The 43,564-nt window shown below is 68.3% G+C and carries 44 protein-coding genes (1 of these 44 only partly in view); 16 read left to right on the top strand and 28 right to left on the bottom strand.

Going from position 1 to position 43,564, the window contains the following annotated elements:
- Positions 1 to 414: the 5' portion of a MarR family winged helix-turn-helix transcriptional regulator gene (locus tag VNJ48_RS17915; RefSeq protein WP_325604592.1), read on the bottom strand. It extends 84 nt beyond the left edge of the window; 414 of the gene's 498 nt are visible here — the first part of the coding sequence; it begins with the start codon at positions 412 to 414; its stop codon lies off the left edge, out of view.
- Positions 415 to 512: 98 nt separating this feature from the next.
- Between VNJ48_RS17915 and VNJ48_RS17920 the strand changes: the two genes are divergently transcribed.
- The 3 genes from VNJ48_RS17920 to VNJ48_RS17930 are packed head-to-tail and all read left to right on the top strand — an operon-like array spanning position 513 to position 2,144.
- Positions 513 to 1,283, top strand: coding sequence for a trans-aconitate 2-methyltransferase (locus VNJ48_RS17920; RefSeq protein ID WP_325604594.1), 771 nt, complete (start codon positions 513 to 515; stop codon positions 1,281 to 1,283).
- On the top strand, positions 1,280 to 1,651 hold the full coding sequence (locus VNJ48_RS17925) for a VOC family protein (protein WP_325604596.1): 372 nt from the start codon (positions 1,280 to 1,282) through the stop codon (positions 1,649 to 1,651). Before VNJ48_RS17920 ends, VNJ48_RS17925 begins: the two co-directional genes overlap by 4 nt.
- A 28-nt stretch (positions 1,652 to 1,679) precedes the next feature.
- Entirely contained in the window at positions 1,680 to 2,144 is a 465-nt protein-coding gene (locus VNJ48_RS17930; RefSeq protein WP_325604598.1) for a hotdog fold domain-containing protein, read from the top strand.
- Between the two features lie 28 nt (positions 2,145 to 2,172).
- Here the strand turns inward: VNJ48_RS17930 and VNJ48_RS17935 are convergent, their stop codons facing one another.
- The 6 genes from VNJ48_RS17935 to VNJ48_RS17960 all read right to left on the bottom strand — a co-directional run bounded on the left by VNJ48_RS17935 (position 2,173) and on the right by VNJ48_RS17960 (position 7,379).
- Positions 2,173 to 3,051, bottom strand: coding sequence for an amino acid ABC transporter permease (locus VNJ48_RS17935; protein WP_325604600.1), 879 nt, complete (start codon positions 3,049 to 3,051; stop codon positions 2,173 to 2,175).
- Positions 3,048 to 3,740 (bottom strand): amino acid ABC transporter permease, encoded by a 693-nt coding sequence (locus tag VNJ48_RS17940; protein WP_325604602.1) that lies wholly within the window; start codon positions 3,738 to 3,740, stop codon positions 3,048 to 3,050. The genes VNJ48_RS17935 and VNJ48_RS17940 overlap by 4 nt, the downstream gene beginning before the upstream one ends.
- A 110-nt stretch (positions 3,741 to 3,850) precedes the next feature.
- Positions 3,851 to 4,735: a glutamate ABC transporter substrate-binding protein gene (locus VNJ48_RS17945; protein WP_325604604.1), complete on the bottom strand. Its 885-nt coding sequence runs from the start codon at positions 4,733 to 4,735 to the stop codon at positions 3,851 to 3,853.
- 41 nt (positions 4,736 to 4,776) lie between these two features.
- Positions 4,777 to 5,553, bottom strand: a complete 777-nt coding sequence (locus VNJ48_RS17950; RefSeq protein WP_325604606.1) for an amino acid ABC transporter ATP-binding protein — start codon at positions 5,551 to 5,553, stop codon at positions 4,777 to 4,779.
- Positions 5,554 to 5,634: 81 nt separating this feature from the next.
- On the bottom strand, positions 5,635 to 6,132 hold the full coding sequence (locus VNJ48_RS17955) for a 2'-5' RNA ligase family protein (RefSeq protein WP_325604608.1): 498 nt from the start codon (positions 6,130 to 6,132) through the stop codon (positions 5,635 to 5,637).
- A gap of 35 nt (positions 6,133 to 6,167) precedes the next feature.
- Entirely contained in the window at positions 6,168 to 7,379 is a 1,212-nt protein-coding gene (locus tag VNJ48_RS17960; protein ID WP_325604610.1) for a glycoside hydrolase family 16 protein, read from the bottom strand.
- Positions 7,380 to 7,605: 226 nt separating this feature from the next.
- Here VNJ48_RS17960 and miaB point away from each other — a divergent pair, with 226 nt between their 5' ends.
- Positions 7,606 to 9,096: a tRNA (N6-isopentenyl adenosine(37)-C2)-methylthiotransferase MiaB gene (gene miaB / locus VNJ48_RS17965; protein WP_325604612.1), complete on the top strand. Its 1,491-nt coding sequence runs from the start codon at positions 7,606 to 7,608 to the stop codon at positions 9,094 to 9,096.
- A 60-nt stretch (positions 9,097 to 9,156) separates the two neighbouring features.
- On the opposite strand, the gene VNJ48_RS17970 is transcribed toward miaB, so the two are convergent.
- From VNJ48_RS17970 to VNJ48_RS17985, 4 genes are all read right to left on the bottom strand, one after another.
- Positions 9,157 to 10,125, bottom strand: a complete 969-nt coding sequence (locus tag VNJ48_RS17970) for a hypothetical protein (RefSeq protein WP_325604614.1) — start codon at positions 10,123 to 10,125, stop codon at positions 9,157 to 9,159.
- 113 nt (positions 10,126 to 10,238) lie between these two features.
- Positions 10,239 to 10,529 (bottom strand): hypothetical protein, encoded by a 291-nt coding sequence (locus VNJ48_RS17975; protein ID WP_325604616.1) that lies wholly within the window; start codon positions 10,527 to 10,529, stop codon positions 10,239 to 10,241.
- A 16-nt stretch (positions 10,530 to 10,545) separates the two neighbouring features.
- Positions 10,546 to 11,001 (bottom strand): NUDIX domain-containing protein, encoded by a 456-nt coding sequence (locus VNJ48_RS17980; protein WP_325604618.1) that lies wholly within the window; start codon positions 10,999 to 11,001, stop codon positions 10,546 to 10,548.
- Positions 11,002 to 11,022: 21 nt separating this feature from the next.
- Positions 11,023 to 11,205, bottom strand: coding sequence for a hypothetical protein (locus tag VNJ48_RS17985; RefSeq protein ID WP_325604620.1), 183 nt, complete (start codon positions 11,203 to 11,205; stop codon positions 11,023 to 11,025).
- 62 nt (positions 11,206 to 11,267) lie between these two features.
- Between VNJ48_RS17985 and miaA the strand changes: the two genes are divergently transcribed.
- The 4 genes from miaA to dapF are packed head-to-tail and all read left to right on the top strand — an operon-like array spanning position 11,268 to position 15,403.
- A complete protein-coding gene (gene miaA / locus VNJ48_RS17990; protein ID WP_325604621.1) occupies positions 11,268 to 12,221 on the top strand; it encodes a tRNA (adenosine(37)-N6)-dimethylallyltransferase MiaA in 954 nt (317 codons plus the stop codon).
- Positions 12,222 to 12,239: 18 nt separating this feature from the next.
- Positions 12,240 to 14,081 carry a gamma-glutamyltransferase gene (gene ggt, locus VNJ48_RS17995; RefSeq protein ID WP_325604623.1) on the top strand — a complete coding sequence of 614 codons (1,842 nt, stop codon included), beginning with the start codon at positions 12,240 to 12,242 and terminating at the stop codon, positions 14,079 to 14,081.
- A 6-nt stretch (positions 14,082 to 14,087) separates the two neighbouring features.
- A complete protein-coding gene (locus VNJ48_RS18000) occupies positions 14,088 to 14,621 on the top strand; it encodes a dihydrofolate reductase family protein (RefSeq protein ID WP_325604625.1) in 534 nt (177 codons plus the stop codon).
- The gene (gene dapF, locus VNJ48_RS18005) at positions 14,618 to 15,403 is read left to right on the top strand and encodes a diaminopimelate epimerase (protein ID WP_325604627.1); all 786 of its coding nucleotides are present in this window, start codon (positions 14,618 to 14,620) and stop codon (positions 15,401 to 15,403) included. Before VNJ48_RS18000 ends, dapF begins: the two co-directional genes overlap by 4 nt.
- A gap of 9 nt (positions 15,404 to 15,412) precedes the next feature.
- Here the strand turns inward: dapF and VNJ48_RS18010 are convergent, their stop codons facing one another.
- Entirely contained in the window at positions 15,413 to 15,670 is a 258-nt protein-coding gene (locus VNJ48_RS18010) for a hypothetical protein (RefSeq protein WP_325604629.1), read from the bottom strand.
- An 83-nt stretch (positions 15,671 to 15,753) separates the two neighbouring features.
- On the opposite strand from VNJ48_RS18010, the gene VNJ48_RS18015 reads away from it, so the two are divergent.
- Positions 15,754 to 16,530 (top strand): SDR family NAD(P)-dependent oxidoreductase, encoded by a 777-nt coding sequence (locus VNJ48_RS18015; RefSeq protein ID WP_325604631.1) that lies wholly within the window; start codon positions 15,754 to 15,756, stop codon positions 16,528 to 16,530.
- Here VNJ48_RS18015 and VNJ48_RS18020 read toward each other — a convergent pair.
- Positions 16,511 to 17,110: an NAD(P)H-dependent oxidoreductase gene (locus VNJ48_RS18020; protein ID WP_325604633.1), complete on the bottom strand. Its 600-nt coding sequence runs from the start codon at positions 17,108 to 17,110 to the stop codon at positions 16,511 to 16,513. The two genes, VNJ48_RS18015 and VNJ48_RS18020, sit on opposite strands and share 20 nt — an antisense overlap.
- Positions 17,111 to 17,181: 71 nt before the next feature.
- On the opposite strand from VNJ48_RS18020, the gene VNJ48_RS18025 reads away from it, so the two are divergent.
- Complete coding sequence (locus VNJ48_RS18025) at positions 17,182 to 17,757, top strand: TetR/AcrR family transcriptional regulator (protein WP_325604635.1); 576 nt, start codon at positions 17,182 to 17,184, stop codon at positions 17,755 to 17,757.
- Here VNJ48_RS18025 and VNJ48_RS18030 read toward each other — a convergent pair.
- From VNJ48_RS18030 to VNJ48_RS18040, 3 genes are read right to left on the bottom strand one after another with little or no spacing between them, the layout of a single operon-like run.
- Positions 17,747 to 18,385, bottom strand: a complete 639-nt coding sequence (locus VNJ48_RS18030) for a hypothetical protein (RefSeq protein WP_325604637.1) — start codon at positions 18,383 to 18,385, stop codon at positions 17,747 to 17,749. The genes VNJ48_RS18025 and VNJ48_RS18030 overlap by 11 nt on opposite strands.
- Before the next feature lie 28 nt (positions 18,386 to 18,413).
- On the bottom strand, positions 18,414 to 19,013 hold the full coding sequence (locus tag VNJ48_RS18035) for a TetR/AcrR family transcriptional regulator (RefSeq protein ID WP_325604639.1): 600 nt from the start codon (positions 19,011 to 19,013) through the stop codon (positions 18,414 to 18,416).
- Entirely contained in the window at positions 19,010 to 20,302 is a 1,293-nt protein-coding gene (locus VNJ48_RS18040; RefSeq protein ID WP_325604641.1) for a hypothetical protein, read from the bottom strand. The genes VNJ48_RS18035 and VNJ48_RS18040 overlap by 4 nt, the downstream gene beginning before the upstream one ends.
- Before the next feature lie 127 nt (positions 20,303 to 20,429).
- On the opposite strand from VNJ48_RS18040, the gene hflX reads away from it, so the two are divergent.
- The 3 genes from hflX to VNJ48_RS18055 all read left to right on the top strand — a co-directional run bounded on the left by hflX (position 20,430) and on the right by VNJ48_RS18055 (position 26,249).
- Entirely contained in the window at positions 20,430 to 21,917 is a 1,488-nt protein-coding gene (hflX, locus tag VNJ48_RS18045) for a GTPase HflX (protein WP_325604643.1), read from the top strand.
- Positions 21,918 to 21,950: 33 nt separating this feature from the next.
- The gene (gene secD, locus VNJ48_RS18050) at positions 21,951 to 24,221 is read left to right on the top strand and encodes a protein translocase subunit SecD (RefSeq protein WP_325604645.1); all 2,271 of its coding nucleotides are present in this window, start codon (positions 21,951 to 21,953) and stop codon (positions 24,219 to 24,221) included.
- A 159-nt stretch (positions 24,222 to 24,380) separates the two neighbouring features.
- The gene (locus VNJ48_RS18055) at positions 24,381 to 26,249 is read left to right on the top strand and encodes an ATP-dependent DNA helicase (protein WP_325604675.1); all 1,869 of its coding nucleotides are present in this window, start codon (positions 24,381 to 24,383) and stop codon (positions 26,247 to 26,249) included.
- A 14-nt stretch (positions 26,250 to 26,263) separates the two neighbouring features.
- On the opposite strand, the gene VNJ48_RS18060 is transcribed toward VNJ48_RS18055, so the two are convergent.
- The 4 genes from VNJ48_RS18060 to lexA all read right to left on the bottom strand — a co-directional run bounded on the left by VNJ48_RS18060 (position 26,264) and on the right by lexA (position 30,925).
- Entirely contained in the window at positions 26,264 to 27,568 is a 1,305-nt protein-coding gene (locus VNJ48_RS18060; RefSeq protein WP_325604648.1) for an alkaline phosphatase family protein, read from the bottom strand.
- An 11-nt stretch (positions 27,569 to 27,579) separates the two neighbouring features.
- Positions 27,580 to 29,295, bottom strand: a complete 1,716-nt coding sequence (locus tag VNJ48_RS18065; protein ID WP_325604650.1) for an alkaline phosphatase D family protein — start codon at positions 29,293 to 29,295, stop codon at positions 27,580 to 27,582.
- Between the two features lie 30 nt (positions 29,296 to 29,325).
- Entirely contained in the window at positions 29,326 to 30,099 is a 774-nt protein-coding gene (locus VNJ48_RS18070; protein ID WP_325604652.1) for a phosphatase PAP2 family protein, read from the bottom strand.
- A 97-nt stretch (positions 30,100 to 30,196) separates the two neighbouring features.
- Entirely contained in the window at positions 30,197 to 30,925 is a 729-nt protein-coding gene (lexA, locus tag VNJ48_RS18075; RefSeq protein ID WP_325604654.1) for a transcriptional repressor LexA, read from the bottom strand.
- A gap of 289 nt (positions 30,926 to 31,214) precedes the next feature.
- Between lexA and VNJ48_RS18080 the strand changes: the two genes are divergently transcribed.
- A complete protein-coding gene (locus VNJ48_RS18080) occupies positions 31,215 to 31,574 on the top strand; it encodes a LysM peptidoglycan-binding domain-containing protein (RefSeq protein ID WP_325604656.1) in 360 nt (119 codons plus the stop codon).
- A gap of 185 nt (positions 31,575 to 31,759) precedes the next feature.
- Here VNJ48_RS18080 and VNJ48_RS18085 read toward each other — a convergent pair whose 3' ends face one another.
- The 3 genes from VNJ48_RS18085 to VNJ48_RS18095 form a co-directional block, all read right to left on the bottom strand.
- Positions 31,760 to 32,314 carry a hypothetical protein gene (locus VNJ48_RS18085; protein WP_325604657.1) on the bottom strand — a complete coding sequence of 185 codons (555 nt, stop codon included), beginning with the start codon at positions 32,312 to 32,314 and terminating at the stop codon, positions 31,760 to 31,762.
- A gap of 323 nt (positions 32,315 to 32,637) precedes the next feature.
- A complete protein-coding gene (locus tag VNJ48_RS18090) occupies positions 32,638 to 33,228 on the bottom strand; it encodes a DUF6318 family protein (protein ID WP_325604659.1) in 591 nt (196 codons plus the stop codon).
- Positions 33,229 to 33,434: 206 nt separating this feature from the next.
- Positions 33,435 to 33,785: a hypothetical protein gene (locus tag VNJ48_RS18095; RefSeq protein ID WP_325604661.1), complete on the bottom strand. Its 351-nt coding sequence runs from the start codon at positions 33,783 to 33,785 to the stop codon at positions 33,435 to 33,437.
- Positions 33,786 to 34,193: 408 nt separating this feature from the next.
- Between VNJ48_RS18095 and nrdR the strand changes: the two genes are divergently transcribed.
- Entirely contained in the window at positions 34,194 to 34,700 is a 507-nt protein-coding gene (nrdR, locus tag VNJ48_RS18100) for a transcriptional regulator NrdR (RefSeq protein WP_325604663.1), read from the top strand.
- A 78-nt stretch (positions 34,701 to 34,778) separates the two neighbouring features.
- Positions 34,779 to 37,640, top strand: a complete 2,862-nt coding sequence (locus VNJ48_RS18105; RefSeq protein ID WP_414689966.1) for a vitamin B12-dependent ribonucleotide reductase — start codon at positions 34,779 to 34,781, stop codon at positions 37,638 to 37,640.
- A gap of 629 nt (positions 37,641 to 38,269) precedes the next feature.
- On the opposite strand, the gene VNJ48_RS18110 is transcribed toward VNJ48_RS18105, so the two are convergent.
- The 5 genes from VNJ48_RS18110 to VNJ48_RS18130 all read right to left on the bottom strand — a co-directional run bounded on the left by VNJ48_RS18110 (position 38,270) and on the right by VNJ48_RS18130 (position 43,293).
- Entirely contained in the window at positions 38,270 to 38,953 is a 684-nt protein-coding gene (locus VNJ48_RS18110) for a hypothetical protein (protein WP_325604665.1), read from the bottom strand.
- Positions 38,950 to 40,122 carry a hypothetical protein gene (locus tag VNJ48_RS18115; protein WP_325604667.1) on the bottom strand — a complete coding sequence of 391 codons (1,173 nt, stop codon included), beginning with the start codon at positions 40,120 to 40,122 and terminating at the stop codon, positions 38,950 to 38,952. The genes VNJ48_RS18110 and VNJ48_RS18115 overlap by 4 nt, the downstream gene beginning before the upstream one ends.
- The gene (locus VNJ48_RS18120) at positions 40,119 to 40,790 is read right to left on the bottom strand and encodes an ATP-binding protein (RefSeq protein ID WP_325604669.1); all 672 of its coding nucleotides are present in this window, start codon (positions 40,788 to 40,790) and stop codon (positions 40,119 to 40,121) included. Before VNJ48_RS18120 ends, VNJ48_RS18115 begins: the two co-directional genes overlap by 4 nt.
- A gap of 128 nt (positions 40,791 to 40,918) precedes the next feature.
- Positions 40,919 to 42,652, bottom strand: a complete 1,734-nt coding sequence (locus VNJ48_RS18125; RefSeq protein WP_325604671.1) for a Mu transposase C-terminal domain-containing protein — start codon at positions 42,650 to 42,652, stop codon at positions 40,919 to 40,921.
- Positions 42,649 to 43,293, bottom strand: a complete 645-nt coding sequence (locus VNJ48_RS18130; protein ID WP_325604673.1) for a hypothetical protein — start codon at positions 43,291 to 43,293, stop codon at positions 42,649 to 42,651. Before VNJ48_RS18130 ends, VNJ48_RS18125 begins: the two co-directional genes overlap by 4 nt.
- Positions 43,294 to 43,564: the final 271 nt, after the last annotated feature.

Genomic DNA, 43,564 nt, shown 5'->3' on the forward strand with positions numbered 1-43,564 from the left:
GAGGAGCTCGGCCTCGGCGGCGAGCAGCGCCCCGAAGGCGCCGTCGACCGCGAGCTTGCCCTCGGGGGTGAGCCGCACGAGCACGCCGCGGCGGTCCCTGGGGTCAGGCAGCCTCTCGACGAGGTTGCGGCCGGCGAGGCGGTCGACGCGGTTGGTCATGGTGCCGCTCGTCACCAGGGTCTCGCGCAGGAGACGACCGGGGGACAGCTCGTACGGCGCTCCGGCTCGCCTCAGGGCTGCCAGCACGTCGAACTCCCACGACTCGATGTCGTGCGCGCTGAAGGCGTCACGCCGAGCGAGATCGAGGTGGCGCGCCAGCCTGCTGATCCGGCTGAAGACCTCGACGGGCCCGAGGTCCAGGTCGCTGCGCTCGCGGGCCCACGCCTCGACCAGGCTGTCCACTTCGTCGCGCATCCCCGCAGTCTGTCAGATGCGTCGAGAATCTTGACATCGAGATAGTTTGGGCGCAGGATATATCTTGACATCAAGAGACTTGACGAGAGGCCCCCGACGTGCCGCACTCCTGGGATCCCCAGCGCTATCTGACGTACGCCGATGAGCGAGGTCGCCCCTTCGTCGACCTGCTCGCCCGGGTCGGTGCCAGCGCGCCGACGACCGTGATCGACCTCGGCTGCGGGCCCGGAAACCTCACGCAGCTGCTCGCCGAGCGCTGGCCGGACGCCCGCGTGAGTGGACTCGACTCCAGCACCGAGATGATCACCGCGGCGCGAGCGAGCGGTGGGGCCGACATCGAGTGGGCGGTGGCCGACCTGCGCGACTGGACCGCGCCCGAGCCGGTCGACGTGCTCGTCTCCAACGCGACCCTGCAATGGGTGCCGGACCATCTCTCGCTGCTGCCACGTCTCGTCGACCAGGTCGCTCCAGGCGGCTGGTTCGCCTTCCAGGTGCCAGGCAACTTCGACGAGCCGAGCCACACCATCCGCACCGAGATCGCCGGCCGTGCGCCGTACGACGAGCTGACCCGGGACGTGGCAGTCCCGTCCAGCCATGACCTGCGCGACTACTTCGAGGCCTTGGCATCGTTGGGGATGCGCGTGGATGCGTGGGAGACGACCTACCTGCACGTGCTGACGGGGGAGGACCCGGTCTTCACCTGGGTTTCCGGGACGGGCGCGCGACCGACGCTCCAAGCGCTTCCGCCGGACCTGCGGGCGGACTTCGAAGCGGAGTTCAAGCAGCGGCTCGCCGATGCCTACCCCGTCCGCGACGGCCGGGTGCTGCTGCCGTTCCGCCGCATCTTCGTGGTGGCGAGCAAGCCATGAGGCTGCATCACGTGCAGGTCGCCTGCCCCGTCGGCGGCGAGGACGTCGCCCGCCGGTTCTATGCCGAGGGGCTCGGTCTCACTGAGGTGGCGAAGCCTGCCGCGCTCGCCGGTCGGGGTGGGGCGTGGTTCCGCTCGCCCGCTGGCGCGGAGATCCACGTCGGGGTCGAGGAACCGTTCGCTGCGGCGCGCAAGGCTCATCCCGCGCTGTTGCTCGCGGACGTCGCCACTCTCGAGGCGGCCGCAGCACGCCTGGTCGACCTCGGGTTCAAGGTCGACTGGAGCCAGCGCGACTCGTTCCCCGGACATGTGCGGTGCCACACCTTCGACGGCCACGGCAACCGGGTCGAGCTGCTGGCGGAGGCGTGATCCTGTTACTCGCTGGTAATATGTCCCCATGAGCCAGGTCCAGAAGCTGTGGAACACCACCGCAGCCATCCCCGTCATCGGCCAGCGCGTCTTCTCCGCGGCGTTCTCGCAGAAGGCGCCCTACTTCGCCACGATCCGGCCGCGGTTCACCGTGGTCGAGCCCAATCACGTGGAGCTCGTCATCCCCAAGCGGCGCCGGGTGCACAACCACATCGGCACCGTCCACGCGATCGCCCTGTGCAACGGGCTCGAAGCGGCCATGGGCGCGCTGGCCGAGGTGAGCATCCCGAAGGGCAAGCGCTGGATCCCCAAGGGCATGGACATCTCCTACACCGCCAAGGCGACGAGTGACATCACCTGCATCGCCGAGACCGACCCCGAGCAGTGGACCAGCGACAACCCCGACATCAGCGTCCGGGTCCGCGGCGAGCGCGAAGACGGTGTCGTGGTGATCGAGGGTGTCATCAAGCTCTGGGTGACCGAGAAGCGCTGAACGAAGTGAAGCGTTTCGGCGCTGAGCGCTAGATCCCGGCACCGCCGGTGTTCTCGCCGCCCTGCATGTTGCCGACCCGGGTCAGGTCGAGCGGGCTGCGTTCCCCGACGAACTTGCGCTGCACCCAGGTCGCAAGCCACGTCAGGAGCAGGTTGACCAGCACGTAGATCCCGCCGATGACGAAGATCACTGCGACATGGTTGTTGAAGTTCTGGTAAAGCGGCTTCACCAACGCGGTGAGTCCCGGCGCGAGGATGTAGTAGCCGAGGCTGGTGTCCTTCAGTGCTACCACCATCTGGCTGATGATCGCGGGAATCATGATCTTCACGCCCTGCGGCAGCAGCACCTCCCTCATCACCTGCGACTTGCGCATGCCGATGGCATAGGCCGCTTCGCTCTGGCCCTTCGGCACGGCGAGCACGCCGGCCCGGAAGACCTCGGCCAGCACCGACCCGTTGTAGAGCATGAGCGCCAGGACCACCGACCAGTAGGCCCGGCTCGAGGTGTCGCCGACGCCGGAGAAGATCGCGAAGAACCCCAGGATCATCAGCATCAGCACCGGGACGGCCCGGAAGAACTCCACGACCACCCAGCTGATCCAGCGCACCGGACGGTGGTCGGAGAGCTTGCCCACCCCGAAGATCAGTCCGAACACGACGGCCGCGACGATGGAGAGCGCTGCCATCTGGAGGGTCTTGAGCAGGCCGTCGACCAGGATGGCCTCGATGTAGCGCGGCGTGACGAACGGCTCCCACTTCTCAGCGGTGAGTTGGCCAGTCGCCCAGAGCCGCCACAGGGCGAAAGCCACCAGGGCAGCGATGGCGACCGCGGTCAGGATCGCGTAGAGGCGGTGGCGCGCGACCGTGCGAGGTCCGGGGGCATCGAAGAGGACGCTCTGGGCGCTCATGCGATCCTCCAACGACGCTCGAGAACGATGGCGACCGCCGAGATGAGCTCGACGAGGATGATGTAGCCCAGCGCGATCACGATGAAGATCTCCCACCGGTCGCCGGCGTTGTTGTTGGTGAGTGCCCGCATGCGCGACACCGCCTCGGCCACGCCGAAGACGGCCGCGACGGAGGTGTTCTTGACGAGCGCGATCATCGTCGAGGCCAGCGGCGGGACCGAGGCCCGCACAGCCTGTGGCAGGACGACCTGTCGCATCCCGCCGGCGAACGTGAGGCCGATCGCGCGAGCCGCCTCGGACTGGCCGAGCGGCACCGCGTTGACGCCGGAGCGCAGCGCTTCGCACACGAACGTCGACGTGTAGAGCGACAGGGCGGCGACCGCTGCCCCGAAGAACGAGGTGAAGTCGAACGGCCCGATGTGGACGTCGAGCCACTTGAAGTTGATGCCGAGCTTCGGTCCGGCGATCACGAAGAACAGGAACACGATGAGCAGCGGTGTGTTGCGCACCAGGGTGACATAGGTCGCGGCTGCCTTGCGCATGACCGCGACGGGGCCGACCCGCATGGCCACCAAGAAAGTCCCGAGTGCCAGCGAGAGGACGGCGCTGATGAGGAAGAGCGCGATCGTGTAGCCGAAGCCCTTGAGGATCAGGTCGAGGTTGTCGAGGACCGCCTGCACGAGCGGCACACCTCCTTCACGGTGGTCGAGCGGAAGTAGAGAGGACGGATCAGGGGTGACGCACGGAGCGAAGCGCCAGGACGGGGACGGCCGAGAGGCCGCCCCCGTCTCGGATCACATCAGGACTCGCAGGAGTCCATCTCCGGGAAGTCGGGAGTGTCCACGCCCGACGGACCGAGAGTGGACTCGAACGCCGCCTCCCAGTCACCGTCCTCGTTGGCCGCGGTGATCGTGTCGACGATCCACTGGCACATCTCGGTGGCTTCCTTGGGGTAGCCGACTCCGATGTTCTCCTCGGAGAACTCCTCGCCGACGACCTTGAGCTCGCCCTCGTTCTGCGCGGCCAGGCCGGCCAGGATCGTGCCGTCGGTGGTCATCGCGTCGACCGAGCCGTCCAGCACCTTCTGTGCGCAGTCCGAGTAGGTGTCGAGCCCGACGCCCGTGGCGCCCTCGGCCTCGATGTTCTCGAGCGAGGTGGACCCGGTGACCGAGCACACCTCGATCCCCTTGACGTCCTCGACGCTCTCGATGTCGCTGTCCGACTTCACCAGGATCTGCTGACCCGTGACCAGGTAGGGGCCGGCCTGACCAACGACCTGGCGACGCTCGTCGGTGATGGAGTACGACGCCAGCACGAGGTCGACGGTGCCGTCCTGGAGGAACGGCTCACGGTTGTCGGAAATGGTCTCGACGAACGTGATGTCGTCCTCCGCGATGCCCAGGTCGGCGGCGAGGATCTTGGCCATCTCCACGTCGAAGCCGGTGGGCGTGTCACTGGCGGCGTCCTTGAAGCCGAGTCCCGGCTGGTCGAACTTCACGCCGATCTTGATGGAGCCTGCCTCGGCCAGCTCCTTCATCCTGGTGCCGTCCTCGAACTCCGAGGCAGCGTCCTCCTTGACCTCGATCTCCGGGCCCTCGCTGTCGCTGCCCGCGTCGCCGCAGGCGGCCAGGCTGAGCGCGAGGCCGAGACCGGCCACCACTGCCTTCGTACGGATGAATCGCATCTGTATCTCCCTTGTGTGTGGAACTTGCCGAGAAAAACGTCTCAGTGCTTGAGGATCTTGCCGAGGAAGTCCTTGGCGCGATCCGACTTGGGGTTCGTGAAGAACTCCTCGGGGGTGCCCTCCTCGACGATCGCGCCGTCGGCCATGAAGACGACCCGGTCGGCGGCGGTGCGCGCGAAGCCCATCTCGTGGGTGACCACGACCATCGTCATCCCCTGCTTGGCGAGGTCGACCATGACGTCGAGGACCTCCTTGATCATCTCCGGGTCCAGGGCCGAGGTGGGCTCGTCGAAGAGCATCACCTTGGGCTCCATGGCGAGGGCGCGGGCGATCGCGACGCGCTGCTGCTGGCCGCCGGAGAGCTGGGCGGGGTACTTCTCGGCCTGGTGCTCCACGCCGACTCGATCGAGCAGCTCGCGTGCCTTCTTCTCCGCTTCTGCCTTCTTCATCCCGCGGACCTTGATCGGGCCGAGCGTGACGTTCTCGAGGATCGTCTTGTGGGCGAAGAGGTTGAAGCTCTGGAAGACCATGCCGACCTCGGCGCGGAGCTTCGCCAGCTCCTTGCCCTCCTGGGGCAGGGGCTGGCCGTCGAGGGTGATCGTGCCCTCATCGATGGTCTCGAGCCGGTTGATGGCACGGCACAGGGTCGACTTGCCCGAGCCCGAGGGCCCGATGACGACGACCACCTCGCCCTTGGCGACGCTCAGCTCGATGTCCTTGAGGGCGTGCAGCTGTCCGAAGTGCTTCTGCACCCCGCTCAGGACGACGAGCGGCTCACCTCGACCCGCAGTGCGGGGTTCATGCTCCAGCGCGGTCATGTGCGCAACCTATCCGTACGTAGCCCGTTCGGGCCATCACCCATGGTCACCTTGTGCCAATCGTGACCAGCGCAGAGTTCGCTAGAGGGTTCGCACCGTGGCGGCGTCGGGGTCCCAGCGACGCAGCTCGACCAGCCGAAGGGTCATGTCCTCGTGCCCCAGGACGCGGAGAGCCGTCGGAACGTCCGCGCGCGGCACTCGTCTGGCGAGGGTCACGTGCGGGAGCCAACCGGGGTGCTGCCTGTGCGGCACGTCGGTGAGCAGGGTGAGTACGGCGCTGGTGACCTCGTCGGGAACGTCGAGGATCCGAACGATGGAGACCCGGCTGCCGCCGAGCAGCGCCAGGCCTGAGGATCGCGCCAGGACCGGCAGCAGCGGCGCCAGGTGTCGCAGAGCGTGCTCGTCCTTGTCGGCGTCCAGGGTCTCGGCGGTGAGGACGGTGACGTGCGGCGTGTTGGTCATGCCCTTGTGGTCCAGTTGCGAGGGCAGGCCGGCGTCTCTCAGCGCCTGCCAGTCGTGAAGGACGGCGTCGCGCCCCTCCTCGTCGGGCAAGAGCTCAAAGGCGTGGAGGCGGGGCATGGTGCGAGGTGAGGACCTCGTCGGGCAGGACCTGCTCAACCCCTGCGTGCGGCCTTGCGGGAGGCGACCGAGGTGCCGTCCCAGACCCGCACCCAGTCGACCTGGGCGGTCTGGCCGATCTCGTCGGCCGTCAGGTCCGCCAGCTCGTAGTCGGAGGCGAGCATCGAGAGGACGAGGTACTGGCGAGCCTGGGAGACGGCGTTGGTCTCGCGGTAGTACTCGCGGCCGTCGACGCGGAAGATGTAGGCCTCGGGGGTCCACTCCACGGAGAAGACGTGGAACTCGTCCCACCAGCTGGCGCCGTCGCTCAGCGACTGACGGGCGTCCTTGAAGAGGCCGCCGTGCTTCATCGAGACCCAGCCGGCCTCGTAGTAGTAGACGAACGAACCGATCGTCTCGCGGCCGCCCGGGGTCTCGCCGAAGAACTCCATGACGTCGATCTCGGTGCCCGCTGCCGCGTTGCCGTCGGTGAACTTGCTGCCCTCCGGCAGCATCCAGAAACCGGAGTGCATGCCCTTGGCCTGCTGGGGCTTCATCCGGGCGGCAGCGATGCCGTGGCTGAACGCGTAGGTGTTCTCGGTGGCGACCTGGCTGGTGAGGAGGAACGACTGCTCGCCGGCACCGGTGTCGGTTGTGTACTGGCAGCGCTGGTCGAGCCGCTCGGGGTCGAGCGCCAGGCCGAGGTGCATCACGCCGGACTCGACGCGGTGGGCGGCTGCGTCGGTGCGGGCACAGGTGCGGGCGGCGTACACGCTCTCGTGCTCGCGACGCTGGTCGCCCCAGATGCTGGAGCTGACGGCCGCGTCGGAGAAGGTGTCCTCGAAGGTCGGGGCCCAGGCCCGCGAGACGACGGTGCCGGTGACGAGCTCGTGGCCCTTGTCGGTCTCGGTGCGGGCCCGGTAGGTCCCGGGCTGCGTCGCGAAGGCCGCGGAGCCCCAGGCGTCCTGGCGCTTGCGGGCGACCTGGCGCCAGTCGCCACCCGTCTTGCGCTCCAGCAGGACGGTGCGGCCGATGCGGGCCGGGTCGAACGTGGCGACGACCTGGCCGGCGTTGGACGGAGCTGCGGGCGAGGTGCCCGGCTGCACGACCGGCGGCAGCGCGACGAGGGTGCCGCCGCGGACGACGGTCGTCTCGTTGGGCTTGCGCTTCGACTGCTCGGCCTTCTCGGCCTGGGCAGGCGCCATGGGGAGGGCCAGGGCGACGGCGAGACCGAGGAAAAGGCCTGTCCGCAAGAACCGTGCGCTCATGGTGACTCCCGGGGGGTAGGAGTGGTCCCACGTGGGACCGGGTGGAACTTCCAGGAGTTTGAACTGGGGGGGTCCGACTGGAAGTTGTTACCATTCTGTGGGTGTGCTGTGGCTCACGTGGGGTTTTGTGGAAATTCCCTCAAAGTGGTCTTTACCTTCTGCGCCGGAGCCCGCCGGGACAGCGATTCGGGGGGCCTGCGCGGGGCGCCGTACGCTGGACCACGCCATGAGCACCGCCACCCAGACCCAGCCGCGCACCTACGAGGTCCGGACCTACGGGTGCCAGATGAATGTCCACGACTCCGAGCGGCTGACGGGGTTGCTCGAGGACGCCGGCTACGTCGCCCACACCGCGGGTGAGCTCGCCGACGTCGTGGTCTTCAACACGTGCGCAGTCCGGGAGAACGCCGACAACAAGCTCTACGGCAACCTGTCGCACCTCGCGCCGATCAAGGCCGCCAACCCGGGGATGCAGATCGCGGTCGGCGGCTGCCTGGCGCAGAAGGACCGTTCGACGATCACCAGCAAGGCGCCGTACGTCGACGTCGTGTTCGGCACCCACAACATCGGCTCGCTCCCCGCCCTGCTCGACCGTGCGCGGTCCCAGCAGGAGGCGCAGGTCGAGATCCTCGAGTCGCTGTCGGTCTTCCCCTCGACGCTGCCCACCAAGCGCGATTCGGCGTACGCCGCCTGGGTCTCCATCTCCGTGGGGTGCAACAACACCTGCACGTTCTGCATCGTCCCCGCGTTGCGCGGCAAGGAGAAGGACCGGCGACCGGGCGACATCCTCGCCGAGGTCGAAGCGCTGGTGGCCGAAGGCGTCATCGAGATCACCCTGCTCGGGCAGAACGTCAACGCCTACGGCGTCGAGTTCGGTGACCGGCAGGCATTCTCCAAGCTGCTCCGCTCCTGCGGCGCGATTGACGGGCTCGAGCGGGTGCGCTTCACCTCGCCGCACCCGGCCGAGTTCACCGACGACGTGATCGAGGCGATGGCGGCGACGCCCAACGTCATGCACCAGCTGCACATGCCGCTGCAGTCGGGCTCGGACCGCGTGCTCAAGGCGATGCGTCGGTCCTACCGCTCCTCGAAGTTCCTCGGCATCATTGAGCGCGTCCGCGCCGCCATGCCGGACGCTGCGATCACCACCGACATCATCGTCGGCTTCCCCGGGGAGACCGAGGACGACTTCCTCGCGACGCTGGAGGTCGTCCGGCAGGCCCGCTTCTCCGGCGCCTACACGTTCCAGTACTCCCCGCGCCCCGGCACTCCGGCCGCGACGATGGCCGACCAGGTCCCGCCGGAGGTCGTCAAGGACCGATACCTCCGCCTGGTCGAGGTCGTCAACGAGATCGCGTGGGACGAGGGCAAGGCGCTGGTCGGCCGCTCCGTGGAGCTGATGGTCGCCGAGGGCGAGGGCCGCAAGGACGCTGCCACCCACCGGCTCTCCGGTCGAGCCCCCGACAGCCGACTCGTGCACTTCAACCCCGCCGGTGCCCCCGACGTGCGCCCCGGCGACATGGTCACCACCGAGATCACCTACGCCGCGCCGCACCACCTCGTCGCCGACGGTCCGGTCCTCGCCGTACGCCGCACGCGGGCCGGCGATGCGTGGGAGCAGCGCACCTCAGCGCCTGCCGCGCCCACCGGCGTCACGCTGGGCATGCCGGGTGTCGGTGCACCCGCGCCGCTGCCGCCGGCGCCGGTCTGCGGCTGACCGATCTGCAGACAGCGGTAGTCCACTGCCAGCTGGTGGCACTGAACTACCGCTGTCATGTCAGGGGCACTCCGGGCAGCGGGTCTGCGTCCCCGACCAGCCACGTCTCGCCAGCACTGCGGCCGTCCGCGCTGCTGTGGAGCACTGGTCGCCATACACCTGTCGCCAGCCGAGACGGAGAGTGATCTTGTCGTCCGACACTGCGGCCAGGTCTCGTGACAGGTCCCGGTCGTGCGCCTGTGCGGTGCCGTGCGTCGCGCGTCCGTCCAGCTCGACATAGACCCCGAAGGCCTCGTAGGCGACGTCGCGATACACCTTGCCTGTCGGAGTCACCTCGGCCAGCTGACGAGTGCCGACCGGAAGCCCGTGGGCTCGCTCCACTCGGTGGAGGTAGCCGTGCTCCAGCACCGAGTGGGTGCCGTCGCAGATGTCGGACAGCACGCGCACCAGGAAGTCCCGTCGAGCGATCCTCGTCCGTGCCTCCAGCGCCGCCAGGATGCGAGGACCCGTCGTCAAGCGGGCGGACACTGCGTCGGTGAGGACGCCCACGGCAGCAAAGTCGGTCGGTGCGCGAGCCGCGACGTCGAGCAGGGCATGCTCGATGCGCACCGTCGGCGGCGAGGTGTTGCGCCTCACCTTGGCGTCGACGTCCCCCAGCCGGTGGACGACGAGCCAGTCGACCGGGGAGATCACCCGACGATCTCGATCGATCGCGACATGGATGACCGACTCGTCGCGATGGGTCCGGCCGGGTCCCTCGACGGCTCGTAGGGCCGACTCATGGCACAGGACCGAGTCGCCGCAGTGAAGGACGGCCGCCCAGGCACGTTGGAGCCACGTGGGTTCACCGGTGTGGTTGACGTAGACGCCAGGGAGCAGGAGCACCCACGCCAGGCGGCGCAGCTGACGACGAATCTCGTGCGGACTGATCCCGGCATCGAGGGCCTGCGTCCGGGAGATGACACCGTGTTGCAGCGACAGGCTCCGGGCTACCTCGTCGGCGGGGGTCTCGTCAGGCGCGCTGCTCATCCGGCAAGCCTGTGGTGGCCGACCCCGGACCGCCACCGCGAAGATCCGGCCTGTGGACAACGAGATGGCGGTAGTCCGCTGCCACCAGGTGGCAGCGGACTACCGCTGTCACCTCAGGCCGGAGGCTCGACCGAGCCGTCCTCGGCCTCCTGGCCGGCGGCGGGGTCGTCGTCGTTCCCCGTTTCAGCGTCGTCGGCCTTGCCCTCCGGTGCTTGGGACTTCTCGTCGTCGGGCGCGGCGATCTCGTCAGGCACCTCGTCATCGATGGCCGGGTTGTCCTCAGGGTTGAGGTCCCGCGCGAGGTTCTGGTCGAACTCGTTCTCCGGGACGGCGTCGGCGCCGCCCGGGTTGGGTTCCTTGTCCTCGATGACGGGGTCCGGCTTCGGGCCGAGATCGTTGTCCATGTGTCCTCCGGGTGTGTCAGGTGTGGAATCCGTGGGTCAGATATCGCTGCTGGGTGCCCAGCTGGCTGAGGGCGAAGGCTTCGTGCGGCACCACCGGGTCGGGCAGGTCGCCGAGGGGGCACCAGCGCAGCTCGGCGCACTTGTCGGCCTCGACGATCCTCGGCTCGCCCGTCCAGGAACGGGCGGTGAAGAAGAAGTCCACCCGCTCGTCGATCGGCTCACCGCCCTGCGTGCGCTGCATCGTGAACTCGAAGGAGAGGTCCACGTCGGTGATGCCGAGCTCCTCGGTCGCTTCGCGCTGTGCTGCTGCGAACGCCGTCTCGCCCCGCTCGACGTGTCCCGCTGCGGCGGCAGCCCAATGCCCGTCCATGTAGGTCGTGCCTGCGCGCAGCTGGAGCAGCACCTCGGGCCCTCGGGTCGCGTCGTCGCGAAGGAGATAGACGTAGGACGCGGGCACCACCACGAAGCTCACGTCCGACAACCTAGCCGCAGCTCAGGGGCGGGGTCCCCCGGTGGCCGGGTTGCCGGGGTCGGTCGGGATCCCGGGGCCGGCAGGCGCGGGCTCGGTGACCGGCTCGGTCGGGACGATCGGCGGGAGCGGCTCGCCGGGGGAGGAGGGCTCGGTGGTCGCGACCTCGTCGTTCTGCTTGTCCAGGACGTCGTCCAGGAAACCCATGTGGTCCTCCGTGATCGGTGCGGCCCGCGGGTGGGCCGTGGCTCTTTGGGACACTACCGACCATGTCCGCTGAGTCCCACCCCGTGATCGTCGCGATCGTCGGAGCGACGGCTTCGGGCAAGACCGGACTGAGCCTGGACCTGGCGGAGCGCCTCGGCGGAGAGATCGTCAACACCGATGCGATGCAGGTCTATCGAGGCATGGACATCGGTACGGCGAAGCTCCCGCCCACCGAGCGCAGGGGGATCGCCCACCACCTCCTCGACCGGCTGGATGTCACCGAGACGGCGACGGTCGCCGACTTCCAGGTCTGGGCGCGCGAGGCGATCGCCGAGATCCGGGCCCGGGGCAACACGCCCGTGCTGGTGGGCGGCAGCGCGCTCTACACCCGCGCGATCCTCGATCGCTTCGAGTTCCCGGGCACGGACGAGTCGGTCCGTCGCGAGCTCGAGGAGGAGCTCGCCCGCGCTGGTCACGTCGCCCTGCACCAGCGACTGCGTGACCTCGACGCGGAAGCCGCAGCGAAGATCCCGCGGGAGAACGGCCGCCGGATCGTTCGCGCCCTCGAGGTGATCGCGCTGACCGGCCGGCCCTACTCCGCCAGTCTCCCCACCCCGACGTACGCCGACCCACGCACGGTGCAGATCGGCGTCGACATCGACCGGCCGACCCTGGACGCACGCATCGCGACACGGGTGCGACAGATGTACGCCGACGGGCTGGTCGAGGAGGCCGAGCGTCTCGACCTCCGCTTCGAGCGGGCGCGCACCGCGAGCCGGGCCATCGGCTACCACGACGCGGCAGCCCACCTGGGTGGTGAGATCACCCGGGACGAGGCCATCGCCCGGACCCAGGCAGCCACTCGGCGCTTCGCCCGGCGGCAGGACGGCTGGTTCCGCAAGGACCCGCGAGTGTCGTGGGTGCGCTTCGACGACCCGGACCGGGTGGAGCACGCACTCAGGGAGGTGGCCGCTCTCGACAGATCGCAGACTCCGGAGCAAGGTGGTCCTCTCTGACCTTCCGGGAGGTTCTCCATGCGCGTCACCCCTGCCCTCACCAGTGCTGCAGCCACCTCGGCCCTCGTCGCCGGGTTCCTCGTGGCGACACCCCCAGCATCAGCCGAGGGGTCGACGGCCGAGCGGGCCGCTCGTCCCACCGCGAAGATCCCGACCGCGGTGGGCAAGGGCGGCGCCGTCTCCACGGTCGACCCGGAGGCCAGCGCAGCGGCTCTCCGGGTGCTGAAGAAGGGCGGCAACGCCGCCGACGCCGCGATCGCTGCGGCGGCCACGCTGGGTGTGACGGAGCCCTACAGCGCCGGCATCGGCGGCGGTGGCTACTTCGTCTACTACAACGCGGAGACGGGCAAGGTCGCCACCGTCGACGGTCGCGAGACCGCCCCGCGCAACATGCCGACCGACGCCTTCATCGACCCCGCCACGGGCAAGCCCTACAACTTCACCCCTGAGCTCGTCACCAGTGGCGTCAGCGTCGGCACACCCGGCACGCCGGCCACCTGGCACCGCGTCCTGAAGAGGTGGGGCACGCTGACCATGGCGCAGGCGTTGAAGCCGGCGATCAAGGTGGCGACCCGCGGCTTCGTCGTGGACGAGACGTTCCGCCAGCAGACCCTCGACAACCAGGAGCGGTTCGAGGCCTACCGCGCGACCAGGAAGCTGTTCCTGCCCGGAGGGGACGCGCCCACGATCGGGACCATCTTCCGCAACCCCGACCTCGCGGCCACCTACGCCGACCTCGGCGACCGCGGCCTGCGGGCCTTCTACCGCGGCAAGCTGGCCAAGCTGATGGTCGACATCGTCCGCGACCCGCGCACGACCCAGGGCACCGACCTGCCGGTGCCGCCCGGCCACCTCTCGCGCAAGGACCTCACGAAGTACACGGTCCGCAACCAGTCGCCGACGAAGATCTCCTACCGCGGCCACGACGTCTACGGGATGGCCCCGTCCTCCAGCGGTGGCTCCACCGTGGGCGAGGCGCTGAACATCATGGAGCGCACCGACTTCACCGGCAAGACGCCCGAGCAGGTGCTGCACACCTACCTCGAGGCCGGCGCACTGGCCTTCGCCGATCGTGCCAAGTACGTCGGCGACCCCCGCTTCGTGGGCGTGCCGCTGCGGGCCCTCCTGAGCGACAAGTACGCCGCCGACCGGGCCTGCAACATCGACCCCGACAAGGCCTCGACGAAGCCCGTCGCGGCCGGTGACGCTTCGGCGTACGACGGTGTGTGCCCGGCCCCAGCCGCGCGCGGAACGGTCGACACCGACACGGAGAACATCTCGACGACCAACCTCACGGTGGCCGACAAGTGGGGCAACGTCGCCGAATACACCCTCACCATCGAGCAGACCGGCGGCTCCGGGATGGTGGTCCCGCGCCACGGCTTCCTCCTCAACAACGAGCTGACCGACTTCTCGACCGTCTACAACGAGGCCGACCCCAACCGGATCCAGCCGGGCAAGCGGCCGCGCTCCTCGATGAGCCCGACCATCGTGCTCAAGGACGGCAAGCCGTTCCTGGCGCTCGGCTCGCCCGGCGGCTCGACGATCATCACCACGGTGCTGCAGATGATCGTCAACCGGATCGATCTGGGCATGACGATCGAGCAGGCCATCGCGGCTCCGCGGGCGGCCCCGCGCAACACCGCAAACGTGACCGCCGAGCCGGAGTTCATCACCGCCTACGGTCCGGTGCTGACGGCCCGAGGCCACAAGTTCGTGCCAGCCGGCGACGCGTTCACCAGTGCTTCGCAGATCGGGGCGGCGACGGCGATCGAGTTCGGTCCGGGCGGGAGGCTCACGGCCGTCTCGGAGCCGGTCCGGCGCGGTGGCGGCTCGGCGCGCGTGGTCGACCCGAGGTAGTCGACGGTGGCGACGATCTACTACACGGGTTGCTCGCTCGACGGCTTCATCGCCACGCCCGACCACTCGCTGGACTGGCTCTTCTCCCGCGACATCGACCAGGCGGGGCCGATGAACTACGCGGGGTTCCGGGAGGGCATCGGCGCCTGCATCATGGGTGCCACGACGTGGCAGTGGATCCTCGACCATGACGACGACCCGTGGGGCGACCTGCCGACGTACGTCCTGACACACAGGACTTTTGAGCCGGTGGCTGCAGTGACCTTCACTGCCGATCCCGTCGAGCACGTGCACGCCGCGGCAGTGGAGCGCGCGGGTGACAAGGATGTGTGGCTGGTCGGCGGCGGGGACCTCGTGGGGCAGTTCCATGACCAGGGACTGCTCGACGAGGTGTGGGTGCAGTTCGCTCCCGTGACCCTCGGCGCCGGGAGCCCGGTCCTGCCGCGGCACGTGGAGCTGAGGCTGGAGGAGGTCGCGCGCAACCGTGACTTCGCCTGCCTCCGACACAGCGTGGTCAAGCCTGCGACACTGGAGCAGTGACCTACCGCTTCCTCAAGGGCCACGGCACCGAGAACGACTTCGTGCTGCTGCCCGACCCCGACGGCTCGGTCCACGGCGACCTGTCGGCCGAGCGGGTGCGGGCGCTGTGCGATCGCCGCTCCGGGATCGGTGGTGACGGCGTGCTGCGCGCGGTGCGGCAGGGCGGCCGGTGGTTCATGGACTACCGCAACGCCGACGGCTCCATCAGCGAGATGTGCGGCAACGGGATCCGCGTCTTCGCGCGCTACCTCCTCGAGCACGAGGGCGAGTCGTCGCCTCTTGAGGTCGACTCACGCGACGGCGTCAAGACCATCACCCGCGAGGGCGACGCCTTCACGGTCGACATGGGCTCGCCCCAGGTCTTCGAGAAGACGTTGGTCGGCGTCGACGGCGTCAGCCACCCCGCTCTGCACGTCTCGACGGGCAACCCCCACGCCGTGGCCTTCGTCGACTCGCTCGACGCGGCCGGCACGTTGCTCGAGGAGCCCGACGTCGACCGGGCGATCTATCCCGAGGGCGTCAACGTCGAGTTCGTCGTACGCCGAGGGGCGCACCACGTCGCCATGCGCGTCCACGAGCGGGGGTCCGGCGAGACCCGCTCCTGTGGCACCGGCGCCTGCGCCGTGATGGTCGCCTCGGCCCTGGCCGACGACGCTCCTCGCGGGACGACCTATCGCGTCGACGTGCCGGGCGGCAGCCTCGAGATCACCTGGACCGAGGACGACCGGATGCTGATGACCGGTCCCGCGGTCCTCGTCGCCGAGGGCACCACCGACCTCTGAGCATCGACCTCAGCGACTGCGGAGGAGAACGAGCACGTCGTCGAGCCTGGAGTCCACGGCGTCGAAGCGTTGGTCCACGGCGTCGAAGCGTTGGTCGTGTGCCTCGAGGTGCTGGGCCAACTCGTCGAGGCGGTTGCCTTGGCGGGCCTGGGTGGCGGCCATGCGGGTCTGGGTCGACCTGAGCTGATCGAGGATCTCGTGGATGGAGTGCACGTCGTTGTCCAACTGACGCACCTTCCGCTCGAGGTTTGCGGGCGCCGTCGTCATGACGACGACCGTAAGTCTCCACTGTGCCACGCACCATGGGCCGCAGGCCATCTGTGGACAAGCTGGACCTAGGATCGGCGACCATGGACATCACCGGAGCCACAGCCATCGTCACCGGAGGCGCCAGCGGCATCGGTGCCGCGGTCGCCCGCGCCCTCGCCGCCCGCGGCGCGGTCGTCGTCGTCGCCGACATCAACGCCGAGCAGGGCGAGGCACTGGCGGACGAGATCAAGGGCGTGTTCGCCCGCGTCGACGTGACGAAGACCGAGCAGATCGCCGCTGCCGTCCAGGCCGCCGCCGACATCGCTCCGCTGCGTGCCTGCGTCAACTCCGCCGGCATCGGGTGGGCGCAGCGCACGATCGGGCGCGACGGTGAGCTCGCTTCCGCACACGACCTCGACGCGTTCCGCCGCGTGGTCGAGATCAACCTCATCGGTACCTTCGACATGACCCGTCAGGCCGCCACCGTCATGTCGCGCAACGAGCCCGACGCCGACGGCCAGCGCGGCGCCATCGTCAACCTCGCCTCCGTCGCGGCCTTCGACGGACAGATCGGCCAGTCGTCCTACTCCGCGTCGAAGGGCGGGGTGGTCGGGATGACCTTGCCCGTCGCCCGCGACCTGTCGGCCGCCGGCATCCGCCTCAACACGGTCGCTCCCGGCCTGGTCGACACCCCGATCTACGACGCCTTCGGTGACCCGGAGGAGTTCAAGGCCAAGCTGGGCGAGTCGGTGCTCTTCCCCAAGCGCCTCGGCCACGCCGAAGAGCTGGCCAGCATGGTCGTGGAGTGCCTCACCAACTCCTACATGAACGGCGAGACGGTCCGGGTCGACGGCGGCATCAGGATGCCACCGAAGTAGCCACCCGCGCCGGCGCCCCCGCGTCGTCGGCACCGAGGCGACGCGCTTGCTCGAGCCAACCCGCCCGACGCTCGTCGCTCGCGCTGCGGACGTGGCTGAAGCGGGTCACCTTCACCGGCTTGATGCCGCAGAACTCCAGCGTGCGCCCCTTGAGCTGCTTGACCGTGGTGTCGCCGACGAGGGGGAGGTACCACCGCGGCGAGTCGGCGGTGATGATGATCCGCCCGGTGCGGCCGGCCAGGAGGCCGAGAGGGAGGCCGTTGTCCTTGTAGCGGAACGCCCAGCCGATCACCAGGGTCCGGTCGAGGAAGCCCTTGAGCAGCGCGGGCACCGAGCCCCACCACACCGGCGCCAGGACGGTGATGTGCTCGCTCCACTCGATGAGCTCGCGCGCCCGGAGCAGGTCGGCCTCGACGGGCTGGTCCGAGGTGTAGCCACCGTGCAGGTCCGGATCGATCTGGAGATCTCGGAGGGACAGGAGGACCGCGTCGTCGCCGGCGCCGGCGGCGTACTCCCGGGCCAGGGCGGCGGTCAGCGAATCGGGGTTGGGGTGACCGTCGATCACGAGGGTGCGAGTCATGGGCTTCTCCGCCTTAATATGGACACCGTCAACTATCTGGACAGTGCCCATACTGGGGTAGCATATTGCTCGTGTCAAGATCGAGAGCCACCTATCACCACGGCAACCTCCAGGCCGCCCTGGAGGACGCCGCGCTCGAGCTGCTCACGACCCAGCCGGCCGCCAAGATCAGCCTGCGCGAGGTCGCCCGGCGGGCGGGGGTCAGCCACAACGCGCCGTACAACCACTTCGGTGACCGGGCCGCGCTGCTGCACGCGCTGGGAGTGCGGGCGATGCGAGAGCTGCTCGAGGCGCAGGAGCGTGCGGTGGAGGGGGAGTCCGACCCGATCGCTCGCGTGCGCGCCCTGGGAGGGGCGTACGTCGACTACGCGGCCGACCACCCGCAGGCCTTCGCGCTCGTCTTCGACCCGGAGTACTGCCCGCCCGGTCATCCCGACGCCGACATGGCCCCGCTCATCACCCGCAATGAGGAGCTGCTGGCCGCAGAGGTCGCGGCGCTGGTGCAGCAGCCGGGCTTCACCGGCCGTGACCCCGAGGCGCTGGCAGCCGGGATGTGGGCGACCGTGCACGGGATGGCGGTCCTGGTGATGCTGGGACACCTGCCGCGCGAGGCTGCTCAGCCTGCGCTGGACGCTCTCATCGCCTGACGAACTCCCTGATCTGCGCCACGACGTCCGGGTCGAGCCCTTCGCAGAGAGCGTCGACGTCATCGATGAGGAACGACTCGGCGCCGCACCAGTCAGACTTGACGATCACGCCGTCGACGGACCAGTGCGTGTTGGTATGGCGCCCGGCGAGGACCACCTGGACTCGCTCGGCGTGCACCGTGGAACCGTCGAGCAGCTCCGTCGTCTCGGGACCCCGCCGGTGCAGCTCCGCCTCGTCAGCGCCCGCCTCGGGCTCGCCCTCGTCGAACTGCACGTAGGACACGGTGTCCACTCCGTCGAGGAGCATCTGGGCGAGGACCAGGTGTTCGCCGTACGCACCGACGGCACCGGTCAGGTGTGGGGCCGGGGCGCCGTCGAGAAGAACGACCCCGTCGCCGTCGCGGGTGCCCGAGTGCTGACTCGCCGAGGTGGGGGAGTCGTAGGCGAACCGCGTCCACCGACGGACGTCGCCGTCGTGTTCGACGACGTGGTCGACGAGGTAGACCGGAGCCTCGTCACCCATCTTGAACACGGTCCGTGTGCGGAGGCTGTCGGGCTCCAGGTGACGCAGGATGGCGCCGCACGGTCCGGCGTCGCCGTCGACAAAGGCGTGCATCTCAGTCTTCACAGGATGATCTTGCACTGGTGACTGGCGATCACCGCGTGAGGTAGGCGGTGAGCATGTGCGACAGCTCCTCGATGAGCAGGTCGCGGTCCGTGCTGTCCTTGGAGTCGGCGTGGGCCAGGGCGTGCCGGACCGTCTCCACGCAGAGCTCGATCCGGGTCCGGACGAGCGCCTCGGGGATCTCGGGTGAGACGGCGCCGGTCCTGATCATCGCGGTGGACAGGAGGTCGACGATGCCCTCGCGGGCCACGTGGGCGGGGGAGGCCACGAGGTCGGGGAGCCGTTCCTCGGTCAGCCGGTAGTAGCCGGGATGGGCCTGTTGGAGCAGCGCAGCATTCCTGACCAGCGTGTTGATGGCCACGGGCAGGTCCTCGGGGCCCGACACCTCGTCGAGCACCGCGCCGTAGGCGGTCAGAGCGGCGTCGAGATAGCGCTCCGACAGCGCGACGGCGATGGCCTCCTTGTCGGCGAAGAACCGGTACGTCGCCCCTACCGACACCCCGGCGCGCTGGGCGATCCGGCGGGTGGACGTGCGCGCCAGCCCGACCTCGCCGATCTCGGCGTCGGCCGCCGCCAGGATGCGCTCGACGGTCGCCCGTGACCGCTCCTGGAGAGGTTCCGCCCGGCTCACGAGGTCGTCATGGTCCCGTCCGGGAGGCGTCGGCAGGTGACCTGGCCGCCGCCGATCGTCACGGCGCTGCTCAGGCAGGCACCGAGCGCCTGGTGCCCCGCGAGGTTGGGGTGCCACGACTCCTGGCAGGTCTGGAAGTAGGTGTTGCAGGTCTTGCTGAGCCGCTGCACGCCGATCTTGTCGTAGCCGCTGAGGCTCTGCACAAAGGTGCCGTTGGGCTGGTCCTGGAGGCGCAGCGGAGTCGCGAGCGTGCCTGCCGGAGAGCCCGGGTTCTCGCAGAGACGGGCGCCGTCGAAGGCCCTGCGCACATCGAGGAAGACCAGCTTCTCTGCGGGCCGCTCGGCCTTCAGGGTGGCGTAGGTGCTGTGCACGATGCCGGCCAGCTTGTCGGTGAACTGCGCCGCGGGGCCGAGTGAGGCACGGTGGGCGGGGCAGCCTGCGGCGTACCGCTCCCGGACCAGCTCGCGGAACTTGTCGCGGGTGTCAGTGCGGCCGTCCTCGTCGTGGTACTGCGTTGCGAACTCGGTCGGCAGCGGGCTGGTGTAGTCCTGGAGCACGACGGTGTGCTGGCCGTCGGCGTCGACCTCGGCCAGCGCGGTGAGCACCTGCCGGACGGCAGCGGTCGTCTCCTGGGTGGCCGCGGCGACCTGCGCGTCGGTGGCCATCTCCGCGAGCGTGCACGGGTTCTCGTTGGCGACCGGGGTCCCGCTGAGCCAGTTCATCAGCGGCACCCAGATCTCCCACCACCCGGTGTAGCCGGCGGCCACGAAGCGGCCAGCGCACTCGGAGGCCACGGTGCCGAAGGTGAACTGGGAGTTGTTGGACCCGAGGCCGATGAGCACCACGTCGATGTCGTGGGTCTGCGCGACCTGGCGGAGCTGGGTGATCTGCGAGGCCACCGTGCGCCCCTTCGGTCGAGCGCTCGAGGCGGCCGCCATGTCGGCGGGCTGGCCCCCCGAGCAGGCCAGGTTGAAGCGGGCGCTGACGCCGGCGAGCTCGGCGACCTGGATCGAGGCGTTGGCCGAGCGGTGGCAGAAGTAGGCGTTGCTGTTCGGCGCCGTCCAGCCGGGGAACCCCTGGCTCACGCCGTTGAGGTCGGCCACGGACTGGTAGGCCCCGGCGCCCTCGCCGCTCACGAACGAGTCGCCCAGGGCGATGGCTGCGGTGGGCAGCTGGAGCGGATCCGCCTGCCCCGCGGCTCCCGGTGAGGTGGCCAGGGTGGCCCCGACAAGTGCTCCGGCGAGCGCTCCCGCGCTGGCGATGGTGCTCAGTGCTCGACGTACGCGCATGTCGTGTCCCTCCCAGAACGTGAACAATTGTTCTCGAATCTGGCGCAGGCCACGCCCCCTGTCAAGGGGGTGGTATCGCGCTTAACCGCTGGGCAGGTGCTCGGCGGCGGCCTAAACTCGCAGGCATATGACGAACGCACCTGACTTCAACCTCGCCGACTCCCTCGACGCCACCGACGACTGGGACGACGACGCGATCGACCTGGTCTCGCCCGACGGGCCCGACCCCGAGGAGATCGACCTCGACGAGCTCACCACCGGCGAGCAGGACCTGGCCGCGCGCCATGCCCTGCGGCGGGTGGCGGGGCTGCGCACCGAGCTCGAGGACATCACCGAGGTCGAATACCGCCAGCTCCGGCTCGAGCGGGTCATCCTCGTCGGTGTCTGGACCTCTGGCACCGTGCAGGACGCAGAGAACTCCATGGCCGAGCTCGCGCTGCTCGCCGAGACCGCCGGCTCGGAGGTCCTCGACGCGATCTACCAACGGCGGCAGACCCCTGACCCGGCGACCTTCATCGGTCGCGGCAAGGTGGACGGCCTGCTCGAGATCGTCCAGGCCTCGGGGGCCGACACGGTCATCCTCGACGGCGACCTGGCGCCCAGCCAGCTGCGCAACCTCGAGGACAAGCTCAAGGTCAAGGCGATCGACCGCACCGGGCTGATCCTCGACATCTTCGCCCAGCACGCGAAGTCCAAGGAGGGCCAGGCCCAGGTCGAGCTCGCCCAGCTCAACTACATGAAGCAGCGCCTCCGCGGCTGGGGCGGCAACCTGTCCCGGCAGGCCGGTGGCCGCGTGTCCGGCGGTGAGGGCATCGGTGGCCGTGGCCCCGGTGAGACGAAGATCGAGACCGACCGCCGTCGGATCAACACCAAGATCGCCAAGCTGCGCCGCGAGCTCAAGGAGATGAAGGGCACCCGCGAGACCAAGCGTCAGGAGCGGCAGCGCAACCACATCCCGAGCGTCTCGATCGCGGGCTACACCAACGCCGGCAAGTCCTCCCTGCTCAACCGGCTCACCGACGCCGGGGTGCTCGTCGAGGACTCGCTGTTCGCGACGCTCGATCCCACCACGCGGCGTACGACGACCACGGACGGCCGCATCTACACGGTCTCCGACACCGTGGGCTTCGTCCGGCACCTGCCCCACCAGCTCATCGAGGCGTTCCGCTCGACGCTGGAGGAGGTTGCCGACTCCGACCTGATCGTGCACGTGGTCGACGGCTCCCACCCCGACCCGGAAGGTCAGCTGGCCGCGGTGCGCGAGGTCCTGGCGGACATCCACGCCTCGAAGGTCCCCGAGCTCGTGGTGGTCAACAAGGCCGACGCTGCCGACCCGATGGTCATCGCCCGGCTGCGAGCTCGCGAGCCGCACACTGTCGTGGTCAGCGCCAAGACCGGCGAGGGCATCGAGGACATGATCGCGGCGATCGAGGCCGAGCTGCCGCGCCCCAGCGTGGAGTTCGAGGCCCTGTTGCCGTACGAGCGCGGAGACCTCCTCAACCGGCTGCACCAGCAGGGCGAGATCGCCTCGATGGAGCACACCGGCGACGGCACGCTCGTGAAGGGTCGCGCCAACGCGGACCTCGCAAGCGAGCTGGAGGCCTACCCCATTTAGGGCGGCTCGGCCCTCTGGGGGAGGATGGCGCGCATGTCACGCGGTGCCGTCGTTCGTTTCCTGCTCGTTCTCGGTCTGCTCGGCGGCTGTCTCGCCCTCGCACTGAACCAGAAGCCCAACCTGGGCCTCGACCTGCGAGGCGGCGCTCAGTTCGTCTTCCAGGCCAAGGACACCGAGACCACCGAGGCGACCTCGGAGAACGTCGACAAGACCGTCGAGGTGCTTCGTGGGCGCGTCGACGCCCTCGGCGTGGCCGAGTCGACGCTCGTTCGCCAGGGTGACGACCGGATCCTGGTCGAGCTGCCCGGCGTCAAAACTGACGAAGAGCGCGACGACGCGAAGGAGCGGATCGGGCAGACGGCGCAGCTGAGCGTCCACCCCGTGATCGCAACCGCCGCCAGCGCCGATGCCGAGCCCAGCAAGAAGGACAACCTCGTCCTGCCGGACGAGGACGGCACCTTCCTCGAGGTGGGACCAGTGGTCCTGCAGGGTGACGAGATCACCGGCGCCTCGGCCGTGCAGCCTGACGGCAGCGTCGGCTGGGCGGTGCGGGTCGACTTCAGCGGCAGCGGATCGGACGCCTTCGGCAAGCTGTCGGGCGAGGCGGCTTGTGCCCAGGGGGACCAGAAGCGCATCGCGATCGTGCTCGACGAGAAGATCATCTCCAGCCCCGCGGTCCAGGTGCAGTGCGGCGCTGACATCAGGGAGACCACCGACATCACCGGGTCCTTCAGCCAGAAGTACGCCACTGACCTGTCGACCCTGATCGAGGGCGGCGCGCTCCCGCTCGAGCTCGAGGCCATCTCCGAGCGGCTCGTCGGCCCGACCCTCGGGGCCGAGGCGATCGACGCCTCGATCGAGGCTGGCATCATCGGCCTGATCCTCACCGGCCTCTTCATCATGTTCATCTACCGGCTCGTCGGCGCCATGGCCACGATCGCGCTGACGTCGTACGCCCTGCTGGCGTACGCCATGCTGCTCGCGCTCGACTCGACCCTGACGCTGCCCGGTCTCGCCGGGTTCGTGCTCGCGATCGGGATGGCGATCGACGCCAACGTGCTGGTCTTCGAGCGCGCCCGGGAGGAGTACGCCCAATATCCCTCCGCCGGGCTGCGCCGCGCGCTGGTCGTCGGCTTCAACAAGGCCTGGTCGGCCATCATCGACTCCAACGTCACCACCCTGCTCGCCGCCGCGCTGCTGTTCATCCTCGGCTCCGGCCCGATCAAGGGCTTCGGCGTGACGCTCTCGATCGGTGTCATCGCCTCGATGATCTCCGCACTGGTCATCGCCCGGGTGCTCACCGAGCTGAGCGTCTCCACCAAGGCCACCGAGCGCAGTCCTGGGCTCAGCGGTGTCGCCACCGTGGGCAGGGTCCGCGAGTGGCTCGACCGCTCCAACTTCGACATCATGGGCAAGCGGGGCAGGTGGCTCGGTGTCTCCGCCGCCGCGCTGGTCTTCGCGATCACCGGCATCGCCCTCAACGGTCTCAACCTCGGCGTGGAGTTCAGCGGTGGTCGTCAGCTCGACTACTCAGTGAGCGAGGAGGTCTCGATCGACGAGGCCCGCGCCGCGATCTCCGACGCCGGGTTCGAGGCAGTCGTGCAGGAGGCCGAGACCGCCGACTTCACGGTGCGTACGGGCGAGATCACGAGCGACGAGGAGCAGCAGATCGAGGACGCCCTCGCTGAGATCGGCGGCGACGTCACCAAGGAGGACGACCAGTCGATCGGCGCCTCCCTCGGCAACGAGCTCCGCAACAAGGCGTTGATCGCCTTCGGGATCGCCCTGCTCGCGCAGCTGCTCTATCTCGCGTTCCGTTTCAAGTGGACGTTCGGTGTCTCCGCGGTCCTCGCGATGGCCCACGACGTCATCCTGGTCGTCGGGATCTTCGCCTGGCTGGAGAAGCCGATCGACGGCATCTTCCTGGCTGCGGCCATGACCATCATCGGTCTGTCGGTCAACGACACCGTCGTCGTCTTCGACCGCATCCGCGAACGCTGGTTCGGCTCGCGACCTGAGGACACCTTCAACGAGATGGCCAACCGGGCCGCGATCGAGACGATGCCGCGCACGGTCAACACCGGCCTCGGCACGATGTTCATCCTGGCTGCGCTGGCAGTCCTCGGTGGCGACTCGCTGCGTGACTTCGCGATCGCGCTCCTGATCGGTCTCGTCGTCGGCACCTACTCCTCGGTCTTCACCGCCACGCCGATGCTCACCTACTTCCAGGAGAAGTGGCCGATGAGCAGGGTGAAGCGCGAGAAGGTCGCCCGCACCCCCGACGACTCCGGCGCCGTGATCTGAGCATCTGCGTGTGTACGCCGCACTGTCGGTGCGCGCCCGTAGGGTGCTCGAGTGCCTGACACTGCCGAGCAGACCGAGCGACGCGCTCCCGACGTGGCTGGGGTGCTCGCTGCGGCGGTGAAGGCCCTCGGCGGTCAGGAACGCACGGGTCAGATCGAGATGGCCGAGGCCGTCTCCAAGGCGCTCGCTGACGAGCAGCACCTCCTCGTCCAGGCCGGCACCGGCACCGGCAAGTCGCTGGCCTACCTCGTCCCGAGCCTGCTCCACCACGACCGCGTGGTGGTGGCCACCGCGACGCTCGCCCTGCAGCACCAGCTCGTCGAGCGCGACATCCCGCGGCTGGTCCAGGCGATCGGCGACCAGGTCGATGCGACATACGCCGTGCTCAAGGGCCGGGGCAACTACGCCTGCCTGCACCGCATCCGCGAGGGCGTCCCCGACGAGCAGGGCGCGCTGGTCGAGGCGCCGATCGGCTCGATGGCCGAGAAGGTGCTCGAGCTGCGGGCGTGGGCGGAGAAGGAGAGCGAGGCGAGCGGCAGCGGCGAGCGCGACAACGCGCCGCGGCACACCGATCGGGAGTGGCGTCAGGTCAGCGTCAACCACCGCGAGTGCCTGGGTGCGAGCAAGTGCCCCTTCGCGGTCGAGTGCTTCGCGGAGCGGGCCCGGGAGAAGGCGCAGCACTCGCACCTGATCATCACCAACCACTCCCTGCTCGCGATCGACGCGATCGAGGGGGTGCCGATGATCCCCGACTACGACGCCGTCGTGATCGACGAGGCCCACGAGCTGACCGCTCGCGTGACCCAGGCGGCCACCGACGAGCTCGCGGTCAACGACATCGAACGCGCCGCGCGGCGCTCGCAGCGCTGGGTGGAGGACGAGTCGGCCGACTCGCTGGGGGAGGCTGCGGACTCCCTCGCCGAGGCGATCGAGGCCACCTCAACCGGCCGGATCGAGCGCCCGTCCGACCAGCTCGCCGAAGCGCTCGCCCTCGTGCGCGACGCCGCCCGCAAGTGCCTGTCGGCCTACCCCAAGGACACGACGTCCGCCGACGGCGACGCCGGGCGCACGCAGTCCAAGGGGATGGTCCAGGAGGTCTTCGTCAACGCCGAGCGGATGGCCGCCAACCTCGAGAGCGACGTGCTCTGGCTCAACGAGGCCCGCGACCGCATCCCGGCGCGGCTGCACGTCGCCCCGCTCCAGGTCTGGGGTCCGATGCGCGACAAGCTGCTGTCCGACAAGACAGTGGTCTTCACCAGCGCCACCCTGATGCTCGGCGGCGACTTCAACGCGGTCGCCACCTCGCTGGGCCTCAAGCCGACCGAGCGCGACGCAACCTCACGCACCCAGGACGTCCTCCCGTGGCGCGGCCTCGACGTCGGGTCGCCCTTCGACTACGGCCAGCAGGCGATCCTGTACGTCGCCCGCCACCTGCCCCCGCCCGGCCGCGACGGTCTCGTGAAGGCCCAGCTCGACGAGATCTGCGAGCTGGTCGATGCCGCCGGCGGGCGCACCCTCGGGCTCTTCTCGTCGCGCCGCGCGGCCGAGGCGGCCGCCGAGGTCGTGCGGGAGCGGCTGCCGCACCTCACCACGCTGGCCCAGGGTGACGCCCAGCTGCCCGAGCTCGCCAAGCAGTTCGTCGACGACCCGCACACCTGCCTGTTCGGCACGCTGTCGCTCTGGCAGGGCCTCGACGTGCCGGGGGAGACCTGCCAGCTGGTGCTGATCGACCGGATCCCCTTCCCCCGCCCCGACGACCCGCTGATGTCGGCGCGACAGAAGGCTGCCGACCGTGCCGGCGGCAACGGCTTCATGCAGATCGCGGCGACGCACGCCGCGCTCCTGCTGGCGCAGGGGTCCGGACGACTCATCCGGACGACGACCGACCGCGGTGTTGTCGCCGTGCTCGACCCGCGGCTGGCCACTGCCCGCTACGGCGGCTTCCTCAAGGCCTCGCTGCCGCCGATGTGGACGACGACCGACGGCGCGCTGGTGCGCAACGCGCTCGCGCGCCTCGCCGCCGGCTGAGCGAGCCGGCGGGCTCAGCGCAGGCGCGGCAGTCGCGAGGTGCCGTCGTACCCACCCTTCGGTGTCCCGACGCCGAAGAAGGTCGCGAGCGTGGGCGCCACGTCCAGCGTCCGGGCCTCCGCCGAGGCCGAGGCGCCGCGGGGGACGACCGGGTGGCCGCCGCCGATGAAGAACGGGATGGGCCGCGTGGCCGGGTGCCCGTGGTTGCCCGGGATCGGGTTGGAGTAGACGTCGGGGTCGGTGAACCGCCAGCCCGCCTTGCAGAAGGCCACGACGTCGCCGCTGACCGGCCCGGTCCGCAGGGTGGTGTCGACCCGCGGATCCAGTGTCTCCAACACTCCCGGTGTGGCCACCGCGAGCGCGATCATCCGCGCGACCGCCGCGTCGCGAGCGGTCGGGTCGCCGGTCCAGTAGAGGAGGTCGGCTCCACCGTTGTCCGCGATGACGACGTTGCCGGCGAGCAGCGGATCCGCATCCATCACGGGCTGCAGCCGCACGGTCGAGTCCGGCCGCGACCAGTCCATGGAGTGGTCGGCGAGCACGATGACGATCGAGTCCTTCCACCGCCCGCTCGCCTTGAGTGCGTCCACGAAGCGGCCCACCTGGAGGTCCGTCGCAGCCAGGGCCGTCTGGCGCGCGAGCCGGAGCGACAGCGGGCCGGTGAGGTCGGAGTGTCCCACCCGGTCGATGTCACCGAGGTTGACGAACATCATCGACGGGTCGTGTTCCTCGAGCATCGCCAACGCCGCGTCCATCGTGAACTGGTCCGGGGCGTGCCCGGAGACAGGCACGATCGGCGCGGGCTCCCAGCGGTGCGTGGCCCGGTCGCCGAACACGCCGTACAGGTATTCCTTGCTGAGCACCGTGCCGGTGGTGTGGCCGGCCGCGTTCAGCCGCTCGATGACGGTGCCGATGGTGATGTCGGTCGGGCGGTCCATGTCCCGGATGACGCCCTCGGCGCGGTCGTAGATCGAGTTCGCCGGGACGCCGCCGCGGTCCGGGCGGACGCCGGTCATCATCATCACGTGGTTGGGGATCGTCTCCATGATGGGCATCGAGGAGGCGAACGGGTGGTTGAGTCCGCCGTCGCGCAGCGCCGCTGCCCGCGGCATCAAGGGCGCGGTGACCTCATCGGGACGACAGCCGTCCAGGACGAGCACGTAGGCCCGTCGGTTCGACCGCCCGGCCCAAGCAGGGACGGCGCCGGTCGCGGTGGACAGGGCGATGGTCGCCCCGCCGGCGCCGACGAGCTTGAGCAGGGAGCGCCTGCCGGTGCGGATGTCGTCGAGGCCGCGGGCGAAGGGTGAGCTCGTGTTCATGGCGTTTCTCCTCACGCGCCGGGGCCCGGCACGGTGGTCGGCTGGGGGATCGGCTGGGGGATCGGCTGGGCGACGGGCTCGACCTTGTTGGTGCCGGACCGGGTCGCCCACGACGCGATCAGGGTGGAGGGTGCGGTGCGATCGGCCCGGTCGCCGATGGCGTAGTAGTCCATCTGCGCGCGGGCGGGCGTCAGGTCGAAGACCGAGTAGCCGTGGTCGTCGAAGTTGAGGTAGCGCACGTGCCGGTTGTTGCTCTGGATCGCGGCCTCGACCGCGAGGCTCGAGGTGCGCGGCGGCGTACCCGTGATGTCGTCCAAGTTGTTGGAGGTCACCGACGTGCAGACGAACTCCACTCCCGCGGAGTCGCCGACGGGATAGGTCGCAGCGTCGTACGGCAGGTCGCAGGCCCATCCCGAGTGGATGTCGCCGGTCAGGAAGACGACGTCGCGCAGGCCGCGGTCACGGATGTGGGCGAAGACCTCGCGGCGGTCGTCGGTGTAGCCGTCCCACTGGTCCACGTTGTAGGGCGCCCCGTCGCGCGGCAGGATCCCGGTCACGTCGTTGACGGGACCGACGAGGTCCTTCGGCACCTGGGCGAAGGTGACCGGCGCGATCATCACCGGGTTGCCGACCAGCTTCCACTGGGCGGGCGCGGTGAGGCTGTCCTTGAGCCAGTCGAGTTGCTCGCGGCCGGTGATGGTGCGCTCCGGGTCGTCGACCTCGGCGTCGGGGCTCGGCACGGGGGAGGGAACCGTGGTGTGGACCTGCTGGTCGCGGTAGGTGCGCAGGTCGAGCATGCTGATCTCGGCGAGGGTGCCGAAGGTGAGCCGTCGGAAGAGCTTCGTCCCGTCCCCCAGGTCGGCGGTGTCGCTCATCCGGACGGGCATCCACTCGTCGTACGCACGGTGCGACCTGTCCCGGCGGACGTGCCAGTCGCCCTCGTCGGGTTGGTGGTTCTCCGCGCCGTCGCGCCAGGCGTCGTTGGTGGACTCGTGGTCGTCCCAGGTGACGATGAACGGGTAGCGGGCGTGCAGGGCCTGCAGGTCAGGATCCAGCTTGTACTGCGCGTGGCGGCGCCGGTAGTCGGCCAGCTCGACCATCTCCTTGGCCGGGTCGTGCGGGCGGATGTCGACGTTGGAGCGGCCGTAGCCGTACTCGCCCGGCGCATATTCGTAGATGTAGTCGCCGAGGTGGAGGATCGCGTGCAGGTCGTCGCGGGCGGCGAGGTGGCGGTAGGCGCTGAACCAGCCGGCTTGGAGGTTGGCACAGCTCACGACGCCCAGCCGCAGGTGCTCGGGGCTCGAGGCCTCGTCGGGGGCGGTGCGCGTACGCCCGACAGGGCTGGTCGCCGACCCGACAGTGAACCGGTAGAAGTACCACGTCTGGGGCGCCAGCCCGGTCGCGTCGATCTTCACCGTGTGGTCGCGTGCTGCGGTGGTGACGACGCTGCCCGAGCGTACGACCTTGCGGAAGCGTTCGTCGCGCGACACCTCCCAGCGCACGTTGGTGTCGGCGCCGACACCCGAGCCCGGGGTCGCCGCCGGGACCGGGGTGACCCGGGTCCACAGCACGACTCGACGCGCCATCGGGTCACCGGAGGCGACGCCGTGCTGGAACATGCTCGAGGGCGGGGCGGCCGCCGCGTGGAGGGTGGTGGTGCTGGTGGCCGCGAGACCTGCGCCGGCGACGCTGGTGGCGAGGACGGTACGTCGGTGGAGAGTGGTCATGCTCCAGTCAACGACGCTCCGCCCGCAAGATCACGCTCGCGTCGGTGAAATTTCCCTCTGTTCACCCGTTGTTCGCGCCAGCAGCCGCCAGACCACGAACACGACCGCCCAGCCGGCGACGACGTCGAGCAGCCAGTGGTTGCCCGTGCCGACGACCACGACGACCGTGATGACTGCGTGCGCCCAGCCCGCCGCGCGCAGCACCCGGCTGGCGGTGGCGGCCGTGACGGCGAGGGCCACCCAGAGGGCCCAGCCGGCGTGCATGCTCGGGAACGCGGCCAGCTGGTTGGTCATCCAGCCCATCCCCTGTGGAGCCGAGGCCGCTTCGCCCCACCAGCCCCGGGCAGCGTGCAGTGCCATCAGGTCGGGGAACCCCACGAGCCTCGGGGGTGCGGTCGGCATCAGCAGGTAGCCGACCAGGGCCACCAGGGTGCTGGCCACGAGGGTCTGCCGGGCGCGCGGGTAGGCGCCCTTGCGACCGAGGAAGAGCGCCATCAGCACGACCGCGGTGACGACGTAGTGGGCGCTCGCGTAGTAGTAGGCCGCCAGCAGGCCGGCGGCATCGTGGTCGACGAACCATTCGACAATGGCTCGCTCGACGTCCAGCAGCATGGTGTCCTCGAGGATGAGGATGTGGAACGCTCGTTCGCGAGCGGGGGCCATCGAGTCGTCCGCGAAGACGCGGGACACGGCGTACGCCGCATACAACAGTGCCAGGTTGCCGAGCTCCCGCCACCCGCTGAGTCCTTGTCTCCCTGCCGGGGTGTCGGTCGAGAAGGCCGGCGCAGGCAGGAGTGTGGTCACCGGTCCATTCCAGCGGCTCTCTGCTCCCGTCGCATCAGGGAATTGAGCGGCGCTCCCCTGAGACGGCTGAGGCCGTCTCAGGGGAGACCCTGAGGAGTCACATGCGGCGCAGGACCGCGGTGACCTTGCCGAGGATCGTGGCGTGGGTGCCGTCGATCGGGTCGTAGGCGTCGTTGTGCGGGAGCAGCCACACGTGGCCGTCCTTGCGCTGGAAGGTCTTGACCGTGGCCTCGCCGTCGATCAGGGCCGCGACGATGTCGCCGTTGCTGGCGGTCTGCTCCTGGCGGATCACGACGTAGTCGCCGTTGCAGATCGCGGCATCGATCATCGAGTCGCCCGAGACCTCGAGCATGAACAGGGTGCCCTCGCCGACGAGCGACTTGGGCAGCGGGAAGACCTCTTCGATCCGCTCCTCGGCCAGGATCGGCCCACCGGCGGCGATGCGGCCGACCATCGGGACGTAGGTCGCCGGGGGAGCGGTGTTGCCGATGTCGGTCTCGTCGTATGAGGTCTCCTCGGCGCTCGACATGGAGCGGCGAGCCGCCATCACCTCGGGCAGGAAGACCTCGAGTGCGCGCGGGCGGTTGGGATCGCGCTTGAGGAAGCCCTTCTCCTCGAGCGTCTTGAGCTGGTGGGCGACGCTGGAGGAACTGGTGAGCCCGACCGCGGTGCCGATCTCGCGCATGCTCGGCGGATAGCCGCGGTTCTCGATGGAGTCCTTGATGGTGGCCAGCACGCGCTGCTGGCGCGGGGTGAGGCCTGTGGCGTCCGGCGGCCCGTCGGGCATCGCCAGGACCTTGGCGTCTGGTGCTTGCTTCTTCGCCATGGCGGCGCCTCCTGCTGATCGACTGGACTCAACGTAGCGATACCGACGCGGTTGTTCAAACATTTGTTCGAAGGCGTGTCGGGCCTCCGACCCCTCTCTCGTTGGGCGCTCGTCGCCTCGAAACTCGCTCGAACAATTGTTCGTCTCGGTTCTTGCATCGTTCGAACACATGCTCTACCGTCGTACACACGTTCGATCGAACGTCTCTTCGACCCGCCGCTCATTGTCGGTGGCTCCGTCTAGACAGAGATCGACACCACGACCGGCTGATCTTCCCCAGGAGGCCAACATGAGCACCCTCAGCATTTCCCCCGCGTTCACCGCCCCGAGCTCGATCCGTCTGCCGCGCACGAGCGTGCGCCTCACGCGCCGGGGTCGCCTCGTCGTCTTCCTGGCGGCGCTGGCCCTGCTCCTGCTCTCCGCGTTCTTCCTGGGCGCTGTGGCCGTCGGCTCCGAGTCGCCCGGCCAGGCCGAGCCGACCGAGATCGTGATGGTCGGCACCGGCGACACCCTGTGGGGGATCGCCGCTGAGATCAACACCGACGGCGACGTCCGCTCCACCATGGCCGAGATCGAGCGGCTCAACGCCCTCGAGTCCGTCGCGCTCTCCGCGGGTCAGAAGATCCGCGTCCCGGTCAGCGACGACTGACCGCACAAGCCTCCGCCAGTCGACTCGACCCCGGCTGGCGGTTTGGGGAAGACGAGGGGCGGGTCACTTCGGTGGCCCGCCCCTCGCTGCATTTCGGCTTCTTGCGCCCCCCCTGCCGTTCGGGCCGCCTCCGCCACAGATAGCGGTCGTTTGCTGCCACCTGGTGGCAGCGGAGTACCGCTGTCTCAGTTCGGGTCGGTGACGAGCTCGGGGCTTGCTTCGCGTACGTCCAGCGTCACCGGCAGTCCGGTGATGGACACCGTGCCGTCCACTGGCCGCCACGCTGTGGCGCCGGCGACCTTGAACTGCGCCGACCACGTCGTGTCGACGCTGACGGGCGCCGCCTTCAACTTCCTGGTGTAGATGTGGGTGATGAAACCGGTGCCGTCCACGTCGGCGCCCTCGGTCCATGGCGTGCCCGGGGTCGTGGACTCCTGAGTGGTCCCGTCGCCGTGGTGCCAGACGAACGTGCTCGGCCAGACCTCCAGGACGACGTCCAGGTCGACCTTCTCGAGGCGGACCTGGATCTGGTGACGCTCTGCCTGGGTGGAGAGGATGGTCTTGAAGTTCACCAGTGTCTCGCCGCCTGGCGGTTGGACGGTGATGCTCGAGTCCGGGAGGCCGACCTTCTGGAAGGCCGCCAGGACTTCGGCGGGGATGTTGACAGTCGGCGTGGCGGCTGTTGGTTGGGGATCCTCGGGGCATTGCGAGTACGAGCCGGCCGGCCCGAACTCCGTCATGAACATCCAGACCGTGGGGGCTGATCCGTCTGGACAGGTGTATGCCTCGACGCAACCCGAAGCGCCGACGGTCTCGCACGGGTTACTGCTCTTGACCCATTTGCCAGCTGGCTCAGAAGTCGACGCCACGGCCTGGGTGGAGCCCGAGTCGGTCGAGTCGAGTTGACCCACGCCGGACGCCTCGCCGCCGACCAACAGTCCGTTCGGTGCTGTCTCGGCACTGCTGGATGTGCTCTCGCTGGGTGATGGGGCCGGAGAGTCGGACTCGTCGGCATTTGCGCTGTGCGCCGTGCCAACCAAGATAGCGATGCTCAAGATCACTGCTAGGACATGACGGACCATTCCGCGAACCTCCATCCTTGCTCGCCCTTGACCACGAGGACGCTGAGCTTCAGAGTCCCCGGCGGGAAGGTCCCGTCCAGTGAGGGGTCGCCGGACCCCTGGATCGCTTGTTTGGTGCTTTCGACCGTGGCATTCCCTCGATAGGTCGCTACCCCAGGGACGCCGCCCAGCTTGCCAAGTTCAATCCCCAGAACGGTCTGGTCGCCGCCGCTGATCGACCCGTTGTTCTTGCGGACACGGTCGATGAGGTCAGCGACGCCCTCGCATGCTGCACAGGTAGGGAGCGTCGTCTCGCGCAATGCTCCTGTGTCCCCTGTCCGTCGAGCATGGTCGACCATCGCGTAGTAGTGCCGCACGAACGCCTCGGCCGCCTTGATCCCTTTCCCCTCCGCCTCAGGCGGCAACGTGGGCTCAACGGGTTCAGCCGGCGCAGCGGACGTCGAAGCCACCGAAGTCGGCGCCGCAGTGGGCTTCGGGATCTTCGGCACCGGTTCGTCGTCGGCACAGCCGGCGAGGAGCAACGGAAGTGAGAGCGCCGCGATGGCAAAACGGCGTACGAACGTGTGCGACATACAGAGCCTTCTTCCCCGAGAGAGTCCGACCGAGGTAGGACGGGAAACACGCTAGGGGAGAGTTGGCGCCGAGACGAGTCCCGATTTCGAACTGTGGAAAAGTTTTACGAGGCGTCGAACGGACCAAACGCGCACCACAACCGGACGCTCACGCTCAGCAGCGGAGGGCCGGGCACAGAGTTGGGTCCGTCCGACAGGCAGGGACCTCAGCGGGCCGCGCGCCGCCCACCCGGCGTCCGAGGCGCCGCGGGCGGTGAAGACGGGGGAGCGTCCGTGTCGTCGGGTTTGGTGATCCCGATCTCCCGGAGCAGCCGCGAGACGAAGAGCAGGCCCGCGAAGAGGCACGCCACCGCCCCCAACGAGCTCAGCGCGAGCAGGCCCCAGCCTCCGGGCTCACCCGAGCGGGCGGCGGTGCCGAAGTCGATCGCCAGGTAGACGAGGTAACCCCAGGCGATCACGCAGGCGGTGATGAGGAGGGACAGGACCATCGCCGGTCGGCTCAGCGACGGCCTCGCCTTGGCGCCCCGTCGTGATCCTGCTCGTTTCCCGGTCACCACGCGGCCATTGTGGCTGATGGATCCGCGCGACACGCCGCGGTCCAGAACAGTCAGGACGTGTTGTCTGGGTCACTGACCTGCGGCTTTGGCGCTCAGACCCCGGGCTGGCGAAACTTGCCGGTCCACCCACTTGCCAACCCCTCGGACCCGACGTAGGTTTACCACTACATCTAGTAGTTACACCGGTGTGGTTCTCCACATCTAGTTCACAGACACCGGCCCCCGATTGCACAACGTCGGCCGAGTTCTCCACAGGAAACATCCACTGATCCACATGCGTTGACACCCGTGGCGGGTGTTTTCGTCGCGCCCCGAAGCGCCCCGAAGCGCCCCGTCGCGCCCCGAAGCGCCCCGAAGCGCCCCGAGCGCTCCCGAAAACCTTTGAAGCCACCCGAGAGGAGGCCCGCGATGCACTGCCCCTACTGCCGTAGCACCGACACCCGGGTCCTCGACTCCCGTGTGGCTGACGACGGCGCATCGATCCGTCGCCGCCGCGTCTGCACCACCTGCGACAAGAGGGTCACCACGGTCGAGCTCATGCAGCTGACCGTCCTCAAGCGCAGCGGCGCGAGCGAGCCCTTCACCCGCGACAAGGCCATCGCCGGCGTCCGGAAAGCCTGCAAGGGCCGCCCGGTCACCGAGGACCAGCTGGCCTGCCTGGGCCAGGCGGTCGAGGACGCGCTTCGCGTCTCCGGCCAGGCCGAGGTCAACGCCAACGAGGTCGGCCTCGCCATCCTGAGCCCGCTCCGCGTGCTCGACGAGGTCGCCTACCTCCGGTTCGCCAGCGTCTACCGCGCCTTCGACTCGGCCGAGGACTTCGAGAACGAGATCGAGATGCTGCGCGCCGAGCGCCGCCTCGAGCAGTCCGATGCCGCCGACGGCGAGCCCGTCGGCATACCAGCCACCACTGGCTGACCCAAGAACTGCCCGGCACGTGGTGGGGAAGCCGCGTGCCGGGCACACCAAACCCAACAAGCAGCAACAGGAGAATTCATGACCGAGACGCATGTCGCAGGCACCGGCCTCACGCTGGAGCGCGTCTTCAGCACGGAGGGCACGCACCCCTACGACGCCATCAACTGGGAGCGTCGCGACGTCGTGCAGACCAACTGGAAGACCGGCGAGGCCGTCTTCGAGCAGCGTGGTGTCGAGTTCCCCGACTTCTGGTCGGTCAACGCCTCGACGATCGTCACCACGAAGTACTTCCGTGGCGCCGTCGGCACCGAGGTGCGCGAGTGGAGCCTCAAGCAGCTCATCGACCGGGTCGTGAAGACCTACACGAAGGCCGGCATCGAGCACGGCTACTTCAAGACCGCCGCTGACGGCGAGGTCTTCGAGCACGAGCTCACCTGGCTGCTGGTCAACCAGTACTTCTCCTTCAACTCTCCTGTCTGGTTCAACGTCGGCACGCCTTCCCCGCAGCAGGTCTCCGCGTGCTTCATCCTCTCCGTCGACGACTCGATGGACTCGATCCTGAACTGGTACAAGGAAGAGGGCTTCATCTTCAAGGGCGGCTCGGGTGCCGGCCTCAACCTCTCGCGCATCCGATCGTCGAAGGAGCTGCTCTCGAGTGGCGGTACGGCGAGTGGCCCGGTCTCATTCATGCGCGGCGCCGACGCCTCCGCGGGCACCATCAAGTCGGGCGGCGCGACGCGTCGGGCGGCCAAGATGGTCGTCCTCGACGTCGACCACCCCGACATCGAGGAGTTCGTCGAGACCAAGAAGAACGAAGAGAACAAGATCCGCGCCCTGCGCGACGCCGGCTTCGACATGGACCTCGGCGGCAAGGACATCACGTCCGTGCAATACCAGAACGCCAACAACTCGGTCCGCGTCAGCGACGAGTTCATGCGCGCGGTCGAGGACGGCACGTCCTTCGGCCTGCGTGCCCGCGAGACCGGCGAGGTCATCGAGACCGTCGATGCCCGCGAGCTCTTCACCAAGATCAGCGAGGCCGCCTGGGCCTGCGCCGACCCGGGTCTGCAGTACGACGACACGATCAACGACTGGCACACCAACCCGGAGACGGGCCGGATCACCGCGTCCAACCCGTGCTCGGAATACATGTCGCTCGACAACTCGTCGTGCAACCTGGCGTCGCTCAACCTGCTGAAGTTCCTCAAGGACGACGACACCTTCGACGCGGCGCTCTTCGCCAAGGCCGTCGAGTTCATCATCACCGCGATGGACATCTCGATCTGCTTCGCCGACTTCCCGACCGAGCCGATCGCCAAGACGACCCGCGACTACCGCCAGCTCGGCATCGGCTACGCCAACCTCGGCGCGCTGCTGATGGCGATGGGCCTGGGCTACGACTCCGACGGTGGCCGCTCGATGGCCGCCTCGCTGACGTCGCTGATGACCGGGGTGTCGTACAAGCGCTCGGCCGAGCTCGCCGCGATCGTCGGACCGTATGCCGGATACCAGCGCAACGCGGAGGCCCACAAGCGGGTCATGCGCAAGCACCAGGCCGCCAACGACGTGGTGCGCGTGCTGCACACCGAGGACAGCCGCGTGCACAAGCTGGCCACCGCTGCGTGGGCCGACGTCATCGCGACGGGGGAGACGAACGGCTTCCGCAACGCGCAGGCCTCCGTGCTCGCGCCGACCGGCACCATCGGCTTCATGATGGACTGCGACACCACCGGCATCGAGCCCGACTTCTCGCTGGTGAAGTTCAAGAAGCTCGTCGGCGGCGGCTCCATGCAGATCGTCAACCAGACGATCCCGCGGGCGCTGGAGAAGATGGGCTACCAGCCCGAGCAGGTCGAGGCGATCGTCGCCTTCATCGGCGAGAACGGTCACGTCATCGACGCTCCCGGTCTCAAGCAGGAGCACTACGAGATCTTCGACACCGCGATGGGCGTGCGCTCGCTCAAGGCGATGGGCCACGTGCGGATGATGGCGGCCTGCCAGCCGTTCCTGTCCGGCGCGATCTCCAAGACGGTCAACCTCCCCGAGACCGCCACGGTCGAGGAGATCGAGGACGTCTACATGCAGTCCTGGAAGCTCGGGCTCAAGGCAACCGCGATCTACCGCGACAACTGCAAGGTCGGTCAGCCCCTCTCCGACGGCAAGTCCGACAAGGCCAAGCGCGACCAGGGCCAGCACGTCGAGGGCGACGACGTCGCCGAGACCAAGGTCGTCGAGAAGGTCGTCTACGCCCCGAAGCGCAAGCGCCTGCCGAAGTCGCGCATCGCCCGGACGACGTCCTTCACGGTCGGCGGCGCCGAGGGCTACATGACCTCAGGTGCCCACGACGACGGCGAGCTGGGCGAGGTGTTCCTCAAGCTCGGCAAGCAGGGCTCGACCCTCGCCGGTGTCATGGACGCCTTCTCGATCGCGGTGTCGATCGGTCTGCAGTACGGCGTCCCGCTCGAGACCTACGTCTCGAAGTTCACCAACCTGCGCTTCGAGCCCGCCGGTCTGACCGACGACCCGGACGTCCGGATGGCGCAGTCGCTGATGGACTACGTCTGGCGCCGCCTGGCCTTGGACTACATGTCCTTCGAGGACCGTGCCGGCCTCGGCATCTACTCCGCCGAGGAGCGTCAGCGTCAGCTCGAGACGGGCTCGTACGAGCTGTCGATGGAGGAGACCGGCAATGCCTCCGAGCTCGTGTCCGCCGAGGACATCGTGGTCGAGGACGTGGCTCCGGCCGCTCCCGCTGCTCCCGCCACCTCTGCCGACGTCGCCCCTGCTCCGGCTGGGGTCCACACCTCTGCCGAGCTGTTCGAGAAGCTCACCGGGACTGCTGTCGACTCGCCGCTCTGCATGACGTGTGGAACAAAAATGCGGCCTGCTGGGTCCTGCTACGTCTGTGAGGGTTGCGGGAGTACGTCGGGCTGCAGCTGATGTCGAATCTCAGTATTTCGCCACCGCGTTCTCAGCATTTCGCCACCGCGTTCTCAGCATTTTGTCACCAGTGATTCTCAGCAAAATGTCACCAGCGTCGCAGTCCTGAGATGCGTGAAGGGCCGGTCACCCAATACGGGTGACCGGCCCTTTGCGTCGGGTGAACCGATTGGGGGGAGTCCAGAAAGTCGGCGGCTTAGGGTGGCGCGGTGGACGACAAGCCGACCGTTGATGCACCTGGGCTCGTTTGGGTGAAGGACCCGGTGAACCGGTTGACGGGTGTTCCGAATGGAGACCTACCCAAGAGTCGCCATCACGACGACTGCATGCACTGGCATCGCGATGCGTCTGGCGGCTTGTTGGGGCCTGCGCCGTATCGGGCGAGTGAGCAACAGATGCGGGAACTGCCGCCGTGCCAGACATGCGCCACCTCTGTAGGGGGTGGCAGGTCCGCAGCGCGCCGTGAGGTCGTGCATGGGGGTCCGTGCCCGTCGTGCGGCATGGGATTGCCTCTGACCGGAGTTTGTGACGACTGCGGTTGACCCCTGCGAAGGTCAAGCGGTCCGAAGTTCTAGTGAGCCAGTTCGAGTTGTCGTGACCAGTGCGGGGCGGGCGGCGCGGGGCCGCACTTACAGGTCGGGAAGCGCGAGTCGCAGATCTGCGGTTGGTTCGAAGACGGCGTCGTCGTTCAGGGCTATGCAGCCCATGTTCTTCAGTGCGCCGACGGCGACGCGGGTGGGGTTGCTGGGGGAGCGGTCGAGAACGTTGTCCCCGCTGATGATGCGGGTGAGAATTGACGCTTCGGTGGTGTTGAGGCTGGAGCCCAAGGTGCGGACGCGTCGGAGTGCATTCTTGAGTCTTGTGTCGGTAGGCGCAGCGGGCAAGATTCTGATGGACCCGTTGGAGTGGTGGAGCCGCAGACCAGTCCCAGCAAGCGCCGTCGGGACTGCGTCAAGGGCTGCTTGTAGCCGCGCTCGTTCCCAGTTGCAGGAGCGAGCGACGTGGTCTACGGCGACGGTCTTGGCGACCTCGTACAAGACGGGGATGAGGTGTGCGGCGTCTTCCAGCGCAGATGGCTGAGGTGTTTTTACCGGTTCGTGGCCGACGGTTAGTAGTTCGGATGGGGTCAGACCTAGTACCTCTGCAAGTGCGTGGACGTGCCGCAGCGACAGCGAACTTTCGAGCAGTCCCTCTTGTCGTGCTGTCCGGAAGGACGCTTGCGGAATGCCCGTGCGGCTGATGATGGCGCGTTCGGACAGGCCGAGCGTGTTCATCTGGTCCGTGATGAGGTCTCGGTCGATGGGGATTTTCATGCGATGCCCTCTACTTTGATGCCGATGTTGCCGCGTCCTTTGTCGTCTTTTTGGGTGCGCCAGTAGGGAACGAGCGGCAGGTTTAGTTGGTGGACGACTGCGCGGATTCCTTGGCGGGTGGCATGTGCGTTGCCGTTGAACAGGGGCGGGTTCGCGTCCTTGGCGAGGAGTTGGTGCCAGCGTTGTGCTGCGAGGAGCACTTTGGCTTCTGCGGGGATGTTGAGGCTGAGGGTGGGGATGTCTCCCTCGGCGGTCACGTCGAGGGCGCGGAGGGCCAGGGTGTCTTCGGTGGTGACGTGTTGTGCGTGGAGGACCGTTGCGGCGGCTCGCCAGGGGTTCACGAATCCGCGTAGTTGGCGGTAGTGGGCACCTGTCATCAGGTTGACGTAGTTGAGTTGAACATGGCGGGTGAAGTGGTGCATGTCGAGGCGAACAAGCAGCCCGTTGCGGAACAGTCCGGCCTGCATGGCGCGGGCGGAGACGGTGCGTTCGATCTCGTGGATGCCGAGCCGTTGCCAGATGCTGCCTGCGAGGGTTGAGATTTCCTCGGTGGTATGTGCCTTGCTGTTCCGAGTTGTCGTGTACGCATCGAGATAGATGCGGTCGCAAAGGTCAACGATGTGCGGTGGCAGCGATGCGCGGTAGGCGGGACGGAACGTGGTCCAGTGATCGTCTGGCAGTTCAATGCCTTCGTAGGCGTCGGTGTTGGCCGTTGGTACGACCGAGAGGGGAACCGGATTCCTGAGACTGGTTGGGAGGTCCTCGAAGGGCCTGCTCTGGAATCCGGCCTCGTTCATGGTTGCTGCATGCACGTGAACTTGCCCGAACGAGAACACGAGGTGCAGGTGCGCGCAAATGCGCCCGGCAAAGTCGATGCAGTCGAAGATGGCAGGGCGGGTGAGGTCCTCGGCGGCTGCGATGTAGAGGTCGGTGATCCCGGTGGCGAGAGACCATGCTGCGGCGCTGCTGAGCATGAGGGTTTCCCCGTTGCGTTTGGTGTAGGTGTCGAGAACGGCTCCGAGGGCACGACAGATGGCCCCGGCCAGCGCGTGAACGGACTTGGCGTTGGGGGGTGCGATGACCCTGATGGCGGTGGGTAGATCGATGGGATCAACAAAACCGTCAAGTTGGAACCCCCGGGGTGCCTCGTAGTAACACATCGTGGTCATGCTGCGTCGTCCTCGTCCTCGTCCTCGTCTTCGGTGATGGACGTGATGGCCTCGGTGAGGTCGTCCTCGTTGGCGTGCTCGACTTCCCAGTCCTGCAGGGTTTCGATGAGCGCAACCCAGCGCCGCAGGAGGCCCTGTGCGTACCGGTCGTCGGCGTAGCGGATGACGTCGTCGGGGACTCCGATGAAGCGCTCGTCGATGGCGCGAACGGTGGTGAAGAGGTCAGCGCCCTTGAGCGGCTTGAAGAACCTCCTCTGCCGGATGCGTTCGCTCAGCGGCTGGTTCTCGCGGACCGTCTTGCTGGCTCCCCACCCGACGAGAAGCAACGGAAACTGAGGGCGAGTGGTGTCGTGGATGTAGCGCGCTTCGGTGAGCCCACGGAGCCCGACGTTCTGAATCTCGTCCAGGATGAGCAAGCCCTTCCAGTCGGCGAGGGCGGCAACGAGTTCGGCCTCCATCTCGGTCTTGTTGTGACCGTCCGGGTTCTGTCCAGTGACGGCAACGATGCTGACGCGTAGGAAGTCGTTCGGTGCCGGGTTCTCCGGCATCGCCGCGACTGCGCTCGGACGTCCGCACCGTTCGGCCGCCCACTGCGCAAAGGTGGTCTTGCCGGTGCCGGGCGGACCGTCGATGAGACCGATGCGGTTGCGCTTGAGAATGCTGGTCATGGCCGACTGTGCGTTGCGAAAACTGGGCGTCTTGACGAGCGGGTGGTCAAGTTCCAGACGCGGCGGCAACACCAGGTTGGTTAGGTCGGGCCGGTTGTTCTTGGCACGCTGCTGGGGCGTTTGGTTGGTCATTCGTCTTCTCCGAAGTTCGCGCCGGGACGCTTGGCGATGCGCTCCCGAATCTTGTCGGTCTTCGCCTCTTGGCGTTTCCGTTGTGCGGTGGTCCGTGAGGGCGCTTGCTGACGCCGACTGCGCTTGGGTGTCGTGGGGTCAACCCGCTCCAAGTCGGTCGATGTGGCAGCCGTCGTCGGTGATGGCGCGTCCGCTTTCGCCTCCGTCGTCTTGTCGCGGGCGCGGGTGATGTCGGTGACGTTGTCGATGGCCTCGTCGACTGCAGCAACCACGATCGGGTCGAGTTCGTCGACGTCGTCGTAGGCAGCGGTGTCGTCGGTGAGAGCGCGGTGAATGCGCTCTTGGTTCGCTGACGCGTTGATCCGCTTGAGCAGGTCGAGGTCGCGTTCACGGCCCTGGAGGATGGCGCGACGCTGGCTCTCGGTCAGGAGGTTCCGGTCGATGGCCCGGCACACCCACGAGTCGCCATCGAAGACCTCGATGAACCGCGTCTCGCGGGTTAGGTACCCGATACGAAGTTTCAGGCCACGCTCGCGGTAGTAGCCAAGTTCGGGGGCGATGTAGTCGACGCCACGGAAACGGATCCCTTCGGCGTTGACGGTCCGATCATTCTTCGAGCGAAGCATCATCGCTCGCACCGTCTCCTCGGGAGTCTCGCGGATGACGGTCGGGTCTATGGACCACGCGACTAGCGGCGTCTGGTTTCCCAGCCGATGCACCTTGGTCTTGGTGTTTTGGTCGACGAGCCACTTGCTGAGGTGGTTCTGGAAGGACTCGAACGAGAGCACGTCCTCCGGGTCAACTTGGTCGGCGTAGCGGGCTGCGACAAGCGGGTTCCCGTCGTCGCCGTTGCCGCCCTTGGTGTAGCCGGGCAATCCCTTGAGAAGTTGCTTGGCGAGACCGCTGAACGTCGATTCGGCCGGGCCGTTCTGATGCTTGTAGAACGCCTTCGTGGGGTTGATGACGACCCCCAGCATGAGGGCTCCCTTGGTCACGGCTTCGGCGAAGTGCTCCATGCCGTTGTCCAGAACCAACTGGACCGGTAGGCCACCGACAACGACGGGGCCGTCTTCGGTTAGGTACTCCCGGCGCAGCGAAGCGGTCGCGAGGAGGTCACAGATGGAGTCCTCGTTCGGGCGACCCTTGTAGGCGACCGCAGCCAACCTCATGGAGGTGGCGTTGTCACGGACGATGGACACGTGAGGGCGGATGATGCTCCCGCCCGGCAGGCTCACCCACACATCCGCTTCAGTGTGGTCAAGATGCCAGGAATGGTTCCGATGCGGAGCGGCCATCGACAGGTACACCTGTCCCTTCGACATGGCGTCCCAGCCGCCAAGGATGCCGTCACGGATGCTTGGAGGCAGGTTCTTGAAGGCGCGGGCGAATGTCGGGTACGACACCCAACCGTCGCCGCCCTTCGTGTCCTCGGGGAACAGCAGGTCGTGAGCAGCCTTCATGTTCAGCGTCGAACGGACAGTGAAAAGGTGGTCTTCGGTGAGTGTGAACGGTTTGCCCTTCACAGGGCGTGACGCTTTCTCGTCCGGACCAGGCGGCGCAGCCTTTGCAGCCTCGGCTTCCTGCAACCAGCGACGCAGTTGTCGTGCGCCCACACCGGCCCGCTGGCTGAGTTGGGCAACTACGAAATTGGGCACCCGCCCGCCGTAGGTCTCCCGGTACGACAGCAACGCGGCGACGACCGCTTCCCTGTGAACCGAAGGGGTGGTCATGCCGCCGCCTCCGTAATGGCCTGTGCCGGGGATTCGGCGAGCCGGTGGATGCCCCCGGTGGAGTCGATGAAGCGGGCCTCGTGAGGGTTCAGCAACGGCAGGAACCGGACACCCGCGAAGAGGTCGTCCCACTTGTCCGCGCCGTAGGTGCGGTACCGCTGGGACTGCTCCAGCATCGTGGCGTCCACGCCGAGGCGAACCCAGGCGGTGGTCTTTATCTCGTCGATGACGATGCCGAATTCGGGGACGAACCACGCGAGGTCGATACGCCCGCCGTCGAAGGCCAGTTCGGCACCGATGTATTGGGCGTCAGGACCCGGCGCGTAGGTGAAGAGGTACGCGCCAGCCATGGACGAAATTTGAGCCCGCGCCTTTGCGAGGTTCCCGAACACACGGGTGTCCTTGGCAGCGGCGTTCACCCATTCGGTGATGCGTCCTGCCAGGACGTTGCGGGACTCGCCCCGGTGCTCGGCGAGGTCACCGGCGCACCGGTGGACGAGTTGACCGACGGCGATGTGCCAGTTGCTCATGCCGGGGCGCACACTGCCTTCCCCCGACGCTCCGCTTGCGACCTGCCGTCCGCTGCGCTTGTCAGCGCTTTGCGCGTGCAACCGGGCGGCTTGCTGGTGGCGTGATGTCATTTCAACTCACCGCCGTCGTAGTTGCCGTCGGTGAGGACCGGGTTGATGTCGGAGCAGTGGAGCGGCTGCGGCTCGCCCTGGGCCGGGTGCCACGTGGACTCGTAGGGGGAGTCGAGAACGATGTGCCGGACCGGAAGATGTCAAGCAGTCTGAAACACGTCTCGTTAAGCGGTTTGTATGAGGGCCTCCGGTGATGGCTCGTTGATCCAGGCAGCGGTGGGAAGTTTTGGTGCCTGGGGTCGGCGGTTGCCGAACCGGTGTGGGTGGGCGG

The sequence above is a fragment of the Nocardioides sp. genome (genome assembly GCF_035576065.1).
Lineage (GTDB): Bacteria > Actinomycetota > Actinomycetes > Propionibacteriales > Nocardioidaceae > Nocardioides.

Coding starts and splice junctions, on each gene's coding strand:
- VNJ48_RS18125 (WP_325604671.1), bottom strand. CDS start 42,652: ATGACCACCCCTTCGGTTCACAGGGAAGCGGTCGTCGCCGCGTTGCTG.
- VNJ48_RS17955 (WP_325604608.1), bottom strand. CDS start 6,132: ATGCCCCGCCTCCACGCCTTTGAGCTCTTGCCCGACGAGGAGGGGCGC.
- VNJ48_RS17930 (WP_325604598.1), top strand. CDS start 1,680: ATGAGCCAGGTCCAGAAGCTGTGGAACACCACCGCAGCCATCCCCGTC.
- VNJ48_RS18105 (WP_414689966.1), top strand. CDS start 34,779: ATGACCGAGACGCATGTCGCAGGCACCGGCCTCACGCTGGAGCGCGTC.
- VNJ48_RS18120 (WP_325604669.1), bottom strand. CDS start 40,790: ATGACCAGCATTCTCAAGCGCAACCGCATCGGTCTCATCGACGGTCCG.
- miaB (WP_325604612.1), top strand. CDS start 7,606: ATGAGCACCGCCACCCAGACCCAGCCGCGCACCTACGAGGTCCGGACC.
- nrdR (WP_325604663.1), top strand. CDS start 34,194: ATGCACTGCCCCTACTGCCGTAGCACCGACACCCGGGTCCTCGACTCC.
- VNJ48_RS18040 (WP_325604641.1), bottom strand. CDS start 20,302: ATGCGCGTACGTCGAGCACTGAGCACCATCGCCAGCGCGGGAGCGCTC.
- ggt (WP_325604623.1), top strand. CDS start 12,240: ATGCGCGTCACCCCTGCCCTCACCAGTGCTGCAGCCACCTCGGCCCTC.
- lexA (WP_325604654.1), bottom strand. CDS start 30,925: ATGGCGAAGAAGCAAGCACCAGACGCCAAGGTCCTGGCGATGCCCGAC.
- VNJ48_RS18130 (WP_325604673.1), bottom strand. CDS start 43,293: ATGACATCACGCCACCAGCAAGCCGCCCGGTTGCACGCGCAAAGCGCT.
- VNJ48_RS18020 (WP_325604633.1), bottom strand. CDS start 17,110: ATGACTCGCACCCTCGTGATCGACGGTCACCCCAACCCCGATTCGCTG.
- secD (WP_325604645.1), top strand. CDS start 21,951: ATGTCACGCGGTGCCGTCGTTCGTTTCCTGCTCGTTCTCGGTCTGCTC.
- VNJ48_RS18010 (WP_325604629.1), bottom strand. CDS start 15,670: ATGACGACGGCGCCCGCAAACCTCGAGCGGAAGGTGCGTCAGTTGGAC.
- VNJ48_RS17925 (WP_325604596.1), top strand. CDS start 1,280: ATGAGGCTGCATCACGTGCAGGTCGCCTGCCCCGTCGGCGGCGAGGAC.
- VNJ48_RS18085 (WP_325604657.1), bottom strand. CDS start 32,314: ATGACGGAGTTCGGGCCGGCCGGCTCGTACTCGCAATGCCCCGAGGAT.
- VNJ48_RS17970 (WP_325604614.1), bottom strand. CDS start 10,125: ATGAGCAGCGCGCCTGACGAGACCCCCGCCGACGAGGTAGCCCGGAGC.
- VNJ48_RS17960 (WP_325604610.1), bottom strand. CDS start 7,379: ATGAGCGCACGGTTCTTGCGGACAGGCCTTTTCCTCGGTCTCGCCGTC.
- VNJ48_RS17945 (WP_325604604.1), bottom strand. CDS start 4,735: ATGCGATTCATCCGTACGAAGGCAGTGGTGGCCGGTCTCGGCCTCGCG.
- VNJ48_RS18065 (WP_325604650.1), bottom strand. CDS start 29,295: ATGACCACTCTCCACCGACGTACCGTCCTCGCCACCAGCGTCGCCGGC.
- VNJ48_RS18055 (WP_325604675.1), top strand. CDS start 24,381: ATGGCCGAGGCCGTCTCCAAGGCGCTCGCTGACGAGCAGCACCTCCTC.
- VNJ48_RS18110 (WP_325604665.1), bottom strand. CDS start 38,953: ATGAAAATCCCCATCGACCGAGACCTCATCACGGACCAGATGAACACG.
- VNJ48_RS17985 (WP_325604620.1), bottom strand. CDS start 11,205: ATGGGTTTCCTGGACGACGTCCTGGACAAGCAGAACGACGAGGTCGCG.
- VNJ48_RS18060 (WP_325604648.1), bottom strand. CDS start 27,568: ATGAACACGAGCTCACCCTTCGCCCGCGGCCTCGACGACATCCGCACC.
- VNJ48_RS18080 (WP_325604656.1), top strand. CDS start 31,215: ATGAGCACCCTCAGCATTTCCCCCGCGTTCACCGCCCCGAGCTCGATC.
- VNJ48_RS17975 (WP_325604616.1), bottom strand. CDS start 10,529: ATGGACAACGATCTCGGCCCGAAGCCGGACCCCGTCATCGAGGACAAG.
- VNJ48_RS17935 (WP_325604600.1), bottom strand. CDS start 3,051: ATGAGCGCCCAGAGCGTCCTCTTCGATGCCCCCGGACCTCGCACGGTC.
- miaA (WP_325604621.1), top strand. CDS start 11,268: ATGTCCGCTGAGTCCCACCCCGTGATCGTCGCGATCGTCGGAGCGACG.
- VNJ48_RS18015 (WP_325604631.1), top strand. CDS start 15,754: ATGGACATCACCGGAGCCACAGCCATCGTCACCGGAGGCGCCAGCGGC.
- hflX (WP_325604643.1), top strand. CDS start 20,430: ATGACGAACGCACCTGACTTCAACCTCGCCGACTCCCTCGACGCCACC.
- VNJ48_RS18115 (WP_325604667.1), bottom strand. CDS start 40,122: ATGACCACGATGTGTTACTACGAGGCACCCCGGGGGTTCCAACTTGAC.
- VNJ48_RS17950 (WP_325604606.1), bottom strand. CDS start 5,553: ATGACCGCGCTGGAGCATGAACCCCGCACTGCGGGTCGAGGTGAGCCG.
- VNJ48_RS18090 (WP_325604659.1), bottom strand. CDS start 33,228: ATGTCGCACACGTTCGTACGCCGTTTTGCCATCGCGGCGCTCTCACTT.